Origin of the sequence: Halalkalibacter lacteus (genome assembly GCF_036663595.1) — a bacterium.
Lineage (GTDB): Bacteria > Bacillota > Bacilli > Bacillales > Bacillaceae_D > Halalkalibacter > Halalkalibacter lacteus.
Window position 1 is genome coordinate 1 of the sequence record NZ_JAWRVL010000020.1, and the last position, 57,671, is coordinate 57,671.

At 37.6% G+C, this 57,671-nt stretch carries 52 protein-coding genes and 9 pseudogenes (1 of these 61 running past the window's edge); 45 read left to right on the forward strand and 16 right to left on the reverse strand.

What is annotated here, in order from left to right; translation table 11 throughout:
• Nucleotides 1–540 precede the first annotated feature (540 nt).
• The 3 genes and pseudogenes from SAZ04_RS14460 to SAZ04_RS14465 all read right to left on the reverse strand — a co-directional run bounded on the left by SAZ04_RS14460 (nt 541) and on the right by SAZ04_RS14465 (nt 1,411).
• On the reverse strand, nt 541–777 hold the full coding sequence (locus tag SAZ04_RS14460) for a hypothetical protein (RefSeq protein ID WP_332696312.1): 237 nt from the start codon (nt 775–777) through the stop codon (nt 541–543).
• A gap of 99 nt (nt 778–876) precedes the next feature.
• A pseudogene (locus SAZ04_RS23500) lies at nt 877–999 on the reverse strand (transposase); the annotation flags it as partial.
• Nucleotides 953–1,411 carry a hypothetical protein gene (locus SAZ04_RS14465; protein WP_332696315.1) on the reverse strand — a complete coding sequence of 153 codons (459 nt, stop codon included), beginning with the start codon at nt 1,409–1,411 and terminating at the stop codon, nt 953–955. The gene SAZ04_RS14465 and the pseudogene SAZ04_RS23500, both read right to left, overlap by 47 nt.
• A 246-nt stretch (nt 1,412–1,657) precedes the next feature.
• Here SAZ04_RS14465 and SAZ04_RS14470 point away from each other — a divergent pair, with 246 nt between their 5' ends.
• From SAZ04_RS14470 to SAZ04_RS14490, 5 genes are all read left to right on the forward strand, one after another.
• A complete protein-coding gene (locus tag SAZ04_RS14470; protein ID WP_332696317.1) occupies nt 1,658–2,401 on the forward strand; it encodes an HlyD family secretion protein in 744 nt (247 codons plus the stop codon).
• Nucleotides 2,402–2,418: 17 nt separating this feature from the next.
• Nucleotides 2,419–3,186: an ABC transporter ATP-binding protein gene (locus tag SAZ04_RS14475; RefSeq protein WP_332696320.1), complete on the forward strand. Its 768-nt coding sequence runs from the start codon at nt 2,419–2,421 to the stop codon at nt 3,184–3,186.
• Nucleotides 3,179–4,327 carry an ABC transporter permease gene (locus tag SAZ04_RS14480; RefSeq protein ID WP_332696322.1) on the forward strand — a complete coding sequence of 383 codons (1,149 nt, stop codon included), beginning with the start codon at nt 3,179–3,181 and terminating at the stop codon, nt 4,325–4,327. The genes SAZ04_RS14475 and SAZ04_RS14480 overlap by 8 nt, the downstream gene beginning before the upstream one ends.
• A gap of 8 nt (nt 4,328–4,335) precedes the next feature.
• Entirely contained in the window at nt 4,336–5,031 is a 696-nt protein-coding gene (locus SAZ04_RS14485) for a TetR/AcrR family transcriptional regulator (protein WP_332696325.1), read from the forward strand.
• A gap of 225 nt (nt 5,032–5,256) precedes the next feature.
• On the forward strand, nt 5,257–5,544 hold the full coding sequence (locus SAZ04_RS14490) for a hypothetical protein (protein WP_332696328.1): 288 nt from the start codon (nt 5,257–5,259) through the stop codon (nt 5,542–5,544).
• A gap of 35 nt (nt 5,545–5,579) precedes the next feature.
• Here the strand turns inward: SAZ04_RS14490 and SAZ04_RS14495 are convergent, their stop codons facing one another.
• Both SAZ04_RS14495 and SAZ04_RS14500 read right to left on the reverse strand, forming a co-directional pair.
• Nucleotides 5,580–8,111 (reverse strand): DUF2339 domain-containing protein, encoded by a 2,532-nt coding sequence (locus SAZ04_RS14495; protein ID WP_332696331.1) that lies wholly within the window; start codon nt 8,109–8,111, stop codon nt 5,580–5,582.
• Between the two features lie 141 nt (nt 8,112–8,252).
• Nucleotides 8,253–8,393: pseudogene (locus SAZ04_RS14500) on the reverse strand (glyoxalase); the annotation flags it as partial.
• On the opposite strand from SAZ04_RS14500, the gene SAZ04_RS14505 reads away from it, so the two are divergent.
• From SAZ04_RS14505 to SAZ04_RS14520, 4 genes and pseudogenes are all read left to right on the forward strand, one after another.
• Nucleotides 8,375–8,653, forward strand: a complete 279-nt coding sequence (locus SAZ04_RS14505) for a hypothetical protein (protein WP_332696334.1) — start codon at nt 8,375–8,377, stop codon at nt 8,651–8,653. The pseudogene SAZ04_RS14500 and the gene SAZ04_RS14505 sit on opposite strands and share 19 nt — an antisense overlap.
• Nucleotides 8,622–8,918 carry an antibiotic biosynthesis monooxygenase family protein gene (locus SAZ04_RS14510; protein WP_332696336.1) on the forward strand — a complete coding sequence of 99 codons (297 nt, stop codon included), beginning with the start codon at nt 8,622–8,624 and terminating at the stop codon, nt 8,916–8,918. Before SAZ04_RS14505 ends, SAZ04_RS14510 begins: the two co-directional genes overlap by 32 nt.
• 398 nt (nt 8,919–9,316) lie before the next feature.
• On the forward strand, nt 9,317–11,752 hold the full coding sequence (locus tag SAZ04_RS14515; RefSeq protein WP_332696339.1) for an MSCRAMM family protein: 2,436 nt from the start codon (nt 9,317–9,319) through the stop codon (nt 11,750–11,752).
• Between the two features lie 191 nt (nt 11,753–11,943).
• Nucleotides 11,944–12,060: pseudogene (locus SAZ04_RS14520) on the forward strand (GNAT family N-acetyltransferase); the annotation flags it as partial.
• Between the two features lie 12 nt (nt 12,061–12,072).
• On the opposite strand, the gene SAZ04_RS14525 reads toward SAZ04_RS14520, so the two are convergent.
• Nucleotides 12,073–12,240, reverse strand: a complete 168-nt coding sequence (locus SAZ04_RS14525; protein ID WP_332696479.1) for a YolD-like family protein — start codon at nt 12,238–12,240, stop codon at nt 12,073–12,075.
• A gap of 12 nt (nt 12,241–12,252) precedes the next feature.
• Nucleotides 12,253–12,390, reverse strand: coding sequence for a YolD-like family protein (locus tag SAZ04_RS14530; protein WP_332696341.1), 138 nt, complete (start codon nt 12,388–12,390; stop codon nt 12,253–12,255).
• Nucleotides 12,391–12,648: 258 nt separating this feature from the next.
• Here SAZ04_RS14530 and SAZ04_RS14535 point away from each other — a divergent pair, with 258 nt between their 5' ends.
• Nucleotides 12,649–12,771: a hypothetical protein gene (locus SAZ04_RS14535; protein WP_273848203.1), complete on the forward strand. Its 123-nt coding sequence runs from the start codon at nt 12,649–12,651 to the stop codon at nt 12,769–12,771.
• 197 nt (nt 12,772–12,968) lie between these two features.
• Here SAZ04_RS14535 and SAZ04_RS14540 read toward each other — a convergent pair whose 3' ends face one another.
• Nucleotides 12,969–13,190 (reverse strand): hypothetical protein, encoded by a 222-nt coding sequence (locus tag SAZ04_RS14540; protein WP_332696347.1) that lies wholly within the window; start codon nt 13,188–13,190, stop codon nt 12,969–12,971.
• A gap of 202 nt (nt 13,191–13,392) precedes the next feature.
• On the opposite strand from SAZ04_RS14540, the pseudogene SAZ04_RS14545 reads away from it, so the two are divergent.
• The 5 genes and pseudogenes from SAZ04_RS14545 to SAZ04_RS14560 form a co-directional block, all read left to right on the forward strand.
• Nucleotides 13,393–13,683 (forward strand): annotated as a pseudogene (locus SAZ04_RS14545) (flavodoxin domain-containing protein); the annotation flags it as partial.
• A 93-nt stretch (nt 13,684–13,776) separates the two neighbouring features.
• On the forward strand, nt 13,777–14,028 hold the full coding sequence (locus SAZ04_RS23505) for a (2Fe-2S)-binding protein (RefSeq protein ID WP_431309013.1): 252 nt from the start codon (nt 13,777–13,779) through the stop codon (nt 14,026–14,028).
• A 29-nt stretch (nt 14,029–14,057) separates the two neighbouring features.
• Nucleotides 14,058–14,444, forward strand: a complete 387-nt coding sequence (locus tag SAZ04_RS14550; RefSeq protein ID WP_332696350.1) for a YkvA family protein — start codon at nt 14,058–14,060, stop codon at nt 14,442–14,444.
• 211 nt (nt 14,445–14,655) lie between these two features.
• Nucleotides 14,656–15,042 carry a 2Fe-2S iron-sulfur cluster-binding protein gene (locus SAZ04_RS14555; RefSeq protein WP_332696352.1) on the forward strand — a complete coding sequence of 129 codons (387 nt, stop codon included), beginning with the start codon at nt 14,656–14,658 and terminating at the stop codon, nt 15,040–15,042.
• A gap of 196 nt (nt 15,043–15,238) precedes the next feature.
• Nucleotides 15,239–15,706, forward strand: coding sequence for a hypothetical protein (locus SAZ04_RS14560; RefSeq protein ID WP_332696354.1), 468 nt, complete (start codon nt 15,239–15,241; stop codon nt 15,704–15,706).
• Between the two features lie 43 nt (nt 15,707–15,749).
• Here the strand turns inward: SAZ04_RS14560 and SAZ04_RS14565 are convergent, their stop codons facing one another.
• Complete coding sequence (locus SAZ04_RS14565; RefSeq protein WP_332696356.1) at nt 15,750–16,598, reverse strand: family 1 encapsulin nanocompartment shell protein; 849 nt, start codon at nt 16,596–16,598, stop codon at nt 15,750–15,752.
• Nucleotides 16,598–17,215: an IMEF encapsulin system ferritin-like cargo protein gene (locus tag SAZ04_RS14570; protein WP_332696357.1), complete on the reverse strand. Its 618-nt coding sequence runs from the start codon at nt 17,213–17,215 to the stop codon at nt 16,598–16,600. Before SAZ04_RS14570 ends, SAZ04_RS14565 begins: the two co-directional genes overlap by 1 nt.
• 357 nt (nt 17,216–17,572) lie before the next feature.
• Here SAZ04_RS14570 and SAZ04_RS23510 point away from each other — a divergent pair.
• From SAZ04_RS23510 to SAZ04_RS14635, 14 genes and pseudogenes are all read left to right on the forward strand, one after another.
• Nucleotides 17,573–17,710 (forward strand): annotated as a pseudogene (locus tag SAZ04_RS23510) (DUF1507 family protein); the annotation flags it as partial.
• A 19-nt stretch (nt 17,711–17,729) separates the two neighbouring features.
• Nucleotides 17,730–17,966: a hypothetical protein gene (locus tag SAZ04_RS14575; protein ID WP_332696359.1), complete on the forward strand. Its 237-nt coding sequence runs from the start codon at nt 17,730–17,732 to the stop codon at nt 17,964–17,966.
• 630 nt (nt 17,967–18,596) lie between these two features.
• Complete coding sequence (locus SAZ04_RS14580; RefSeq protein WP_332696362.1) at nt 18,597–20,735, forward strand: catalase; 2,139 nt, start codon at nt 18,597–18,599, stop codon at nt 20,733–20,735.
• 142 nt (nt 20,736–20,877) lie between these two features.
• A pseudogene (locus SAZ04_RS14585) lies at nt 20,878–21,040 on the forward strand (HPr(Ser) kinase/phosphatase); the annotation flags it as partial.
• 293 nt (nt 21,041–21,333) lie between these two features.
• The gene (locus SAZ04_RS14590) at nt 21,334–23,310 is read left to right on the forward strand and encodes a transporter substrate-binding domain-containing protein (protein ID WP_332696365.1); all 1,977 of its coding nucleotides are present in this window, start codon (nt 21,334–21,336) and stop codon (nt 23,308–23,310) included.
• Between the two features lie 4 nt (nt 23,311–23,314).
• Complete coding sequence (locus SAZ04_RS14595; RefSeq protein ID WP_332696367.1) at nt 23,315–24,667, forward strand: sigma-54-dependent transcriptional regulator; 1,353 nt, start codon at nt 23,315–23,317, stop codon at nt 24,665–24,667.
• 245 nt (nt 24,668–24,912) lie between these two features.
• A complete protein-coding gene (locus SAZ04_RS14600; protein ID WP_332696371.1) occupies nt 24,913–25,932 on the forward strand; it encodes a TAXI family TRAP transporter solute-binding subunit in 1,020 nt (339 codons plus the stop codon).
• Nucleotides 25,933–26,041: 109 nt separating this feature from the next.
• Nucleotides 26,042–26,491 carry a DUF1850 domain-containing protein gene (locus tag SAZ04_RS14605; protein ID WP_332696374.1) on the forward strand — a complete coding sequence of 150 codons (450 nt, stop codon included), beginning with the start codon at nt 26,042–26,044 and terminating at the stop codon, nt 26,489–26,491.
• Between the two features lie 5 nt (nt 26,492–26,496).
• Nucleotides 26,497–28,470: a TRAP transporter permease gene (locus tag SAZ04_RS14610; protein WP_332696377.1), complete on the forward strand. Its 1,974-nt coding sequence runs from the start codon at nt 26,497–26,499 to the stop codon at nt 28,468–28,470.
• A gap of 286 nt (nt 28,471–28,756) precedes the next feature.
• Nucleotides 28,757–29,353 carry a nucleotidyltransferase family protein gene (locus SAZ04_RS14615; RefSeq protein ID WP_332696380.1) on the forward strand — a complete coding sequence of 199 codons (597 nt, stop codon included), beginning with the start codon at nt 28,757–28,759 and terminating at the stop codon, nt 29,351–29,353.
• Nucleotides 29,354–29,736: 383 nt separating this feature from the next.
• Complete coding sequence (locus tag SAZ04_RS14620; protein WP_332696382.1) at nt 29,737–31,896, forward strand: xanthine dehydrogenase family protein molybdopterin-binding subunit; 2,160 nt, start codon at nt 29,737–29,739, stop codon at nt 31,894–31,896.
• Entirely contained in the window at nt 31,893–32,369 is a 477-nt protein-coding gene (locus tag SAZ04_RS14625; RefSeq protein WP_332696386.1) for a (2Fe-2S)-binding protein, read from the forward strand. Before SAZ04_RS14620 ends, SAZ04_RS14625 begins: the two co-directional genes overlap by 4 nt.
• Nucleotides 32,354–33,223 (forward strand): FAD binding domain-containing protein, encoded by an 870-nt coding sequence (locus SAZ04_RS14630; protein ID WP_332696389.1) that lies wholly within the window; start codon nt 32,354–32,356, stop codon nt 33,221–33,223. The genes SAZ04_RS14625 and SAZ04_RS14630 overlap by 16 nt, the downstream gene beginning before the upstream one ends.
• A 25-nt stretch (nt 33,224–33,248) precedes the next feature.
• Entirely contained in the window at nt 33,249–34,037 is a 789-nt protein-coding gene (locus SAZ04_RS14635; RefSeq protein WP_332696390.1) for an XdhC family protein, read from the forward strand.
• Nucleotides 34,038–34,491: 454 nt separating this feature from the next.
• Here SAZ04_RS14635 and SAZ04_RS14640 read toward each other — a convergent pair whose 3' ends face one another.
• Entirely contained in the window at nt 34,492–34,731 is a 240-nt protein-coding gene (locus SAZ04_RS14640; protein WP_332696393.1) for a YjcZ family sporulation protein, read from the reverse strand.
• Nucleotides 34,732–34,880: 149 nt separating this feature from the next.
• Nucleotides 34,881–35,726, reverse strand: a complete 846-nt coding sequence (locus tag SAZ04_RS14645) for a protein-glutamine gamma-glutamyltransferase (RefSeq protein WP_332696396.1) — start codon at nt 35,724–35,726, stop codon at nt 34,881–34,883.
• Between the two features lie 408 nt (nt 35,727–36,134).
• On the opposite strand from SAZ04_RS14645, the gene SAZ04_RS14650 reads away from it, so the two are divergent.
• The 4 genes and pseudogenes from SAZ04_RS14650 to SAZ04_RS14665 all read left to right on the forward strand — a co-directional run bounded on the left by SAZ04_RS14650 (nt 36,135) and on the right by SAZ04_RS14665 (nt 40,059).
• A complete protein-coding gene (locus SAZ04_RS14650) occupies nt 36,135–36,854 on the forward strand; it encodes an HAD family hydrolase (RefSeq protein ID WP_332696399.1) in 720 nt (239 codons plus the stop codon).
• Nucleotides 36,855–37,140: 286 nt separating this feature from the next.
• The gene (locus tag SAZ04_RS14655; protein WP_332696402.1) at nt 37,141–37,638 is read left to right on the forward strand and encodes a transposase; all 498 of its coding nucleotides are present in this window, start codon (nt 37,141–37,143) and stop codon (nt 37,636–37,638) included.
• Nucleotides 37,639–37,998: 360 nt separating this feature from the next.
• A pseudogene (locus tag SAZ04_RS14660) lies at nt 37,999–38,331 on the forward strand (IS4 family transposase); the annotation flags it as partial.
• Nucleotides 38,332–38,379: 48 nt separating this feature from the next.
• Nucleotides 38,380–40,059 (forward strand): SWIM zinc finger family protein, encoded by a 1,680-nt coding sequence (locus tag SAZ04_RS14665; protein ID WP_332696404.1) that lies wholly within the window; start codon nt 38,380–38,382, stop codon nt 40,057–40,059.
• 540 nt (nt 40,060–40,599) lie between these two features.
• Here SAZ04_RS14665 and SAZ04_RS14670 read toward each other — a convergent pair.
• Complete coding sequence (locus tag SAZ04_RS14670) at nt 40,600–41,463, reverse strand: amidohydrolase family protein (RefSeq protein ID WP_332696406.1); 864 nt, start codon at nt 41,461–41,463, stop codon at nt 40,600–40,602.
• A 623-nt stretch (nt 41,464–42,086) separates the two neighbouring features.
• On the opposite strand from SAZ04_RS14670, the gene SAZ04_RS14675 reads away from it, so the two are divergent.
• From SAZ04_RS14675 to tnpA, 6 genes and pseudogenes are all read left to right on the forward strand, one after another.
• A complete protein-coding gene (locus SAZ04_RS14675; RefSeq protein ID WP_332696408.1) occupies nt 42,087–42,521 on the forward strand; it encodes a 5-methylcytosine restriction system specificity protein McrC in 435 nt (144 codons plus the stop codon).
• 153 nt (nt 42,522–42,674) lie between these two features.
• Entirely contained in the window at nt 42,675–42,860 is a 186-nt protein-coding gene (locus SAZ04_RS14680; protein ID WP_332696410.1) for a hypothetical protein, read from the forward strand.
• Nucleotides 42,847–43,416: a DUF6241 domain-containing protein gene (locus tag SAZ04_RS14685; RefSeq protein ID WP_332696413.1), complete on the forward strand. Its 570-nt coding sequence runs from the start codon at nt 42,847–42,849 to the stop codon at nt 43,414–43,416. The genes SAZ04_RS14680 and SAZ04_RS14685 overlap by 14 nt, the downstream gene beginning before the upstream one ends.
• Before the next feature lie 221 nt (nt 43,417–43,637).
• Nucleotides 43,638–44,594, forward strand: coding sequence for a glutaminase (locus SAZ04_RS14690; RefSeq protein ID WP_431309015.1), 957 nt, complete (start codon nt 43,638–43,640; stop codon nt 44,592–44,594).
• Between the two features lie 63 nt (nt 44,595–44,657).
• Nucleotides 44,658–45,935 carry a Glu/Leu/Phe/Val family dehydrogenase gene (locus SAZ04_RS14695; protein ID WP_431309014.1) on the forward strand — a complete coding sequence of 426 codons (1,278 nt, stop codon included), beginning with the start codon at nt 44,658–44,660 and terminating at the stop codon, nt 45,933–45,935.
• 500 nt (nt 45,936–46,435) lie between these two features.
• A pseudogene (tnpA, locus tag SAZ04_RS14700) lies at nt 46,436–46,811 on the forward strand (IS200/IS605 family transposase).
• 63 nt (nt 46,812–46,874) lie between these two features.
• Here tnpA and SAZ04_RS14705 read toward each other — a convergent pair.
• The 3 genes and pseudogenes from SAZ04_RS14705 to SAZ04_RS14715 form a co-directional block, all read right to left on the reverse strand.
• The gene (locus SAZ04_RS14705) at nt 46,875–47,771 is read right to left on the reverse strand and encodes a manganese catalase family protein (protein ID WP_332696418.1); all 897 of its coding nucleotides are present in this window, start codon (nt 47,769–47,771) and stop codon (nt 46,875–46,877) included.
• Nucleotides 47,772–47,783: 12 nt separating this feature from the next.
• Entirely contained in the window at nt 47,784–48,002 is a 219-nt protein-coding gene (locus tag SAZ04_RS14710) for a YuzF family protein (RefSeq protein WP_332696420.1), read from the reverse strand.
• Between the two features lie 1,037 nt (nt 48,003–49,039).
• Nucleotides 49,040–50,406 (reverse strand): annotated as a pseudogene (locus tag SAZ04_RS14715) (transposase).
• Between the two features lie 197 nt (nt 50,407–50,603).
• Here SAZ04_RS14715 and SAZ04_RS14720 point away from each other — a divergent pair.
• The 6 genes from SAZ04_RS14720 to SAZ04_RS14745 form a co-directional block, all read left to right on the forward strand.
• On the forward strand, nt 50,604–51,647 hold the full coding sequence (locus SAZ04_RS14720; RefSeq protein WP_332696422.1) for an autoinducer 2 ABC transporter substrate-binding protein: 1,044 nt from the start codon (nt 50,604–50,606) through the stop codon (nt 51,645–51,647).
• A gap of 82 nt (nt 51,648–51,729) precedes the next feature.
• Nucleotides 51,730–53,490, forward strand: coding sequence for a sensor histidine kinase (locus SAZ04_RS14725; protein ID WP_332696425.1), 1,761 nt, complete (start codon nt 51,730–51,732; stop codon nt 53,488–53,490).
• Nucleotides 53,477–55,126, forward strand: coding sequence for a response regulator transcription factor (locus SAZ04_RS14730; RefSeq protein ID WP_332696427.1), 1,650 nt, complete (start codon nt 53,477–53,479; stop codon nt 55,124–55,126). The genes SAZ04_RS14725 and SAZ04_RS14730 overlap by 14 nt, the downstream gene beginning before the upstream one ends.
• A gap of 282 nt (nt 55,127–55,408) precedes the next feature.
• On the forward strand, nt 55,409–55,966 hold the full coding sequence (hxlB, locus tag SAZ04_RS14735; RefSeq protein WP_332696430.1) for a 6-phospho-3-hexuloisomerase: 558 nt from the start codon (nt 55,409–55,411) through the stop codon (nt 55,964–55,966).
• Between the two features lie 73 nt (nt 55,967–56,039).
• Nucleotides 56,040–57,149 carry an autoinducer 2 ABC transporter substrate-binding protein gene (locus SAZ04_RS14740; protein ID WP_332696433.1) on the forward strand — a complete coding sequence of 370 codons (1,110 nt, stop codon included), beginning with the start codon at nt 56,040–56,042 and terminating at the stop codon, nt 57,147–57,149.
• Between the two features lie 418 nt (nt 57,150–57,567).
• On the forward strand, nt 57,568–57,671 hold the 5' portion of the coding sequence (locus tag SAZ04_RS14745; RefSeq protein ID WP_332696435.1) for a sugar ABC transporter ATP-binding protein. 1,375 nt of this gene lie beyond the right edge of the window; 104 of the gene's 1,479 nt are visible here — the first part of the coding sequence; its start codon is at nt 57,568–57,570; its stop codon lies beyond the right edge, outside the window.

The following is a 57,671-nucleotide window of genomic DNA, read 5'->3' on the forward strand; positions in this document are numbered from 1 at the left end:
CGACGTTCTACCCCGACTACCGTTATCATAAGACCATATAGAAAAAGGTCAACCAGAAAAATCTGGCTAACCTTATATTACGATCGGGCGCGTTTATTTAAGAACGCGTCTTTTTCGTATGTTGGGCCATTTTGTGGAATAAAACTTAATAAGAAAATTGGATATTTATGTTAAAGTATAAAAAAGATGAAAGGTGTTTAAGGGGGATAAAAAGATACTTTTTTTATTATTAATTTATGTGGCATTTTTAGTTGCATGTTCAAATGAACAAACGTTTGAGGATTATTTTCATACAGTGATGGAAGAAAATAAAAAAGAATATGATGAAGAAGTTAATTATTCTTAAGTATTAAAAATTGGCTTAGCGTATATTTTATGCGGTTAAAATGTTGGCTGTACCCCATGGCCATCAAACTAAGAAACAAAGAAAAAGGAACAGATATTATAGGTGGTCATTTGATCCAAATCAATTAGCTTAAAACTTGATTGTATACAGACTTAAATAAGCCTTGGCTGCTTTATTTTTTAAATTTCAAATTTCTAAGCAGCAGGTCGAGATTTCTGTCTACACTCATAGACTACACCCAAAATGTCAAATACGGTTTTCTTCTCATACCGATGTGACTTGCATCCATTCTTTTCAATCATCCGAAAAAATTGGAGAAGCACTCGCTGGACATCATCCGCTTGTTTTTTCATGGCATCTTGTAGAGAAAGAAAATATTCTTTTAAGATACAGATTACTTTGAATTCACTGGCTTCTTTCTTTTTCTTCATCAGCAAAAGCCTACACATGTGAAACTTGAGAGAAGAACTAAGCAAAATGGCGATCAACTGCCCGTATACTTGACATTCAAAGCGTTCAGTTTTGATCGGCTTACACTGATCAATATGGAAAATGGATTTCCATGTTTTAAATAAAATCTCGATTTGCCAGCGTAAGGAATACAGGTCATGGATATTTTCGTTTTTTAAGTAGGTTTCTGGCGTATTGGTCAGTAGATATTGATGGCACTTTAACGCTTTGTGCGCTCTTATAGGTTATATTTTTCTTTTTCTCCTGTTTCGCACGGATCAGAAGCCGCTTTTGAGTCTGTTCCTCCGTCAGTTTATAAATGAGAAGTCGTGTGCGAAATTTTTTGTAGCGTCCGAGATACACTTCGGAGAGTACCGCCATTTCCCTGGGCTGGAGGCGATTCATCACGTCTTCCAAATCAATTTCTTTATACAACGATTGTTTTTTTACCTTGCCATCTTTGAACGATTCCATTTCCTCATTATTTTCATATACTCGGATATTCAATTTTAAGCGTGAAACGTAAAAAGCTCCTCGTCGCTCCATTTCTTCGAATTCATCTAAACAGAAGTATCCCAAATCTTGAAATACCATATTTTGGTAATAAGTCGTCACTTCTTTTCCTTCACAATATCAGTCTTTTCCTTGCAATTCACGCAAATAATCATCCAAGCTACTTTTTAGCGAGGCAAAAATCCAATGAAAGAGATTTCTAGCTAATTCTACAACCATTTTCAAATGGCACTACTCCCTAAAAAGGAACTATTTAACTATATAAAATGCAGCTCTAACAAGTTAGCATAGTGAATGAAAGTGAACACTTACATTTTACTTGCGAAGGTAGAGGAGAGGAAGAAACGAATGAAAAAGAAAATAGCTTTCAATTTGATGGTGGTCGGTACTACTATGTCTTTACTCGCTTGTTCTGCAGCAGAGGAGGAAGTGGGATATTCTGGCTTTGTAGAAGGGAAAAAAGTTCAAATACAAAGTGAATATGCAGGTAAAGTAGTAGAAATTTACGTTCAAGAAGGTGACTTGATCACTAGCGACGACGAATTGGTTACATTGAATACAGAACAGCTTGATATAGAAATTGAAAATGCGAAAATAGGCATTGATATCGCGAAGGCAAAGAAAGAAGAGGCAGAAGATTTAGATAAAGATTATCTAATTGAACAAGCTGAAGGAGCTATTAAACAAGCAGAAAACCAATTAAGATTATTAGAATTACAAAAAGAGAACTTCGTTTTAAAAGGTCCAATTGAAGGGTTGGTTCAAGACATACATATTACAGAAGGTGAAGTAACAAATCGAAATCAAACACTTCTATCTATTGTTGATCTTGGGGTAAAAGAGGTGATTATCTATGTAAGTGAATCAGATATGAGTTTGTTAGAGTTAGAGGATCAAGTGGTCATCCGAACAGATGCATATAAAAATGATTCGTTTGAAGGAACTATCAAGCGAATTTCTACAGAGGCTGAATTCACTCCTCAAAACATACAGACAAAAGACGAAAGAGCGAAGCGTGTTTTTGCTGTTGCGATCGATGTGTCAGATGTAACAGAACTAAAACCAGGAATGTCTGTAGAAATCGATCTATAAGAGAGAAGGTGAAGAGGTTGAGTCAGCTATCTATTAAAACAGAGGGACTAACCAAGCAATTCGGAAAATTGCTTGTCGTGAACAATGTAAATTTGGAAGTCCCTAAAGGGCATATTTATGGATTTTTAGGACCAAATGGTTCTGGTAAATCGACAATGATTAGAATGTTGTGTGGTGTATTAGAACCGACCGACGGGGTAGGGGAGGTATTAGGTTATGATGTGAAAAGAGAGCCGGAAAGCATCAAACAACGAATTGGATACATGTCCCAAAAATTTAGTTTGTACGAAGAGTTAACTATAAAAGAAAACCTAGACTTTTACTCTGGTATCTACGGGTTAAAAAGGAAGGAAAGTAGACAAAGACAACAAGAGTTGATTGAATTATCAGGTTTAGTAGGAAGGGAGAATCAACGAGCTTCTTCTTTATCCGGTGGTTGGAAACAAAGGCTTGCTTTAAGTTGCGCCTTGTTACACAGACCGGAATTATTGATTCTGGATGAACCAACTGCAGGGGTCGATCCTGTTTCAAGAAGAATCTTTTGGGACATTATCAAACAGCTCGCTAAAGATGGAGTAACCATTCTTGTTACCACTCACTATATGGATGAGGCAGAGTTGTGCGACGAGATCGGATTCATCTTTTTCGGGAATATCTTGATTAAAGGGAAGCCAGCAGAATTGGTCAAGAAACATGGTGTTCGTAATTTGGACGATTTATTTATTCAATTGGTAGAGGAACAAGAGAACAATCCTCTTAAAGGTGGGGGGCTTACTTATGTCTAAAGAAAGAACCCCTTTTACATTTACCCGTTACGCATCAATCGTAAAAAAAGAAATTATTCAGATTAAAAAAGACCCAGGTAGTTTAGCTATTGCGATTGTCCTACCGGTCATGCTTTTATTCCTGTTAGGCTATGCGGTAAGTTCGGAAGTTGATAATATAGAAATGGTTGTGTGGGATCAAAATCAAACAGCGGAAAGTAGAAGTTTGGTTCAAAGTTTTGAAAACAGCAATTACTTTTTACATAGTGCTAATGCACAGTCCTATCGCGAAGTGGAACGGATGCTTGACCGTGGGGAAGTGAGTATGGCATTAATTATCCCTAGAACCTATTCGAATGATCTGTTAAGAGACACAGGTGCTGTTCAAATTCTGATTGATGGTTCTGATCCAACCATTTCGAAGACAGCTTTGTCCAATTCTAAGTTAATCGTACAAAATATGTCCGTTCAAATCCAAGCTGAACAATTGAATCAACTTGGTGCAGGAGGGGGGGCACAACCTCTAAAAGCAGACTCTCGTGTATTATATAATCCTACGATGGAAGTAATGAATTTTAATATTCCAGCATTGATTGGATTGATCCTTCAGGAGGTTATTTTATTACTAACTGCTTTTTCTTTGGTTCGCGAAAAAGAAAGAGGGACAATGGAGCAGTTAATTGTGACCCCGATCAAACCAGGCGAATTGATTTTAGGGAAGCTTACACCATATGTAGGAATTGGATTATTTTCTTTCTTATTAGTATTGGTTACCGCACTTACCTGGTTCGGAGTTCCGGTTAAAGGAAGTATGCCGTTACTGATTGTGCTCAGTATGCTCTTTATGGTCACAACGCTTGCTATGGGTATTTTGGTCTCCACACTTGCTAAAAACCAATTACAGGCTATGCACATGGCTTTTGCGATCATCTTACCGAGTGTTATTTTGTCGGGTTTCGTTTTCCCAAGGGAACCGATGCCACTTATTATCCAAATGCTAGGCGGGTTTATTCCATTAACGTACTATTTAGAAATACTAAGAGGGATCTTCTTAAAAGGGATTGGGTTGCAAGAATTATGGAGTCAAACACTTATGCTCGTAGGTTTTACCGTTCTCCTATGCGTAGCAACCATCCTTCGATTTAAAAAGAACTTAGAGTAGGTGAGTTCATGAAACAAGCATCAAAGGAAGAAGAACGTTCCTTGCAACAAACAATCGATAATTTAACAGAAGAGTTAGAAAGAGAGAAAAAAGTGAATAAGAGCCAACAAAAGATTTTAGAGGCTGCTATCAATCTATTTTCTCAAAGAGGGTATGAAAATAGTTCAACCTCTGACATTGCTAAAGAAGCGGGAGTGGCGGAGGTTACTCTCTTTCGCAACTTCAAATCAAAACATAATCTCTTGTATCAAATTTTATCTCCCTTGTTTATCAAAATTACATCTCCCGTTATCCTAAAAGATGTAAAGAAACATTTCAACGATCCTGAAATTGATAGCGAAGAGGTACTGACAGGTGTATTCAAGGATCGATTAGAGTTTATCGAAAAGAACCAAAAAGTTGTGCAGGTATTGATACGAGAGGCATTGAATCGAGAAGAGATCTTACACTCGATTGTTAAAAACATCACTATTCCGGCTAAGAAAGAAGCGTATGATTTTGTTCATAACAAGAAGGAGAACGGAGAATTTAGAGACGTTAACGAGCAAGCGGTTGTGGATTTATTATTCTATACGATGTTCGGATATGTTTTAAGTCACCATGTATTCCAAATCGACACCTTCAGTAACGAGCAGGATGAAGTGATTGAGACCATGGTTGATCTATTATTAAACGGGATAAAGAAATCACCATTAAAAGAGTAGAGTGGGCTTATCCATCCTACTCTTTTTTCATCATCCATTTTTACCGAGCGAAGATCGTAGAAAAGAGTGCTAGAGTATTTCCTGGAAACATCCATTGCTCAAAGAAGCATATAGGGTAGGAGTCAAGGACATCTATTCTCAATTGAGTTAAAGGATGCCCTATATCCCTGGACCTCCTAATTTAGTAAGAAAGATAATCCTGCTGATGTACCGAATAACAGCACCGTGTCACCAATTCCTATGGCTTTCCATGACTATATCAAATCTGAAAAAATTAAACGTACTTTAGAAGACAATATCTTTCAGATGGAAGGGAAAAAGGTCTTCAAAACAGCGGTGCGTTATTTAAAGAGATTTTTAAATGACTTGGAACAAGAGAGCAATATCCAGAATAGTGATTACAAATACATCGTTCCCCAACAAACAAGCAAAAACGGGATGGAGATTCTCAGAAAATACGGTTTCGAAAAAGATCGTGTAGCTAAGTGGTTTCAGGGAAATTTGGATGTCTAAGCGTTCCACCACCTTTGATAACAGTGTAGTTAAACTTACAAGTTTTTCTCTATATCCTGCTGTTCTCTACTAGATACTTTTTGATACATATAGGAGATACCTAATAACACCACACCAAAACAGAAATACGCTAAAATTTTGCTCGTTTCCGTGAGAAATGCTAGATCGTAAAGAAAGAGTTTACCAGTTGACAATAATGTTAATCCAAGTCCTATGCGTCTTATATATACATATTGCTTCTTGAAGCCATATAAGATGTAACAAACTGCCACAACTAGAAATACTGAACTAAAAACAAATCCAACATCAGCAAGTCGGAACTGAACTGTTAAGAATGCTGCTAGTACTCCTAATATATACACCCCAAGTATGGTTGGAAATAGTTCAATGTCTTTGTATTGTTGCCTAATATAAGCAAGCAACAGATCTCGACCACTAAAGAAAATAAGCACATTAAATCCGATTAGTAATACTAAAGCCAGATAGTTAATGAAGGTATTCTGAGCTATTGTTGACTCCAATGTAGGCATCGTAATCGTTAAGAACAGACCAAGAAGACTCCCCATCGCATATAAAGTTAAACAATAATAACTTACTATTCGATCGTACAACAACGGAATTTTCTTCAGTACATATGCTAACCCCACTGTTACGAAGGCAACCATCAAAAGTTTGTAAAAAGAATAATTCGTGAAGGTACTTGGAACCCATTGATCATACCTATATTGACTTTCATAGATGATATAGATCCATACATTTACCAAGGTAAAGTATTTTAGATAGAGAGGAAGATCCTTTATCCATCCAAATAAATAGCTACTCCCCTCTTTTCTTTGCTCGATAGCATAATAAATGGTGGTAGTGAGTAAACCAACAATGACTGCCATGTATTTAAAGTGGAAATACGGAGACATTGTCATTTCTGACATAGTTAGTAACCATTCAAAAGAGAACGTAACCAGGGTTAAAATAAAAATGCCCCATCCAGATTTCTCAAGTAATGTCAGTTTTGCTTTGTTTGCATAAATCATAAGAACGACACCTTGAACAAGCCATCCGCACGTTAACCACTCTACTCCGAACTGGAACGGAATGATTAGGACAAGAAATGTAAGTGAAGTCCCGAAAAACAATACTCTTGTTTGTTTTTCGGCAGGCATTTTTTGTTCAACAAAACGACCTAAACCAAAGTAGAGTAAACAGAATGCTACAGCTAATCCCCCTCTAAAATCTTCCCACTCGAGTCTATTAAAGAGGTAATACATAAGTAAGCAGCTAAAAAAGGTATTAAGAGCTAGTAACGTCACATCAAGCCACTTTAGCGCCACTTTATATTTAAACGCATATCCAATTGTTAATCCCAAAAACAATACAAACGTCAATGTCGTATAGACCATACTCACTCCAGCATTCGGTGAAGTGAATAACAGAATGAACAACGACGGAATGGATAACACAAAGCTAATGTAGTGAACAATATTCCATTGCTTTTGTAGGGATATCCATAATATTGAGGAATTTAATATAAGTAAGTACACCATCGCCGCATAAATAGCACTTCCTTCAAGTCCGAATGCAAATAAATATGAATAAAAAGGAATGTACCCTCCGATTAGCCCAAAGGTAATAATCGTTTTAGAATGATAACGTAGTGACAAAATAACAGCACATATTGTAACTAGAACCGATAAAAGGAGTGCAATCGTCAGGCCGATAATCTGAAGTAAAAAGTAACTAAAGAAGATCGAACCATATAAAACAGAGATCCCTCCACCTATTACTCCCAAAGCAAATGTCTGCTTATTTTTACGTTGTAGCCACTCTCCACCAACAAGCATTAGTACCCCTAAAACAAAAAATATGGCCCCTTTAACTTCGTCTGTAAACCAGTTCGAATATGAGTGCCTGAATGCTGCTGCAACCCCAAAGATGATGAGAAGGATCCCTAACTTATTAATCCAGTTCAATCCAATCTTCATCTCAATTTGGTTTTGTTTTACCCTTTTTTGAATAACTTCCTCTGTCAGTTCCTCCTTCTCTAGCTTCTCATATTCATCCGATATTCCTTTTAATAAACTTCTTTGTTCTTGTGCTAAACGTTCTCGTTCAGCTTTAATCTTTGCATTCAACTCCAACGACATTTGTCCTAGCTTGGTTAATGTTTCTTGCTTTTCTTTTTGTATGTTTTTGGTCGCTCTTTCCTTTAATGAGTTAATTTTTTGTTCGCTTTCTACCTCTAATCCTTTCAAGCGATTATGTTGTGGAGTAATGGATTGCCCAAAATAGACCTCTACCTTCTTCTTCGACATGTTTAAAAGAGCTAATCTTTCATCGATCATTTGTTCTTGTAGAGCTAAACGTAATTTTTGATTCTCTGCTACAATATCTTGTTGTTTTTTCTTTAAAACATTAACTTCCTTTTTATAGACTTCATAGTCTTTACGAAGTTGAGTATTCTCTTGAATCAAATCATTTGACTCATATTCTTTTACAATCTTCTCGTAATCCTTTGCCAATTGAACTTGGGCATCTTTCATCTGCTCAAGCTTTTCTTTAAATTGATTCATACTTTATCCCCCAAATGGATGATTAACTAATAATTACCATTATACTGCAGAAAAATAAAGAAAGAATAAACTTTTGAAATTTCTACTCTCAATCAAAAAATCTCCTACAACACATATGCTGTAGAAAACCACTTTTGATAGCTAATAAGCTCCTTCTGAATACGTGAGCTCATAGGAATGGGAGTAGATCTCGACTAAGTTGCCAAAGATATCTTCGCAATAAACCATTCGATACGGTTTCTTGCCAGGGGAGTATTCACGAATTGGCATGCGTTGTTTCCCATTTAATAGCAGTCAAAACAATTGATATGGGACATTTTCCTTCTGAAGAACATTTAATAGAAATTAACAATGAAATTAAGGGATTTTTAAATACCACTATTAAACCAGCTTATCAAAATTATAAGCTTATTCCAGAAAAGGGCGTCTTTTTGAAGGAATTGTTAATCATAAAAAGAAGATATAGAGTGAAATTATCTTTCTATAATTGGACACAGAGGGGGAGCTTTGATGATATTAGAAGCTGTCATGCTTCAAGTTAAAAAAGGTATGGAACAGGAATATGAAGAAGATTTTCGTAAGGTATCTAAAATTATTTCATCAATAAAGGGCTATATATCCCACGAACTACAGCGTTGTATGGAAGCTGAGGGGAAATATTTGTTATTAGTAAGGTGGGAAACTTTAGAAGATCATACAGTTGGATTTAGACAATCACACGAATATCAAGAATGGAAAAATCAACTCCATCATTTTTATGACCCATTCCCGACAGTTGAACACTTTCAAAAAGTTGATCTTTCGTAAAAGTTTTCTTTACAAACGGTTGGTGTAAGTTGAGCATCTTCCGCAATCGAGCGCGATTGCTAAACAGTGGTAATCGCCTTTTCTATATTGAAAGTAACTTAGTCCTTAATTACATTCAATTGTGCATATAAATGTAACATCAGCATAAATAAAGTCAGCTAGTCAATGCAAAGCGCATTGACTTTTTTCTGTTGTAACACAGATATTGAGTTCAACTATTTTCTTATTGCTAAGTACTAAAAGACCTACAAAAAAATATATTTTCACAAACGAAAAACCAGAAGGAAAAAAATGTAATCTTGTAGAATTAACTTATCGCTAGTATTAATGCGGTCTTCCGTGGAGAGGAGTTCTGGTAATAGCTTTTTACTTATTTTATATATTTGGGAGGAAATAGGATGGTTGGAGTATTAAGAAAATCATTATTTTTAGTATTGATTATTGCTTTATTAGCAAGTTTATCAGTAAATGCTTTCGCTGAAACAAACGAAAACAGAAATCAGGATCAATACCAAGCAATGAAAACCGAAAAAGAAAAAGAGGTTAAGAGTCAACGTGTTGAAGCAAAAGTGAAATCAGAGGGTCATGAGTTAAGAAATTCATCTCTTTTCATCCAAGAAAAGGGTAAATCGACAAAATCGTATCAAGTTTTGACAGACTCAACTGGTAAGGTAAAAACAAAGTTACCAGATGGAACGTATACGATTAAGGCTATAAATGAGGCTGATACTTGGTATAGTGCGAACGCATCTTTTTCTGTAAAAGATGGCAAGGTTAACGGGGCAAAAGAGAATGAAATCAATCTTTCTCAAAAGAGTAAGATGAAAGAGCCTAAAGGAAAAGCTCAACATAATGTTCAAGGAATATTAACGGAAGGATCCAAAGGACTAAAAGGTGATCTGCTGATTGCTAGATACACAGATGTAGAATATGAAGACGAGGTTTTTATCGTTTCTAGTAAAAATAATGGACAATTTTCGGAGTCCCTTCCTGATGGAAATTACTATATGTGGGGCGTATTAGTAGATGGGGGCTATTACCGTTACGACCTTTCTTTTTCTGTAGATGGAAAAGATCTTTACGTAAATGGTGACAAAGAGAGCTCTTTGACGATCACACTTCCTGAGAATCGCTATAAAGGGCTCGTTCGCGATAGCTCAAAAGCTGTGCCAGGCGCTGAAGTTTTCTTAGAAGAAGTTATTGATGAAGATGATTATTACTTTGAGTTTATTCAGACTGTTACGGCAAATAACAAAGGTGAATTTCAATTAAGAGAACTGCCTGATGGTGAGTATTCACTAAGCGTATTTGACCAAACGTACTATGCTTGGGATTATCAAAGGTTTACAATCGTTGATGGTAACATTTCCGTTGATGGAAATGAAATCTCAGTATTAGATTTAGAGATTCCTGCCATTAGCTTAATGGGTACGGTCTATGATGGAAAGAAACCACTGAACTATGGATATGTAGAAATTGAGCAGCTTGATGAAGATGGTTATACAAAGGATTATTTCGGTGCATCTGTTGATCAAAAGGGGAACTTTGCTTATAGATTAAATGACGGTGACTACCAAATTTCGTTTATTGATGAGTATCATCGTTATACGAGAGTAGACATTTCATTTGAGATACGAAACGGGCAGCTCAAACAAGATGGTAAGGTTATAAGCTCTTTGAACATTGAATTACCTCCTGTTACGTTTTTGGGAAAAATCGTAGATGGAGAAAAGAGCCTTCAAGGTCATGTGAATATTGAGAAAATGTCAGAGGACAGCTATGAGTGGTATTATGCTACCACTGATCAAAATGGAATCTATTCTCTGCGCTTACCTGACGGTGAATATAAAGTTACTTGGATGCACCTCTTTGAGGATTATGAAGGAATTCCGCTTTCGCAAAGGTTTGAAATAATAGATCGTCAGCTTTACGTTGATGGGCAAAAACAGGATATCCTCGAGCTCCAAATTCCGCCTGTGACATTAAACGGTATTTTAAAAGAAGGCGACAACCGTCTCGATAGTGGTGAAGTAAGTGTTATTTCATTAGACGAAGATTTCTATTATTGGAAATGGGTTAACGCTGATGGAACGTTTACGATGCGATTGTCCGACGGGCATTACATGGTTAGAGATGTTTATGTAGGCGAAGGCTCTAACACTTATGTAAATCTACCTTTTGAGATTCGTAATGGTCAATTGTACGTAAATGACGAATTAACAGAGGTATTGGAAATAGAGGTATCTCCAGTTACTTTAGTAGGGACTCTTACGGACAATGGAGTTCCAGTCCAAGGAGATGTATCAATCCATTCGATTACGACGGACCCAGAGGGAGAGTATTTATATTTCTGGGGATGGACGAATGAGGAAGGAATGTTTTCCTTCCGCTTACCAGATGGAGATTATCAAGTGAGTTATGTTTATCTGTATGATGGAACGTCGTTTGTTTCTGAAAAGCAATTTACGATTCAATCTGGGCAGTTACTAATAGATGGAGAACCGGAAGACCTTCTAGATATTCAAGTGAATCCGGTGACTTTGTCAGGGAAAGTCTACAATAATGGGAAAACGATAAGAGGAGGTTATGTGGCTGTCGTAAAGGTTAATGACCAGGGCGATTGGATTGACTGGCAAGATAGTTGGATTAATTATGACGGAACGTATAAATTACGCTTAGCTGATGGCGATTACGAGTTGCTTTATGTTGATACTTTTAGAGAAACGGTATCTTTTAATCTGCCATTTAGCATTCAAGAAGGAAATGCTATCGTTAATGGTGAGAAAGTTCATACTCTTGATCTCGAGTTACAGGAGGGGACTATAAACCCTTAATAAAATTGATTATTTAAAAGAATTGGAGTTCAACGGCTTAGCTGTTGAACTCCAATCCTTTATGGTTTAAGTCGCGGAGTACGTTCCTGCAAAAGTAGCAGGAACGCTTCTTGTGTTTGAAAAATATACCAATTTGTGTTGAATGACAATAAAGATATTCATACGAAGAGGCAGAAGAAAGATGGGTTAATTTTTTAAATAACGAAAAAGAACCTTTTATTTATGTTGCAATTAATGATGAAGGGGAAATTATAGGTTTTGCATCAGGTACAAGCATTGATGAGGAAAACTTTGATGGAGAATTATATTCACTTTATCTCTTACATATCTACATACTCAATATCATCATTAGTTCTCAGTTTAATTCGCTTAGTTTGCATATCGACTTTATCAACTATGTCTATAAGCTCATGATAAAAACCATCTTTCCAGTAAGTAACAATAACGTCTAGCTCATGTTTTAACGAATCCATAACTACAATACCAATTTCTTGTAACTCTTATTCTTCTAACTGATGCTTAACAACTTTCTGTTGTTCAAACTTTAATCGTTTTAACTGTTCAGCATGCTCAGGCAGCATAATACGTGAGCCTTCCCATCTCATGTTTGAACCGTTGGATACTTTATTTTGCAACATAAGAACACCTCGATTAGTAATTTATGCTCTTATTATATGCGAATGTTTATTCTGTTATCGATAGGAAAGAAAAGCCTTCACATTTGGAGTGAGAGCTTCCTTACATGGTTAATTGATTTATTCTATAGAGTTCGTGATGAACAATGTAATATAATAATTTTCAAAAAAAGTAATAACCATTCATGTGAAATAATACACTATATCTTATTGTATTTTGTCAAATTTTAGCTACTACAAAAAGAGAAGGAGTGTTTTTCCATGAAACCAACTTTTGCAGAAATTGTTAAACTTTTTGAATCAAAGCTTAAACGCAAATTAACTGATGCTGAATACCGTGTACTTTACTCAAATTTTGTTAAGTCTTCTCAAAACCTCAAGTAGCTCTTCTTAACCATTCCAGTCCATTGAATTAACTCTTCCGTATAATCGTCGAATAATTCCCATCTTTAGGTGGGGATTATTCGACGATTACGTTTTATGACAAAAAAATTCTGCAAAATGAATTTTAAAGAGTGTTCAAAAAGGGAAAAACCACCCTTTTGAACACCCTCTTTTAGTATAATGTCTGGTTGGTTTCTTCAGGTGGTTCGGTCAGCTTCATATCCAACGTAAGTAGCTTTTTGCAAGGTTTCATATCCCTTTTCATTACTTTTAATGAAATAGACTAGTATCTTCAAATCATGGTTATTCTTCGCAGTATTCGAAACAACGGGTAGATTCTGACACCACCCTCTCCCTCGCTTTTTTATTACATGATCTAAAGCAATCGCTACATCTTTAAGAAGTTTTACTTTCTCCATAGCGTTCACCTCCGATTTAGATTTTATCATTTATAAATCTATTCGAAGACAGCTCATCCTAGTCAGCTTATTTTTCGAAAATGTTACTACGATGGGATACAAAAAGGTGGTTGTAATACTACGGAACTACATAGTTAATAACCGTATACCAAAACGAAACAAATGATTCTCGCTTACTACATGTTTTTTCAGCGCTCGTTAATTACCTAATGATTTTTTGGATTTTTATGATGGGATGGATAGCGTTAATTTAACTGGAAAGAAAGCTGCCGTTTTTGGTTCCTGTGATTCATCCTATCCACTATACGGAGCAGCAGTAGATATTTTAATAGAAAAACTGAGAGAACGAGGGGCTGAGGTGGATCTTCATGGATTAAAAGTTGAATTAACACCGGATGAGGAAGAGGGAGAAGCTGGCCGCGCGTTTGGGAAGAAATTTGTTGCATTCTTAAAAAAATCAATTATCTTATTAAACATTGATTTTAATAGATAATCAGTGTAAAATTTATTGTTGTAAACAATGATAATAATTATCATTTTCACCGAAGTATAGAAAGAAGGAGAATAGCATGTCTGAAATAAAGATATGCTATTCTCGTCGTGTCGTCCACTAATTGAACGATTAAACAGTGACTTTCATTTCCTGAAAAATGCGAGTGGATCCCTATTTAATTTAACAGAAAATCCGATAAAACATTATTTGAAAATAGGAGAAGAACTTAAATTGAATCCATGTCGGCAAACGTGCTGTATGTACTATAAAATAGAAAAAGATGTAGAAGGAATCGATTATTGTGGTAATTGTCCCATTAAAAGTAAGCTCACAAAGTTGGTATAGTAATCAAAAAAATAATAGGGAGAATTACAATGTTGGAAAAATTAAAAGGGTGGGCAAGAAATTTTAAAAAACAAATTTATATACTCTATTTATCTTACAAAGATGAAAGAGTGCCTTGGTATGCAAAGGTATTTACTGCATGTGTTGTTGCATATGCGTTTAGTCCAATTGATTTAATACCTGATTTTATACCCATACTTGGCTATTTGGATGATGTAATTATTGTTCCTTTGGGGGTAATGTTTGCACTAAAGATGTTACCTGATGTGGTCATTAATGATTGTACAGAAAAAGCAGAAGAGTTATTGAAGAAAGGTAAGCCTAAGAACTGGATTATAGGTTCATTAATCATAGTAGTTTGGTGTCTATTATTGGTTTGGGCAATGATTACGATTTACAATTTATTAAACGGGTGATTTTGAAAAAAATCACAAATTCACCTCTCTACTTTATAGATAAGTCAGGACTTTTATGGGTTAAACTCTTAACGTTGTAAATCCGTTTTTTCTTGACGCTATCCCTTGTTAGAACAATTTTGAATAAGAAACATGTATGCAATGCTCTAATATTTTTTTGTTTTTGGCAATACTTTGGAAAGGGAGTTATTAATTAAAGAGGTGAAGAAATATGAAATCACGTAAATTGACTGTTGGTTCGTTAAAAACACAACCTAAAAAGTTACCTGATCATAAATTAGTTGAGGAAACTATACGATACCAACAAGAAGCTAAACCACGAAAACAAGCAACAAAGAAAATAGAAGTTATGCAAAATAATAACTTGTATACGATCATTCCAAGTCAGAGAAAAACTTCACTTCTTGACTTAGCGTTAGAGCAAAATCAATTATTATCTTATAAATGTAAAAAAGGTAGTTGTGGAAAATGTACAGTTAAAGTTTTATCAGGGGCTCCGTGTTTAGGAGAGGTAACAAAACAGGAACAAAAAAAATTAAAAAACCATGTTGACCTTGATTATCGGCTTTCTTGTCAGGCTGTAGTCGGTTGTAAGTAATGAGTAGTGGAATGTTACTCATAATTCAGTAATTGGATTAATAATAATGATCTTAGAAGCTCATGATTGTTACATTGGATAACAAATATTTGTGCAACTAGCGATTTATCCATTGACGTCTCTCCGTTTTTACTTTAAAATGAGAACCAATATCAATAATAATGAGTATTATTATCACTGGTGGGAGGATGGGAATATGAGCTATTCAATCAATGGTTTTCATGATTTTTATACGGTTCTCTCGAATGAGCGGAAAATTGGTGGAGTAATAGAAGCTGAAACTATTAAACTGCGAAGTGGAGAGGAATTTAATTCTCCTGTTTTTACAAATGTAGACTATTCTGGATCTGTTTTTTACTCAATAGGATTTATTACGGATAAAGGTGTTCGGATGATCGTTCATGTAAATGATATTAGTACGATCATATCGCCAGTTCACAAAAAAGTTTCAATGATTAAAAATGAGCATTATAAATCAATAAAAATTCATGAAAAATTAATGTACTTAAAACGGCTTTATAAGGCCGACCAAGGTGCGTTTACAAAGCCATTCCTCGAAGAAGCAAAACTTATTATAGAAGATATTGGTATTAAACCTTTAGAGAATGATAAAGAACTTAGTAATGAACTTCTTTTCAAGGATAACGTAATAAAAATTGCATAAATATTTAACAAAGGAGGGTAATTGATTACCCTCCTTTGTTGTATTAGCTATTAGGATCTTCTAATGTACAGATAGCACTAGGACGTTTAATACGTGGTACGATACACTCGTATATTCTAAAAAGATGGTTCATATTCTCACTGTCCATATAGGCTGTTTCGATATCTTCTGCAATGACAAGGTCAAGGTTATGTCTACCTGTTGCGACAAGAACTCCTGATTGGCCTTTAAGAACAGGAGATTGAAAAACACCGTCAGTGACTAATTCACGTACATGTTCAATTTCAAGAACATTGGTACCTTGATGAACACGATGTAGGAGTGCATATAGTTCAGGAGATAAAACTAAAGCATATGGTCCACTATGACCCATTTTGAGCAACTTACTTCGTGCTTCTACAATATCATTAAATGCATTACCGGATTTCATCCAATCTGATCGAATGTGGGATAAATGTCCTTTTACATTTGAAAGACCTGGAACATTAAATTGCTTAGAGCCATTAAAGATAAGGTCATCTTCAAGTAAGGAGCATTGTGTAACAGCGTTGGCTGCCGGTGAAAAATCAATGGGAATCTCTAATGCTTTTGCTTGTTCTATGTCTCGCCAATACAAACCAAAGTCTTTGTATAAGAGTGGAATAGTAAGATGAATACGTTGAGTTGAGGAAGAAATATCTAACTCTTCACCGTGATAACTTAAGCTTCCACGCTCTGTTTCATCAAAAATATCGTTTATGACAGATTGTACTCCTTGTCCAAGTGGTCCGTAAATGTCAATAAAACGCCTTCCTATTAAATTACGGCGAGCATTTTCAATAACAATTTCATCTAATACTTCCCATTCCTTTTCATTTAAAGGTGCTTCATGGTATCTCTGTACTTTATTCATTACATAACCTCCTTCTTCTCTTTCAAACTTCCAACTGTTAATCTTTTTATTGCTTTATTCTCTTCTTGTAGGTTGTGATGATAAGAATGGTCCTGGGCCTGTGTGGTCGTATATTTTTCAATTTTTAAGTTATTATTGACGCCTTCTTTTTCATCTGTCGGTGTAGAGCCTGCCGCGTTTGCTGCGCCATCGAATTGTTGATTTAACCAATTTAAAATACCTTTAATTGCTTGATAATCCGTATCCGTTGTATTTCTCATCTGATGTAAACGTTCGGCATGCTCAGTATCCTTAAATGAAAATAGTGCTAAATCAAGATGTTCAAGAAAATTATGCAAACCAAACTTTTCTAGACTAATATCTTGTAGTAACCGAATAAAATCGGTATTATCAGGTGTTTTTGGTACATCATTATCTAAAAAAAACTCAATTTTGGGGATCAATGCACTAAGCCGGTCTAATCGTTGTTCTTCTTCTTCATAAATATGATGATAATAAAGCCGTTCATGATCATCTTTTGCATTTTCAATTCGCGGTGTCAATATATCCATGAAGTTATGTATAGCCTCTTTTGTTCTTAGGAACATCTCCTTTAAATTTAAAAACTGTTCGGACATATCTTTACCTCCTTTGTAAGTTGAGTATATCATTTTGTTTTTCCAATTTATACAAAGAATAAACCTTATTATTGTGTATATTTTCAGAAAGTTTTTATGTTAATAAGGTTTTGAAAAACATTTACCTTTAATCTTTAAGCAATTCCTGATAAAAAATCTTAGCAATTAAACTTCAAAGAAAATTCTTTGAAAAATAATTGAAGAGGATTAATATCCTGTAACTATAAGGTAATTTGAAGGGGAGGTAATATAATGGGGGAATCCAATGGGTGTATGAAAGCTCGAACATTAGAATTACTAAAAGATGAAGCAAACAAGATAGAGTGCTTACTTATGGGATAAAAACAAAATGTTACTGTTTTAAAATCTCCACTATATGAAGAAATCATTGATACACAAATTTATCGGTTATCGAAAATTATCGAATTAGTAATTCGTTTGAATTTAGTAGATGAAATAGAAGAAACACGACAAACACAAGAGCAATTTCCTTAATGCTTCCCTTTGTGTCTGTGTGATAAAATCTAACGTCCTCGAGACTGCTACTTTTTTCAACAATCGGGCCAATTTAGAAGCAATTAATTCACCTGAAGGTGCGTTGAAGACGATAGAAGAAGGTGGCAAAGAAAGAGAAATACACGTTTATGGTTCTTATGAGGTTAATGATGATTTGGTTTTGATAGTTTTTAAAGGAGCAATGAACGATAACGATATTTGGGTCGCTGATGTCCATAACCAAGACGGTCAATAGTCTGCAGAAGAAATAGTTTTAATGAGCGGACCCTTTGAAGGGAAGGTAACATCCACCAAACCGTAATCAGAGATGATGATTATGGTTATGGAAGCAGAAAGAAAAGGTCAATGAACTTCGCGGACTATGCCAAAATGAATCAATTTGATTTGGATTTATAAAATGCTTCATTAAATACATAGAATTGAATGAATTGGTTTAGTTGGAACGCCGTATGATTCGAAAGTTTCACGTAAGGTGTGAACAGGGGGAAAAGGGAGCGATAACTTCAAACCCTTACCTATCTGTATAAAGAAGGATACTATGTTTGAGAATGAAAAAGTTTTTAATTTTTTAGTTGACTCTAACGTTCCGTGATAGCTTAGCCTGATAACTCCTTATTTTTATTTTGAAGTATATATAAGAAAAAACGAACCTAGAGAAGACTTGGGCTGATTATTTCTATGAACTTATGAGCTAACGCTTCGTATAAAACGATACAAGAAAGACATACTATTCCTACGGTAAAATTTCCCATGGTTTTCGAATGTATATTAGATAATAAATTCCAATACTAGGTCCTAAATCCCAGGTCTTAAATTCTAGTGTACAAGATCTAAGCCGAAATCAATCGCAGAGAGAGGTATAAAAATGGACAAAGAACGGCAAAATGAGGCAGTAAATTTGGAGAATGAAAAGGATCAACAGCTGGAGTCCTTTCGTGTTGATCATACAAATACGAAGCTTACGACTAATCAAGGGGTACGCGTCTCTGATACGGATAACTCGCTTAAAGCGGGTGAACGAGGCCCTACCCTAATGGAGGACTTCCATTTCCGTGAGAAGATGACGCACTTTGATCACGAGCGTATTCCAGAGCGTGTGGTGCATGCACGTGGATTTGGTGCACATGGCTACTTTCAAGTCTATGAACCAATGGCTGAGTTTACGAAGGCTAACTTCCTACAAGACCCATCAGTCAAGACTCCAGTCTTTGTCCGCTTTTCCACTGTTGTCGGTTCACGAGGATCAGCCGATACAGTTCGAGATGTACGTGGTTTTGCGACCAAGTTCTACACCGAGGACGGCAATTACGATTTAGTTGCTAACAACATTCCTATCTTTTTCATACAGGATGCAATCAAATTTCCAGACATTGTTCATGCACTCAAGCCGGAACCACACAATGAAATCCCACAAGCTTCTGCAGCACACGATACCTTATGGGATTTTGTGGTGAACAACACCGAGACGGCTCATATGATGATGTGGCTACTCTCCGACAGAGCGATCCCACGCAGCTTTCGTATGATGGAAGGTTTTGGTGTTAACACATTTAGATTTGTCAACGATCAAGGGAAGGCCAGGTTCGTCAAGTTTCATTGGAAGCCTTTGCTCGGTGTTCATTCCCTTACATGGGATGAGGCTCAGAAGCTTGCGGGTAAGGATCCAGACTTCCATCGAAAAGACCTGTGGGAAGCGATCAACATGGGCGAGTATCCAGAATTTGAATTTGGTGTACAAATGATTGAGGAAAAAGATGAGTTTACGTTTGATTTCGACATTCTTGATCCAACTAAGTTTTGGCCGGAGGAAGTTATCCCCGTCAAAATAATTGGGAAGATGACGTTGAACCGCAATCAGGATAACTTCTTTACTGAGACGGAGCAGGCCGCTTTTCACGCTGGTCACGTCGTTCCAGGGATTGATTTTAGTAACGATCCACTCCTGCAAGGACGACTTTTTTCCTATACTGACACTCAACTTCTGCGCTTAAGCGGACCGAACTTTCATGAAATTCCGATTAATAAGCCGATAGCACCTGTAAATAATAATCAACGAGACGGGTTTCATCGGATGACGATCGACCGTGGATCTGTGAGCTATTCGCGGAACTCGCTCCGGGGAAATTCACCAGAGCCTGCCTCGGATAAAGAGAATGGATACGTTCACTATAACGAGAAAGTCGAAGGTCAAAAAATTCGTAAACGTAGCGATAGCTTCAACGATCATTATCAACAAGCGACTCTCTTTTGGAATAGTATGTCAAACGCTGAAAAGAAACACATCATCAAAGCATTCCACTTCGAGGTTGGGAATGTAAAGGATATAGCGATCAAGCAGCGTGTAGTGGAGATGTTTAATAACGTTGACGGAGAATTAGCGAAACAGATTGCGATAGGTATTGGCGTAAATCCACCGGAAACTCCTGGTGGGACTGGGGTTACGGCTTCTTCACCGGCAGTCAGTCAAGAGAATACATTCAAGGGCGCACTAACCAGGAAGGTAGCGATCTTAGCTGATAACGGCTTTAATGCTAATGAGGTAATGGAAGTCATCACAGCCTTAAAAGGTGCTGGGATACACGCTGACATCATTAGTAAGAACTTGGGGATGATCACAAGTGCCGACGGACAACAATTAGAGGTTAATAAGAGTTACGCCACTAGCGGAGCGATTATGTACGATGCCCTCTATGTTGCAGGAGGCGAGCAATCATTAGCCAATTTAATGATGTACAAAGAAGCAAAGGACTTTGTTAGTGAAGCCTTTGTACACGCGAAAGCGATCGGGGCAACAAATGAAGGGATCGATTTCTTGACTTTCGCGGAGGTCAAGAACGTCATTATAGCAAGACCAGAGACTCAAGCACAGGTGTTCACCGATATGGGGATCGTTACAATCCGCAACGCTACCGACTTAAGTGCCTTCACCGAAGAATTTATCCACGCTATTTCTCAGCACCGTCATTGGTTGCGAGAGGATCAAGATGGAAAATTGACCGGTTGACCAGCAGAGCTAAGTAGTGCGTTAAACAAGGAAACCTCTCAAAAAAGTATTTATGTCCTTTAATCATTTTGGGCATAACCAAGACGTAGGACAGCCTGCCACCTTGTTGTAAGTATAATTAAAAGACTCTTTATCGTTTTATGTTAAGGTTCCTTCCATTGAACTTCAACTTCAGCCGTGACGTAGCAGGACTAATTGAAGCTGCGGCTAACAACTTTTATTTGAGGCAGCAAGGATACAGTACTGCAGAGGAGTTTATGAGCAGGATTGAGGCGGATTTGTCGAATACAAGAAATGAAAAATAAAAGCAAGTGGTCGGTTATATGAACTAGATTAACCGCATCATGGGTCTGTACCTGGATTTTTAAAACATATAGGCTCCTGTTCCTCAGTACAAAATGTGCTAGAGGGCAGGAACCTTTTTCATGTATCAAAAATTCTCTAGCAGCCTTCCAGCGCAGGTCCGATGCGGAAGTCTGGTTTCAGCTAATAGATGTGTGGGACGAGGGACCTGTCCCTGAGAAAGATTCTAGCTTGGCTTTTAATCTATTTTCATCTACGATAGATTAATAGAGTACAGCTTTGTAAGGGGATACAGATGAAAAAGATTCTAGTTTTTGCGATATGGTTGTTTCTGGCTCTTATAGGAACAAAGGTACAAGCTGAAGAACAATCGATCCTTGTAGTTGGTTATGATCCCAATTTTCCTCCTGTACATTTTAGTCAGGATCAAGAGCCTGTTGGTTTTGCTGTAGATATAATGAATGAACTAGCGTTACGAATGGGAACGGAGATTAAGTATATTTCAGTACCACAAAAAGAGGCTATTGAAAAACTTCAAAATAAACAAATAGATATTTTGTTAAGTGCCTACTTTAATGAAAAGCATGCTGAAGTGATGGAATTTTCCGATTCTATACTAGGAACATCGATTGGACTACTCGTTCATGAAGAGAACGAAGAAATTGAAGGTTTAGCTCAATTAACGAACGCGGTGACTGCGCTCCAAAGCGATACACTTGAATACGAGTTTTTACGTAACATTCGTAGGATCAAGTATCATGTCGCAAGTAATCAGGTGACTGCATTAGAGTTACTATTTAATGGTCGTGCAAATGCATTTGTTGGGAATGTGATAACAGCCCAATATATTTTAGAGCAAACAGGTAGGCAGGATGATTATAAAATTGTCGGCAATTATCTGCTCCCTATCGAATATACTATGGCTGTTCAAAAAGAGAATTATTCACTACTTAGTCAACTAAACCGTGCCATTCATGATATAAAAAGTGATGGCACATATAGTGCCTTATATGTGAAGTGGTTTGAAAGTGAAAATGAATTAGCGGACCGCTTATGGATGGTTATTCAAATCATTGGATCGTTGCTCTTTTTCGTTATGATCCTTTTTTTTATAGGGATACGTTGGAATAGGAAGTTACAAAAAGAAGTCGCAAAGAAAACAACTGTCTTAAACCAGATGAATGTCAAACTTCAAGAGAAAATTGAACAAACAAAAAATAGTGATGAATTCCAGAAGCAAATACTAAATAGTAGTCCGCGTGGAATTGCAACGGTTAATCAAGAAGGAATCATCACGTCTTTTAATACGAAAGCTGTTGAAATATCAGGAGAAATAGGTCAAATTGTCGGTCTTCATTATGAACAAGTTCTGTTGTTGCAAAAACTGTTAGAGGATCGTTTTACTAAAGTGTTTCAAACAAAAAAAGTATTCTTAGGTGAAGAAACTGTATGGGAGCGAGATGAACAACGTACTTACTATTTACGTTACTATGTTTATCCTTTATATGATTTTGAAAAGCGTTTAAATGGACTGATTGTTACATTTGAAGATATTACAGAAGAAAGAAAGTTACGTCTTCGAATCTTTGAACAAGAAAAGAACCAGGCTCTTAGTAGAGTTGTTGCTGGGATTGCACACGAGATTCGTAACCCACTAACATCAATCAAGACATTTGCTGAGCTGATCCCGCGCAAATATAATAACGAACGGTTTCAAAAAGAAATTTCCACCTATGTACCTCAGGAAATTGAACGAATCAATCAGTTGATTGAAGGATTAATTGATTATGTAAAGCCTAAACAGTTAAATAAAGAATTGATTGATGTCTCATCAATAATGAAAGAATGTACGATTTTATTTGAACGTACGGCTCTTAATAAAGGAATCTTTTTGGTGTGTGAAACAGAAGAAGATCTCTGGATTGAAGCCGATTCCAATCAGTTGAAACAAGTTATTATCAATTTAATTATTAATAGCTTGGATGCCATGAGCACTAGAGATGAAACAGAAGATGGTTTTTTAAACTTAACAGCGTATTCAAAGGAAGAAAGCATTGTCATGAAAGTGTCAGATAAAGGTATTGGCATGACTGAAGCCGAGCAACTCCAAGCGTTCGAACCTTTTTACACAACAAAAGAAAAAGGAACCGGTCTAGGCTTAGCGATAGCGAACCAATATGTCCATGAAAATAAAGGGAAGTTAGAGATGGATAGTAGGAAAGGGAAAGGTACGACCATTTCGTTAACATTTTCAAAAAAGGATAAAGGGTGAGTTTATGAAACGGATTATAGTGATCGATGACGAAGCTTCAATTTGTTCTTCTTTGGAGTTTGCTTTAGAAGACCAATATGATGTAGTGACAACGACAAAACCAAATGAAGGGCTAAAATCGATTGAAGAAGAGAGTTATGATTTATGTTTGCTAGATTTAAAAATTGGACAAGTAGATGGTCTAGATGTATTAAGAAAAATCAAAGAGGTTAGTCCTAAGACTGTTGTTATTATGATTACAGCTTATGGAACCATTTCAACTTCTGTCAAAGCGATTCAAGAAGGCGCTTATTCTTATTTAACAAAGCCGATTAATATTGAAGAGCTCTATTCCATTACTCAACAAGCACTTCATTACCAGCATTTAAATGAACAAGTCAATTATTTAAGTCAAGAATTAAAGAAAAAATATAGCTTTGAAGGAATTATTGGGAAAAGTGCAACAATGGCTTCTGTTTTTAATCTGATTCGAAAAGTAAAAGAAGTAGATTCTAATGTGTTAGTTGTTGGAGAGAGTGGGACTGGTAAGGAATTGGTTGCTAGAGCGCTTCACTTCTCTGGGAAGCGCAAAAAGTCACATTTTGAAGTCGTGAATTGTGCTGCCATCCCTGATCAACTTCTTGAAAGTGAGTTATTTGGTTATGATAAAGGGGCTTTCACTGGAGCTGTCTCTAGTAAAGAGGGAAAGTTCCAGCTAGCGAATGGAGGAACGATTTTTCTAGATGAAATCGGAGATATGTCACTTTCGTTACAAGCAAAACTCCTACGAATATTACAAGAGAAAGTTGTCACTAAGCTTGGTTCTAATAAAGAAGTTAACCTAGATGTGCGTGTCATTGCGGCAACCAATAAAAACCTTGAAGAAGCGGTAAAAAACGGAGAATTTCGCGAAGATTTATATTTCCGCTTGGATGTTATAAAGGTACCATTGCCACCTTTAAGAGAAAGAAAAGAAGATATCCCATATTTAATTCAATCCTTTATTAAACAATTTAACTCGGAGATGGGTAAAGAGGTAAAAGGATTGACGAAAGAAGCAAACCGAATGTTATTGAACTATGATTATCCTGGTAACATTCGAGAACTATCCAATATTATTGAATCTTCTATGGTTCTTGCAGACGATGAATACATAGAAATGTTAGATTTACCACAGCAAGTAAGATCAATCCAATCAGTTGAGCGAATAGAAGGAGAAACGATTCTTGATTTTGTAGGGCTTCCTTTAAAAGAAATGGAGAAACAGTTCATCTTAGCAACGCTTGAATCAAATAAAGGTCATCGAAAAAATACAGCTTCCATGCTAGGGATAAGCGAGAGAGGATTACGTGATAAGTTGAAGCAATATGAGCATTGAACTACCCGCCATTCATCTCCCCCTTACCGCTGGGCTAAAGCCCTTCCCGCGTTTGAAGAGGGAGTCTTCTGTCGGATAATGATAAAAAAGCGGCAAAAATTGCAGTACGGCAATTTTTGCCGCTTTTTATCCGGCAGAAATGTATGCGTTAACTTGAAAACGTATACATTTCTGCAGTTTGAAAGTTGGCACGGGATTTGCATTAAAGAAGGTGGAAAGATAAAAAGGTATAGGGGGAATCATCTATGAAAAAGTTTTGCACGTTGATTGTTGCATCAATGCTTGTTTTTTTAACTGCATGTGGAGGCGAAGGTACTACAAATCCAGACGCTGAGGAGACAGAAGGAACTGAAGTTGAAAGTGAAGCAGGTGACATGGAGCTAGAAGATTTATTTGTAACAGTAGCAACTGGGGGGACGTCTGGGGTGTACTATCCAATCGGTGGTGCGATTTCAAATATTATTGAAACTGAACTTGGAATTGATTCTTCTGTTCAAGCAACAGGTGCATCTGTTGAGAATGTTAACCTCTTAAATACGGGTAGAGCCGAACTTGCCATTACGATGGCCGATACGGTTTTACAAGCTTATGAAGGAAGCGGTGCATTTGAAGGAGAACAGCCAATTGATTCATTAAGAGGTTTAATGGCACTTTATCCTAACTTTGTTCAAGTTGTAACAACTGAAGCTTCAGGAATTAAAAGCATTGCTGATTTAGAAGGAAAAAGCGTAGGGGTTGGGGCTGCGAATTCTGGAGTAGAGTTAAACGCACGTATGGTTCTTGAAGCGCATGGAATGACTTATGATGATGTTGACGAAGATTACTTATCTTACAGTGAAGCAATTGATCAGATCAAAAACGGTATGATCGATGCAGCATTTGTAACTAGTGGTGTTCCAAATGCAACAGTTATCGACCTTGATACAACACATACAGCTAAAATTCTACCGATTGAAGGCGAAGCGATGGATTACTTAATTGAGAACTATCAGTTCTTTTCAAGTGAAATGATCCCAGCAGGTGCTTATGGAAATGAAGAAGAGATTCCAACAGCCGCTATTACTAATTTATTGCTACTTTCAAATGAAGTCTCTGAAGACGCTGGATATGAAATTACAAAGGCATTGTTTGAAAGTCTTGAGCAAATTCAAGGATCTCACAATGCTGCAAAAGATATAACGTTAGAAACCGTTGACGTTGGTATGCCTATTCCATTTCATCCAGGAGCTGAGCGTTACTTTAAAGAAGTGGGAGCATTAGACTAATATATTTCTTGAGAGCTGACTCTTTCAATAGCGCACTACCATTCCTGAAAATGGACGGTTTGTTGAATGGAGTCAGCTTCTTATTTTTAAGAAGATAGGGGGTTGTGAAATGAGAATCTGGTTCGTATTCATTCTATTCATTTTATCGGCTTGTACGAATCCAGATAAAATGACCCTTATTGTTCAGAGTCAAGAAAATGGGATTATTTATAACAAAGTGAATGATCTCAAAGCTGGAGATACATTCACAATCAAGTGGATTCATTCTGTCGAGAAAACGCCATGGCGTGAAACGTATCAACTTACGACTGAAGGAAATCTTTTATTAATAGAAACAGCGTTTACATCATTTGGCGCAGGTGTTCCTCATCAAAAAGGAACCATGAGCGTAGAAGATGGAGAAGTGATCATTCGAGATATAAATGAGAAACTATCTGTGTTCCGATGGATTCATTCACAAAATGTTAATTTTGAGCTTGAGATTAATGAATCAACAGTTTTTGATGCGGAAGACCTGCCCCACCATGAAAGAATGGAAATATTTGTAGAGAAGAGGTGATTGTCATGACAGAGCGTTCAACTATGGACGAACCTCAAATGACAAAAGAACAGCAAGCAGTTTTAGAAAAATACGATACAGAATCACGCTTTCGAACTTTCTCCAACAAGACGGTTGGAATAATTGTTTCGATTATTGCAATTTCTTTATCTCTTTATCATATGTATACGTCTTATTTTGGAACACCAGCTACGTTGCAACATCGTTCCTTGCATGTTGCAGCGATCTTAGCTCTAATCTTTTTATTATATCCGCCGTTTAAAAAAGCAAGTCGAACAAAGGTTCCTTGGTATGATGTGATATTCGCTCTTATGGCTGTTTCGACATCTGTCTATATCTTTGTTGAGTACTTAGGGATTGTGAACCGAGGTGGCTTACCAAATAATTTTGATTTATTATTTGGGGCTATGTTAGTTCTTTTAGTATTAGAGGCATCACGTCGTGTAACAGGCTGGGGTTTACCAACGATGGCCGTTATATTCTTTTTATATGGATTATTTGGCCGTGAATTTTCAGGAATTTTTCGCCATCGTGGTTATACCTGGGATGAACTAGTTAATTTTATGTATGTGACTACAGAAGGGGTTTATGGAACAGCAATCGGCGTTTCAGCTACCTACATCTTCCTCTTTATTCTATTTGGTGCTTTTCTATCGAAATCAGGGATGGGACAATTTTTTAACGATATGGCATTAGCGATTGCTGGGCAAACGCGAGGAGGACCAGCAAAAGTATCAGTTATTGCAAGCGGTTTCTTAGGGAGTATTAACGGGGCAGCTGTTGCTAATGTGGTGACGACCGGAACTTTTACGATTCCACTAATGAAAAAAATTGGGTACAGTCGTAATTTTGCTGGAGCTGTTGAAGCTGCTGCCTCTGTCGGGGGACAAATTCTACCACCAATTATGGGGGCTGCTGCCTTCATAATGGCTGAAACATTAGGGATTCCGTACAGTCAAATTGCTCTTGCAGCGTTATTGCCAGCGTTACTCTTCTATCTAGGGATTATTGTTCAAATTCATATTCGCGCAACAAAAGAAGGATTAAAAGGGATTTCTAGAGAGAACCTTCCAAGAGTCATGGAAGTATTAAAAGAGCGGGGGCATCTGTTTATCCCACTTATCTTTCTAATGTATATGCTGTTCTTTAGTGGACGCACGATTATTTTCTCTGCGTTCCTCACGATTATTATTACCGTTATCGTTGCGATGGTACGAAAAACAACAAGAATGTCAGTTCGAGATATTACTGATGCATTGGAACAAGGGGCGCGGACATCTATAGGGGTAGCAATTGCCTGCGCTTGTGTTGGAATTGTTGTTGGTGTGGCAACAATGACTGGTTTTGGCTTGAAGTTGGCAAATGGGATTGTCGCGTTTGGTGGTGAAAGCTTATTTTTAACCCTTGTCTTTACGATGATTGCATGTATCGTTCTTGGAATGGGGCTACCAAGTATTCCAACGTATATTATTACGGCAACAATGGCTGCTCCTGCACTTATCACACTAGGTATTGAGCCATTAGTTGCACATTTATTCGTTTTCTATTTTGGAATATTTGCAAACATTACGCCACCTGTTGCCTTAGCTGCATTTGCAGCTGCGGGGATATCAGGGGGAGATCAAATGAAGACAGGTTTCTTATCAATGAAATTAGCCGTTGCTGGATTTATTGTTCCATATATGTTTGTTTACAATAACTCCCTTCTGTTGATTGATACAACCCTTATGGAAGGATTGCTAGTTGTCATAACAGCGGTCACGGGAGTTATTATGCTAGGAACGGCAGCAGAAGGGTATCTATTTGCTAACATAAACCCCATTTTACGTTTGCTATTATTTGGAGGATCCTTGTTATTTATGAATCCCGTTTTAATACAAGATATAGCTGGATTTGCCATTATCGCGCTAGTTGTAGTAATTCAATGGAAAAAAGGAAAGAAGAAAACATCTGTTCAAACAAGTTCCATGGCGATGTAGGGGGAAAGTCATTCTTTATAAATAGCAAGCCTATGCATCTAGATGCATAGGCTTTTAAACGGTACATATAGGCGTGGGTCCCTTTGCTTTCCTAATGAAACTAGATTTATACTGGTTATTAGTTATTTGCGCTTTTTTAATTGTATTCATTTCAACAAGAACACCAGTACAGATTCTTTTCAGGTCAGTGATAAAATAGTGTATGTATTGTGTCATCATTTTTAATTTGTATAATATATTCTTATTAATGAAAGGCAGACAAAATCTATCCTCGGAGATGACCAACATGGAAGCAATCATTTTAGCTGCTGGTTATTCCAGCCGGGCGAATGCATTTAAAATGACTTTACCAATGGGGCAAATGACAGTATTGGAGCAAACGATATCCAAATTTGAAGGATTATGCAGCAGGGTTATCGTCATAGGTGGGTTTCAAGCAGAAATCATTCAAGAAGAAGTTATGAAAATCAATGAAAAAAATGCATACTCTTTTCAGATAAAGTTTGTATTTAATGAAAACTTTAACCAAGGAATGTTTAGTTCCATTCAAAAAGGTTGTATTGCCGTTAACGATTCTCCCATTTTTATAACACCCGGTGATTGTCCTATGGTCAAAAAAGAGACCGTGCAACGACTAGCTGAAGAAGAAGGAAATATGGTCATACCAAGCTTCAAATTTAAAGGAGGCCATCCTATCAAGATATCAAACGAAGTCAAACAGCAGATTCTCAAAACAAATCCAAAAAGTAATTTGCGTGTGGTTCTTAACCGTTTTGAAAAGAAATACGTCAATGTCGACGATCGTGGAGTAATAATGGATATTGATACGCCAAATGATTACCAAAAAGCCATTGATTATTATAAAGCTTTACTTTCTCATTAATTCTATCAGTATTTATTAACGCAGCGTAATTCGATCAGCTTTCATGGCCGAATTACGCTGCGTTTATTTGTTGATTTTTCGATTAAGGAAAACAACGAAATTCTTAAAGAGTGTGTTCAAGAAGTTGGCAATGGCTTCACTCGCTACGCGTCCGTGCGAGAACCCCACTCACACGGACTTAAGGGCATGTAGCGGCTTCGCTCATTGCTTCGAGGATGTTCAAAAAGCGGAAAAAACACCCCTTTTTGAACATCCTCTTAAATAAAAAGTAATCATAAAATATCACCCTCATTTATAAAATTGAAGGAAGAGATTTCTATTAATCACATGGGACATAGGGACAGGTACGTTCTTTTCCTTGTCCCTCGAAGGGTGTTGTTGCAATGAGTCTCAAAGATATAAGCACCTCAGTGCCTAAAAAAGACCATAAAGGGAAAGTGTCGGGTCAGTTGCCCTATATTAGTGACGTGAAATTGGACAATATGGTTTATGGTGTGTTATATCGGTCGCCAATTGCTTATGGAAAAATCATATCCATCCAATTACCAAACCTTCCGGAAGGGTATGAAGCTGTTGGAGCAGAGCATATCCCCGGACCGAATTATGTCAAAATTATCAAAGAAGATCAGCCCATTTTTGCCGATGAGTGGGTTAATTATATTGGTGAACCGATTCTCATGCTTGTTGGGAAAGACCTGAATATCCTGTACAGTTTGTTACATGACGTGAAGGTTGAATTTGAAGAACATCAGGCTGTCTATAATTTGGACGAAGCGATCAAACAAGAATCAGCATCTGGGGTAATGGCAAGCTATGAATTTGGGGAAAGCTTAGAGAACATTTCAGCTATCGAACAGGGAGCCCATCAAATCATCGAAGAAGAATATGAAACGGGGTATCAAGAGCATGTCTACCTTGAGCCACAAGGAATGCTCGCCATTTATAAGGAGGATGAAATTGTCGTCCAAGGATCGATGCAATGTCTTTATTATATAAAAAATGCATTGCTAAGTGCGTTAGCCTGTGGTGACGATGAAGTCAGAGTTGTTCAAAGCCCTACCGGCGGAGGTTTTGGCGGCAAAGAAGATTATCCATCGATGATGGCTTGTCACGTAGCTGTTGCTGCAAAAGTAACAAAAAAATCGGTAATGCTCGTGTTTGACCGTTCTGAAGATATGGAAGTTACGACGAAAAGGCATCCGGCCAAACTAAAATATCGAACTGCCCTAGATAGGGAAGGAAATATTTTGAGCATGTGTGTTGACCTCTTTCTCGATGGCGGAGCGAATGAGGGGTTGAGCTCTGTCGTACTGCAGCGATCATTACTAAACAGTGCCGGCGTTTATAAAATTCCGCATTTTCATGCAAAAGGCTATGTCTTAAAAACCAATACAGTTCCGAATGGTGCCTTCAGAGGCTTTGGTGCTCCACAAAGCTTTTCCGGAATCGAAAGTCATATTGGACATCTTAGTAAACTGGCAAACATCGACCCACTTGAATATAAACGAAAATATCTTGTCAAACAAGGAGATCTCACAATCACAAAAGGGAAATTCCACGACCCAATATTAATGGAAGAAATGATTGACGACCTACTCTACACGTCAGAATACAAAAAGAAAAAAGAGAAGTTTCAGCGTTTAAATCAACAAGATCAGCGCTATAAAAAAGGCATGGGAACTTCCTTGTTCCTTCACGGCTGTGGATTTACAGGGAGCGGTGAAAGAGATCATATTAAAGCAACGGTGAAGCTGGTTAAATCAAAGGACGGAAAGGTATCGCTAAACATTTCAAATTCTGATATGGGACAAGGCATTTTTACGACTCTGTGTAAAATTGTCGCCAAAGAACTAGACCTTCCATACGAAGAAATTTTGTACCCATATCCGGATACAAAAACGGTTCCCGACTCCGGCCCGACCGTAGCCTCGAGGACGACGATGATTGTCGGGAAGTTGCTAGAACGGGCCGCAAAAAAACTTAAGGCTCAGTGGCAAATTGGGGTGGAACAGGAAGTAGTTGAGCATTATATTCACCGTGAAATGATTCCTTGGGACGAGAAAACCTTCACTGGAGATGCCTACCCGGCTTATTCATGGGGTGTTAATATTGTTGAAGTAGAAGTAGATATGTTAACAGGAAATGTAAAGTTAGAAAAAGTATACGCCAATTATGAAGTTGGGAAGGTCATCGATGAACGGATTATGAAAGGCCAAATTGACGGTGGTTTGGCTCAAGGATTAGCGTACGGATATCTAGAAAAGATGACTTCAAAGCAAGGTAGAATCCAACAGAAAAGCATATCGGATTATGGACCCCCGACTTCATTGGACGTTGTTTCAATCGAAAGCAAGGTCTTTGATAATCCCTATGCTGATGGTCCATACGGGGCGAAGGGTGCAGGTGAATTGACTTTAATCGGAGGTGCTCCAGCAGTCCAAGCTGCGATCGAGGATGCACTGCAAATTTCTTATCAGCAAATTCCAATTACACCGGAAGTTATTATTGAAAGTCTTTGGATGAAAGAAGGCGAAAGAGATTGATTAAATTCACACTAAATGGAAGAACGGTAGAAACTGACGCCCCTGTTACAGGAAGATTACTAGATTTATTGAGAGACGAGTTTGAGTTAATCGGAACAAAGGAAGGCTGTGGTGAAGGGGAGTGTGGAGCATGCAGTGTTTTTGTGAATAACCTCTTGCAAAACAGCTGCCTTATTCCCATTGGCTCAATTGCTGGTGCCGATATTCAAACGATTGAAGGGATAATGGAAACGGAACAATTTAAGGTTTTAGATGAGAGCTATTCCATAGCTGGGGGAGTGCAATGCGGCTATTGCATTCCGGGGATGATTATGGCAAGTGATGCTTTATTATCGAAAAATCCTCATCCTTCAGAAGCGGAAATTCGTGAAGGCATTTCCGGAAATCTGTGCCGATGTACGGGCTACAATATGATTGTTGATGCGATTAATCTGGCAGCTAAAAAAGGGGACGGCTTATGGAAGAGAAAATAACGGCATATTGCTTCGATCGTTTAGACCAAACGTTATGCCAATTGAATAGAGAAGACTGTGCAATCATCGCCGGCGGCACCGATATCATGGTTCTTCACAAAAGTCGAAGGGGAGTACCTTCCAAAATCCCTAAACCGATTGTTTTTATTGATCATCTTTCCGAATTAAAGCAGGTGTATCAACATCACAACGATCTCCACATCGGGGCCTGCTCTACCTATAGTGAGTTACTTGAAAATCGGCTAATTCCAATGCCATTAAAAAACGCAATAAAAACAATTGCTGCCCCGGCAATTAGAAACCGGGGAACATTAGGTGGCAATATTTGCAACGCCTCTCCAGCCGGAGACACGCTTCCTTTATTATATGTATACAATGCAAAGCTGCTGTTGCGCTCCGTAACTGGTGATCGCTTGGTTGCGATTAGTGATTTTATTCAAGGTCCACGACGGGTTCAACGCTTTCAAAATGAAATATTAATTGAGATTATTCTGCCGTCTGTATTAGAAGAAGATGCTCATGTCGTTTTTGAGAAAGTCGGCAACCGCAACGCAGATGCAATAGCCAAAGTATTGTTTGCGGGTTTCATCCGGATAAGCAACGATCGAATCGATGACATTCGCATTGCCTTCGGGGCGGTCGGAGCTACTATGGTTCGTTCCACTGTTATTGAGAAGAAGCTGGTTGGAAAAACCATACCATTAGCTGATGCAGACATCACTACAATTGTGGCAGCCTTCGATAAGGTCATTAGACCAATCGACGACCAGCGCTCCACTGCAACTTACAGAAAAACCGTTGCGTTAAATCTATTACGATATTTTCTTAGCTTGAAGCAATATCAAACGAATTAATTTTAAAAAAAGGGGGGAGATATTCATGCTGCTGATGGAAAAAGTGGCCATGCTGACACGTCAAAATGAAACCTTTGCTTTAGCCATGATTATAGAATCAAAGGGCTCGACTCCCAGTCATGTTGGAAAAATGATTGTATACCGTAATGGTACGATTCAAGGGACTGTCGGAGGGGGCTTGGCTGAATACTATGTAATCGAAGAAAGTGTAAAGGCGATCCAAAATGGCCAATCGAAAATCGTTGAATATAAATTGAATAAACATGCAAAAGACGGAATTCACATGAATTGTGGCGGTACGTTACGGGTTTTTATTGAAGTCTATTCAAGCAGACCTGAACTCGTTCTGGTCGGAGCCGGTCATTTAGGTTATGCGATGGCTAAGCTCGCTGATTTCCTCGAATATCCTTATTGCATCGTCGATGATCGCGTTGGTTATTGTACGAAGGAACGCTTTCCTAATGCGACAAACCTTTTTGTGAACGAGGATATTGGAAAGGCTTTGCTTTCAGCCAACATAAATGAAAAGTCATATGTGGTAATTGTCACAAAAGATAGTGATGATATTGCACTAAAAACTGTACTACAATTTCCGTGTGCATATGTTGGAATGGTCGCCAGTAAACGCAAGGTCATTAACATATTTGAAAAAGTAAAAAGTGAAGGGGTCACGCAAGAACAGTTGGAGCAGGTCCATTCTCCAATCGGATTGGAAATTGGCTCAGAAACATCAGAAGAAATTGCAATTAGTATAATTGGAGAAATCATCAAAGTAAGCAGGGAACAGCCTATCAAAGTGAAACAATTAAATTGATAAAAAGATGCAGGGGACAAGCGCCATGTCTCAAATGTCGCTCATAAAGCCACAACTAGTGTAAGGACTTGGTTGTGGCCTTTTTTATTTTAAGTGTAAAAAAGTATGATGAACCTATGGAAAATGGACACGTCCTTGATTATGATGATGTAATAGAAAATGAATTACTAGACCTATCAAAAAAGCGCCAACAACATATTGAAGTTATTTTGGCAATGAAACTTTAGGTGTAAAGAATAGTTGCAGGAGAGATGAAGATGCCTAAATCTAGATCCATGTATATGAAGAAAAATTACACGCCATGTGCTACTAAGACAACGATGAAATATTTCATTTATAAAGGCACAACGAGCAGTTAAAATCTGCTTGTTGTGCCTTCTTTCGCGCAAAACTTCCAATTGTCACCTTAAAGAACCGCCCCGCTTCACCTGAAAATTGTACGGGATTTATTTGCTTAGCATTTAGAAAAGCTACCCGCACCTACAATAATTAATAATATAAACAAGACAACAATTAGCGTGAAACTATCGTAGCAACGTGAAGGGGCACTATACCCCATAACAGGAGAATAATGATATGGTTGATAAGGAGAAGTTTCTCCCATAGTGAATGGCACATTTTCGGCAGCTCCCATAGTAAAGGGTGCATTGACATTAGCACCCATAGCAAAAGGTGCGTTTACGTTAGGATACATATTGACACTTCCTCTCGGGTTAGTTATTTATCTCTACATAATACTCGCCTACCTTGAAAATGTAGCCCGTCTACATAAAAATGGGTTGGTGTCTTGGTTCGAACGAGTCTTGAAATCTAAAATTATTACTAGGAGAACGATCGTTTTAATCATCGATTAAGGTTTTGATGAAGATAAAATAGATATTGTATAAAGGATATTGAACATTGGTTATGATGGATTATGATTTGTTGCTTTTTAAAAGTAAGATACCCTCTCTGTAACATTGTAATTCTGGCTAAATGGCTAAAGTCAAGTCTAGTGACGGAATCAAGCAAATAGGCAGAGTGATTACTTTGTGGTTTTCTATTTTCATTAAGTGTTTGTATCATTTGTTCAACAGTCATTATTCCAAACCCATGCCCAAAAAAGGTACCATCGCCAAGATCCACAGCATTTTGCCCTCTTAACCAATAAATTTGTGGATGAAAGTCTGGATTATTAAAATAAATAACATCACCAGGTAAAAAGTGATTTGTATAAACGTTGTGTAGTCCAAGATCGGAATCAGCATGCCAACTATATAAGTAGAGGTTTGGGAAAATAAGATTAAAAGATTGATCACCTATACTGTTTAGAATGGCATGGTAAAAAATGATGACACAAGCCGTCGAACAATCAAACGCATAAAGGGAACTGTTCTGATAAATGTCTTGAATCGCATCAGAGGGTCTAACATCTTGCCTTAACAGAAATCCACCAGTTTCTGTTAAGTACCAGTACTGTGGATTACAACGAGCAGATTCAAATACGGAAAACTCCATTTGACTCTCATTCATGCTTACTGAACTGTCTATAATGTTTTTGCGAGTTTTGATTTCAAATATAAATTCATCAAAGGAAGAATATGAATATAGGGCAGGATCTTCATACATTCGTTGTATAATCGTTAATTCTACTCTACCAAAGTTCTCCATTTCAGTTAGTTGAAAAGGCATCCCCATTATTTGTATCATATGCTCCTCCTATCAAATCATATAAATTTATGATTATCTCTAATGTATTCGAGTTACATCTTAATAATGTTTATAGGGGCAGTTCAAACCCTGTCCCTCCTCTGTCCTTTTCCTCAAGATATATTTTTAGTGTTCTTGTTGTAGGAGGATATCTTTTTTAATTGATAATAATCAACCATATGTTTATGAACTGTTTCTCTGTCATACTTGTCTTCATATTGTAATACCCTTCATTACCTGGCTTTAGTAGCCTAGTGGATAAAAAACAGTAAGGGGGGGAAGACAGTATTATTATTCGGTAAAGAAATATGCGATTTGCTACTGAGTCAATATGAAGGATTTCAGTCAATTTAAATAATTTCTAACATAAATAAGTGGTATCATAATAATACGAGGAGGGTTTTGCGAATGGATACGATAATTTTTGACGTCGATGATACACTATATGACCAAGCACAATCTTTTCATAAAACTGTGAGGAAGCTGTTTCAAGAGCCATTATCTGACGAAGAAATTGATCAATTATATAAAGCTAGTCGAAAGTATAGTGAGATTTTATTTGATCAAAGTGAAGCAGGTGAAATATCACAATTTGAATGGCAGACTGGACGAATTATCGCTGCCTTTAAGGACTTTAACATTCCTATAGATACGGAAAAAGCGGCTATTTTTCATGAAACGTATGTTGCCGAACAAAAAAACATTACATTGTTTCCGGAAGTGGAAGAACTACTAAATGCACTTTACAAAAAAGGAAAACAGCTTGGGATTCTTACCAATGGTGAGGAAAAACATCAAGCAATGAAAATAAAGCAGCTCGGCCTTAGTCGCTGGGTTCCTGCAGAAAAGACTTTTATTTCTGGAACCATTGGTCATGCAAAACCGAAAAGAGAAGTGTTTGATTTTATTGAAGAGAAAATAGAACTTGACCAAACCAAAACGGTTTATATCGGGGACAATTTTGAAAAAGATATTATCGGAGCAAAACAAGCAGGCTGGCAGGCGGTCTGGATGAATCATCGTAAGAAAGATTTACCAGCCAATGCTACCTATAAACCAGATAAAGAAGTACATAGTGCCAAAGAGCTATTAGATTTATTTGTAAAAAAGCTTAGGCCATTGTGTTAGGAATCAGCAACTGTAAAATTCTGGTTCCTATTTTAGTTCCTTTGAAATCTTCTTTATGGGACGTATCGAGATCAGTGAAAAAGTCATACCATATATAGTTATATAGCATTTAATAAAGTACCATTTGTTGTAGTTGAACATCAATTCATCAAATTAAAATGTACTTTTTTACCAGTCCCGAACGTATCCCTTTCTTCTTTAGTTTCGCTAAACGAAGGCGGGAATTCGACTTCATTTACGAGTCGTAGTCACAAAAGAGTTGACCCTACCCGATAAAGGACTTCTTTTGCCGGCCAAGCATGCAGACCGTACTCAAATGGGAGATCTCATTGATATTGATTCGGATGCGATTCACTTGTTTGACCGTGGCTATATCGATTATAAACAGTTTGATCACCTATGTTTCAGCGATGTTCGGTTTATCACTCGTTTGAAGAAGGATGCACAGGTTGAAGTGCTATCAGAACAAATTCCACAAGCGGACTCACCTACTGTGAAAGATCAAGAAGTGTTTCTAGGAAACTCACAAAATGGGACAAAAATGACCCATTCCTTACGCTCAATCCAGACACACGATAGCCAAGGAAACGTCGTCATCATCGTCACGAATTGCTGGAAAATTGAGACCTTTTTCAAGTGGATGAAACAACACCTCACGTTCAAAACGTTCTATGGCAAGAGTGAAAATGCGGTGTGTAATCAAATTTGGGTTGCCTCATCACGTACTGTTTACAAGTGCTTTTACAAGAAAAACTGCAGCACAACGGTCCTTTACTCGAAATAAAGAAAACCCTACAGAAACTGTTGTTTAAAGGCTTTGACGCCTTTCTTCGTTCCCTTTTCAGACAGCCTACACGCTTTTCAAAAGGACGTCGAAAACAGAACTGGGAAGAGGAGTTTAGGATGATTGAGCAGCAATTCGCTGAAGGTGAGGTGAGCCATCTAGACGACTTGACGTATGATCCGATGTTTAACTAGGAAAAAGCATAAATGTAAAATTGTAGATGATAACTACCGTTAACCTACCTGTTGTCCTTTTTTCACTTAGACTGGAATATGATAAAATCTGAATGTTCAGACTTTGTGAAGTGACTAAAAAACAGTGATTTGACATCACTCGATTTTATTTATGCAATGCTACTGACTAAAACTACAAAAAGAGTTTCAAGGGCGTTCATATGACTCCTTGATTTGCCATACCACGATTGTCTTCACTAGATACATTGTATTATCTTGGCAGAATCGTTGTAGCACAGACCAAAGAACATTAGGTGGTCTATTCTATGAACTATGTGATGAAATCAGTGATCTTGATTGAGCTGTTGCACTAGGGCAGTTACTCGAGCTTCTTCAAGAAGTCCTGAAAGAAAGTAACAAAAAAATTCAAAAGTTAATACAAAGAAAACTACAACACTGGATTGCAGGCTTACCTAATTACATCAAGGTCTACCTGCCTATTTCTGAGTGCGAAAGTTGAGTTAATAAGAAAAGTACGATAGCTAGAAAGGGAGGAGAGTAAGGAGCGATGAAGCTTGTTAATTTTGAAGAATATATGGATGATGTTATTTTGATACGAGGCAAGGATTATTTTGATCATGGACATATTGAACAGATCAAAGTCATTAATAAAAATACTTATCTTATAGAAGTTGCTGGGACTCAAGACTACAATGTTACCGTTACTATTGATGAAACAACAGGGGTGATCGATTCATCCTGTGATTGTCCGTACGATTGGGGAGATCATTGTAAGCATCAAGTTGCTGCATTTTTAGCGTTAAGGAGCGAGTTAAAGGCAGCAACTGACAAATCGATGATGGACGAATCTTCTACGACTGAGAAGGAAACGGACTTAGAAACGATCATATCAAAACTTCGAAAAGATGAATTGATACAGATTATTTTAAATTTATCGCAAGAACATGAGGAAATTAAAAAGAAGCTGTTATTCACCTATGCCCCTGCTCAGGATGAGATATCCTCTAGCAAAAAACTAATTAGAGAATATATTAATCAAGCAAAGCAACGTGGTTTTATTGAATGGAAAGACGTCAATCATGCAGTACTAGGTGCGGAAATGACACTTGAAAAAGCACGAGGAAAGATGGCAGACAGAAATACGGAAAGTGCTGTTCGCCTAAGTATTGCGGTATTATCCGTTGTTGTTGATATGATTCAATACTGTGATGATTCAAGTGGAATTGCAGGCGGTGTCGTAGAGGAATGTTTAGAGATCATTAATGAGGCCGCTTCTGCCGGTATTGATCAATTAAATGATCGTGAGCAGCAGAAGATTTTTTCAACCATATTGAAAGAAGCGCAAAGTAACCGCTATGAAGAGTGGAGTGACTGGTCATTTAGTCTGCTAAGAACCTGCATCGCTTTTGCTGGTAATGTCGACCTAAGGGCAGAACTTGCAAACTATTTGAACAGGATGCTTGAAAGTGTGACGGATACTTCATGGGGTGCAGAATATGATAAGAAAAATATAAAACTGCTTCAATTGGAACTATTAGAGGTTTATGATACAGAGGAAATCGTACAGCAGTTCATTAATAAAAATATCGAGTACACCCCTTTTAGGGAAATGGCGATTGAACGCTTAATGGAAAAAGGGGAGTTTTTAGAAGTAGTTAGACTTTGTGAGGAAGGCGAAGAAAAAGATAAAGAGTACTTAGGTCTTGTTCATAATTGGAAAAGACAACGATTACAGGCTTTTGAAGCACTTGGTGACATAGAAGGACAAAGGGAATTAGCGTTATACTTTTTATATAATAATCAATATAGCTATTACAAGAAACTGAAAGAACTATATGAGCCGAATAAGTGGAATGAGGTCCAAAAAGAGATACTTGAAACCTTTGAGAAAAAAATTTATCCTCCTCCAACCTATCTAGAAATATTAAAAGCCGAAAAAATGTATGATAAGCTACTGGAATATTGCAAAGGGCATCTCGCTTCCATCGAAACGTTATATCCGTATCTAATTGAGTCCTACTTTGAAGAAGTGAACGAGCTATTTAAAACATGGCTTGAAACGGCAGCTGAGCAGGCGAGCAATAGAAAAGAATATAAGCATGTATGTAAACGGATCCAATTGTACAAAAAGGCATGTGGCAACTTCCATGCACATAAGCTAATTATTCATTTACAACAACAATATAAAAAAAGACCAGCGTTTGTTGATGAGCTTGGGAAACTTTAATAAGAATTCAAAGTGGGGACGGGGACGCGGGTGCAGTTCAAACCCTGCCCTCTGTCCCCCTGTCTGCAGGCCTTAAATAATGATAACCCTGTATTGTCCGAAAAAGAAATTAATAAGATGTTCGCACAGTATTCATGGAAATTGTGGTCACACTTTACAACCTTCAATAATAATCATTTGGGCAGCAAATTGTCCTAATCCACTAATACTAATATTTCCCGCTTTCATACCAGCTTTTGCTTTACTTTTAGTTAAACAGAGCAACTTAACCCAACTAGTACAAAGAAGATATTATTTCAATCTTGCTTGTCGCATTATTTAACCATTCATCTTACTTTCGCGAAAAGTTTTTAGCTCGTTTTCTGGAGATTGATAAACCAAACCACTTTGAAGTAATGACTTATACTAGAATTCATACATCAATGGGGATTCCATACATCATCTCTGTTATTCAAAATGAGGAACAATGTTATTTGTTAATCATAGAAAATAAATTAAAAGCTGACGAGGGTTACGATCAGACTTTGAGGTATGGAATAGTTAGTTACAGATTAATTCTAAGAAATTCTTCCCCAATATATACTCTTTTTCGTTTTCAGGAATGGGGAGCGTATCTATCCAAGTCTTTTTAGAAGAATAGTCGTATTCGTTATATGTGGTCATTCCATACGGTCCGTCGCAACCATAAAGACATTTTCGGAAACCTAACGATTGTACGACGTCCTTCACGATAGAAGAATTGAGGTAATCACTAGACGTGTCAATATACACATTAGGATGGTCTTTCACGTATGTCCAGAGACTCTTCCAGAATGGTAAGCCTGCATGTGCATAAATTAATTTAAGCTTCGGAAACTTCTCTGGCAAGTATCGATAGGAATCTTGTTCAGCAGAGAGGTGAATGATCATAGGTTTTCCCTTTACCTGACACACGTCTGCCACTTGATCAAGCGCTTTAATGCTATACTCGTGCATAAATGGGTGGGCTTTCACACCAATGAAACCGGGATTACTGAGATATGTTTCTAATTCCTCCATGGTATCGGGTAACAAAGGATTTACTGCAACCCATCCAAGAAAACGGTCCGGAAAACGAATGATCGTATCCTCCACTACAGCATTGTTAGGCTTAGCGAAGATTTTGTATTGGTTGCCATAGACGTTAAAATAACCATCCTTTACTAGGCTCTGATAGATCTTTAATCCAATAGAGGGAGAGTTCAAGATTAGAAATTTAAAAATTCGGTGCATATTTCTGTGAAACAATCGATCATCATGAAACATTGGTTCATTCATAGGTGAAATTAGAGCAGTTTTGTCTATACCGTTCTGATCCATACTCTCTAACATTTTCTCAATGGTCAGCATCTTTTCATCTATATGAAAATGACAATCAACGATCAAATTCCTTTCCTCCTTTTCAGCTATCAGGTTCCTACCGTTTTATTATGAAACAGCGAATCTATATGAGTCAAGTAAGTATCCACCGTTCTACGGGTAGATACTTACTGTAGCTAAATAAATAATCTTCCTCAAAGTCTCATCCATTGGATAAAGGGTTCATTGTATTCGGAGAGGTCTTCAAGATGAAAGAAGCTTTCTGCATAGCCATCCTCAGTGGATAGAAGCAATTCTCTTCGGTCATTCTGATTGAGTTTCGATACAAATTGTTTTTGTTCGATCGAGAGCCGTTGAAACAAAGGAGAATAATTTCTTCTCTTCCTCGTAGCGCGTATGAATCCGTTCGACTAGATCAATCTGGTTATCGGTTAGCGGGAGGCCCACTTCATATTGGTCAATTACATCTTGAGGCAGAGGTAAATGCATGTATTTGTTTAAAGGATAATATAAATTTTTTTGTATTTCACGAGTATTTCATCTCGTTCAAGATCAATCGAATACATCCCTTTTTTGACATCTTTAATGACAGAAGAAGGAAGGGAGAGATAGTTTTTGAAGCAATTTTCTCCTAAATAGCGTATCGCTCCAACTGCTTTATTCTGAATAATATATTGAAAGCGAAGGGCTTGCCCACAATCATATTTATGTGTTCATATGAAGTACGATCGCAGCACACGGCTAAAAAGCTATTACAGAATGTGACCTCAGGTAGAGAAGACATTCTACTAAAACCCGATTTTGTAATAGAAACCGATAATGAAGTGTCCAAAGTAATTATTGATACAAAGTGGAAGAGTGCGTTCGTGAATTATAGACGGAATTACAAGCAAGGTGACATTTACCAAATGTATGCATACATCACGACTTATAAATCAGCGGAACGTTGTATTCTTTTGTATCGCAAAATTGAAGAAGAAGGGGTACTACCAAAATGGTTAGTTCCTGATTCGTTTCCGGAAAAGCATATTGAAGTTCACACGGTTCGTTTGGATGCAGTTTTGAATACTGTAGAGGATTTGGAAGGGATGTTGGCTGGGAGCTTGGATCTAGAGGAGTTTTAATGTCACTATCTATATTAAGAATCTGTAATAGTTAGAAATAATAGGGGGTGTGCGAAAATGGCGTACCCTATTTTCTATAATAGAAAGCAAGAGGTAGGTCCTGAATAAAACGTTCAGCACTTAAAACTACACAATCGGAAGGGGAACATACGAATGGGTGAACGAAAACTTAAAAACATTTATAAAAAGTCACTAGCGGTAGACTTAATCAAAAGAGGACACGACTTACATCACACAATGCGCAACCGTGACAATAAGAAGTATCAGGTATTCGCTATGGTTGAAACACCTGAAATGATAGCAGACCTATTGGAGATTACAAACCATGAAAAAAACTAACATTCTATCAATTGTCGTTTTTGTCGCTGTCGCTATCGGATTATTTGTATATAACGTGTTAAGCATTGAGGAAGAAGTAGTCATTGAAGAATCGGTTGAGGAGGTTGAACCTGAAATTGAAGAAGAAGGTGAAATTGTAGAGCAAAGTGAAGAAGTTAACGATACTCCAACAGAAGAAATTGCTGGCAGTTTGTTTCCTGAGGATATGAGTGAACATGAAGTAAAAGAAAACATTCACGCCATGTCACATTCCAAAGTACGTGCTGAAGCAAAATGGTCCTTTATGCTACTGACAAAGCAACGAGTAGAAAATTTAATAAAAGTGATTGAAATGAATGATTATGAACATGCTGATCTTTATCTTGATATTTTAAACAGTTGGGCAGTTGGTGATTTCAGTAGGGCTGATGCAGACCACAATGCGGTGTGGGAATTACAAGGTGGAACAGTAGGTCGTGCAACAGGAGTTCTTTCACAGGAAGAAGAAAGACTTTATCTTGAGTCAAATAATGTTGATAGGGAAACAATACTTCAATTAATGTCAGATTTTGAATAGGGCACTCAGTGATGGGGGTCTGGGAAGCAAGGGGACGGATCTCTTGCTTCCTTCAACTCATTCCAGTTAAGGAAGAAAAAATTTTTTTAATCGATTTGTAGTGTTTTGTTCTTTTTCGTAGTTTAGATTTTAATCTAAATATGAAAGTTGACAGCTTAATAATGGAAGCGGTTACAATGGAGGGAAGGCGAATGCAATCATTACAGGGAAAAAGGATAAGTATGAATTTCATTGAGGAAGAAAATCTCGATCGCTGGGTAAAACAGTGCCGTCCACTTGGTAGGAAAGGTCGTTGTGCAGAGTACATTCCTGCTTTAGGGGAGTCAAATCTCTTGGATTTAGGGGTTTGCATCATTACCCCAGAAGGTGTCGAGATCAAATCAGGCGAATGGGATGTTCCTTTTACTCTACAAAGTATTTCAAAAGTCATTAGTTTTATTGCTGCATGTTTAGACCGTGGAATTTCTTATGTACTAGAACGTGTTGATGTTGAACCAACAGGGGATGCATTTAATTCGATTGTCCGGTTGGAAATGAATAAACCGGGGAGACCATTTAACCCAATGATTAATGCAGGTGCTATTACAATAACTTCTCTCCTTAATGGGGAATCACCTGAGCAAAAGTTAAATTCGGTATATGAATTGCTTGAAAAAATGATTGGGAGACGACCAACTTTTAACGAAAGAGTCTTTCAGTCAGAATGGAAAACGGCCAATCGAAATAGAGCATTAGCTTACTATTTAAAAGAAAGCGGTTTCTTGGAATCGGAGGTCGAAGATGCGTTAGAAGTTTATTTAAAACAATGTTCCATCGAAGTAAATGCCAAAGATATTGCTCGAATGGGTTTAATTTTATCTCAAAATGGATTCGACCCGATTCAACAAAAGCAAGTCTTTCCTAAGGAGGTAGCAAAGTTGATAAAAGGTTTAATGATGACTTGTGGGATGTATAATGCCTCAGGGAAATTTGCAGCTTTTGTTGGGGTCCCAGCAAAAAGTGGAGTGTCAGGGGGGATTATCGCTTCAGTTCCAGCAAGATATGAGCAAAAGATCCCTTTTCAAATGGGGTGTGGCATAGGCATTTATGGACCAGCGATAGATGAGTTTGGAAATAGCATAGCAGGAGTTGAGCTTTTGAAAAATCTTGCAGATGAATGGGATTTTAGTATTTTTTAACAATTGGATCAGACATTTAAGAACTATATGAGTATTAAAAAAAGAATAAGGGTGGTTTAGAAGATGATCACTACAAAGGAAATCAAAAAGGAAGAAAAAAAGAATGTATTAAGTCTGTTCCAGTCTACACAAAGGGTCATACAAGAAGCGTTACATAAATTAGGTTATAAAGATGAAATGTTCGAGCTGCTAAAAGAACCAATCAGAATGCTTACAGTACGTATTCCCGTTCGTATGGATGACGGAGAAGTAAAGATATTTACTGGTTATCGTGCACAACATAATGATGCTATAGGACCAACAAAAGGAGGAATACGATTTCATCCTGAAGTAAGTGAAGAAGAGGTGAAAGCGTTATCGATCTGGATGAGTTTAAAATGTGGAATTGTTGATCTTCCGTATGGTGGGGGGAAGGGTGGGATTGTATGTGATCCGCGAAGCATGTCTTTTAGAGAATTAGAAAGGTTAAGTCGGGGATATGTACGAGCCATTAGTCAAATTGTAGGCCCAACAAAAGACATTCCGGCACCGGATGTATTTACAAATTCACAAATTATGGCTTGGATGATGGATGAATATAGCCGTATTCGAGAATTTGATTCACCAGGTTTTATTACAGGAAAGCCACTTGTCCTTGGTGGTTCACATGGAAGAGAAAGTGCTACAGCAAGGGGTGTAACCATTTGTATAGAAGAGGCTGTAAAGAAAAAGGGTCTTAAATTACAAGGCGCACGAGTGATTATACAAGGATTTGGAAATGCAGGGAGCTTCCTAGCTGCTTTCATGCATGATACTGGAGCGAAGGTAGTCGGAATATCCGATGCTTATGGAGCTCTTTATAATCCGGATGGCCTTGATATTGATTATTTGTTAAGTAAGAGGGATAGCTTTGGCACGGTGACCAATCTATTTAAGCAAACGATAAGCAATGAAGAGCTGTTGAAGTCTGATTGTGATATTCTTGTACCGGCTGCGATATCCAATCAAATTACGGTGGACAATGCTCATGAGATTAAGGCGGAGATTATCGTAGAAGCTGCAAACGGACCAACAACATTAGAAGCTACTAAAATATTAACAGATCGTGGCAAATTTTTAGTGCCAGATGTATTAGCCAGCTCAGGTGGTGTCACGGTTTCCTATTTTGAATGGGTTCAAAATAATCAAGGGTATTATTGGGATGAAGAAGAGGTTGATAAAAAATTACGCACGATTATGAAGCAATCATTTGAAAAAATATTTCAAATATCACAAAGACATCAAGTTGACATGCGTCTAGCCGCTTATATGGTGGGGGTTCAACGAATGGCAGAAGCCTCTCGTTTTAGAGGGTGGGTTTAGAAGACGTGCATAGCTAAGATTTTGTACATAAGCATTTTTTCACATCAAAAAAGCCGATATCCTGTTTCCGAAGGACATCGGCTTTTCAAATAATTAAAAATAAATACGGGTTCCTGTCCCCCCGGTACGTTAACGTACTGGGGGACAGGAACTTTTTTTAAAGTGCGTCATTATGGATTGCGGAAGATGAAGAGGAATTTGATCATTTACCTGAATGGCAACAAGATGAAGTGAAGTTAGCGTATGACATAGTTGAAAGTTTTGATAAATATGCCTCACTCCCTACTAGCTTTGATATTCATGAGTATGACATGATGGAAAGGTTTTGTTATAGCCTTTCTGATCAAAAAAAACAAGACATATTACTTAATGCCATTAGAGGGAAGGGAGCATTTCGACGATTTAATTTCCAAACGCGTGGTCTAACTCCACCGTCTTTAGACGGTATACGCTTTTAGCCTTATCCTTCGATGTCCATACGTAAGGTATGAGGTGAACGTATGGACGGATATAAGAAGAATAGTCATGCAGTTTTTGACATCAAGTTTCATGTAATCTGGGTCACAAAATATAGATATAAGGTGTTACGTGGTCCGATTGCCGTAAGAACGCGAGAATTAATCAGGCAAGGATGCGAAGCAAGAGGCATCACAATCTTGCAAGGAAGTGTTGGAAAAGACCACATCCACTTATTGTTATCATGTCCACCGAGTCTGGCTCCAAGTAAAATCATGCAGTACCTAAAAGGGAGATCATCAAGGCTTCTCCAGTATCAATTTCCCGAATTGAAAAAAATATTGGGGCCAGCACTTATGGGAAAGGGGCTATTTTTGTGCCACAGTAGGAACAGTAGATGAAGAAACAATAAGAAATTAAATTGCGAACCAATTCAATGAAGAAAAGAACGACATATTCACGATTGAAGAATGAGTTTAGTCTTCAGAGGTTTTCCATCAATCGTTTCATAATTCTTGCATAATCATCTCGATCAATTCCAGGAGCAAATTGCTCAGGAAGATCATCTAAGTTTGGAATTGGTGCTCCTTTTGGTGCTCCCTCTTTAACTATGAGTCGGTCACCGTTTTCTGGATTATTCCCCTTCCATATTTGTTTAATATCAGCATAATCTCCGACATCATTCCATGTATATAAAACGTTTGCTAATCCCTGATCTTCAAACTTTCGTGCATGGTCGAACTTTGTATTCGATAAATCTGGTATCGGGATCATTTTCTTTACATCAACACCTGTGGCAATCTCTAATGCTTTAGCATAGGCCAACACATGCGTTCCACCACGAACTAATAAATACCCGATCATTTCGCGAGCGGTCTCATGCTCCGTCATTTCGTACACTCTCATTTTATGTGTGCGGGCTCCCACCTCTAAGAAGAAGTTATGAAGTAAATCCAACACTAAGTTTCCGCTATTAAAAACATTGTCTCCGGTCCAGGCGCGTCCCATGGAATCCCCAGCTAAAGCAGTTTGAGCAGTGGCGATAAAATGGTAAGTATTTCGACTATCCTTCCCCTCACGTAAAGGCGTAACGTCTGGGTCTCCAGTGTAAAAGGTATTTCCTCTTGATAAAAGATTGATTGTATTGGAAACAAGCTCAACGTGTCCGAATTCCTCAGCAGTAATACTAGCGACAAGGTCATAAAATGGCTTGAGCTTATCCTTTTGGCGGAAGTTAAAGGATTGGAACATATAATTATTTAACGTCGACATTTCTCCAAACTTTCCACCTAAAAGCTCCTGAACGGCTGCTGCTGCGTTCGGATCTCCATGCTCTGGAATTGGCAGGTCAATTAACAACCGGTTTTCACGCTTAAACATTGCATTGCCCCCTTATCCTTTTGGAATAACCCAAACAATTTGTTGAGTGCGAATAAAGAAAGGAGATCCACCTGATTCGACCACAATATGATCAGGCATAACTGTTTTAAGCCTTCCAGAAACTGTCCCGCGCGTTGTTTGAATGACTACCATAGTCCCAGTAATTTCTTGAAGTGTCTGATATACGTACGGATCAATCTGACTCACAAAAGATGGTGTTTGTTGATTCATGCTGACTTCTCTCCTTTGCTGGTAACTTAAACATTTAAATATATATGAGTCTAATATGTTAGTTATACATACTATCTAACAACGAGGGTATCTAGCTCACAGGCTCAAAGGAAACACCTAAAGATTGATGCACAGCTAAAAATAACGGAACTAGGAAAGCAAGGGACACTGTTCAGGCTATCAACCTAGTGGTTGTTATAAGGTGAAAACTGAAATGAATTTATCCTTGTGAGAGTAAGGGCATGACTGATGAAATTTCTGTAATGGCAATGGAGGAATAGCCCTAAGTCTAATCTATGAAACAATCAATTTTTCAACAATGAACTGCATCGTTGGGTAAGAATGTGGGAACAACCTTGATGATGGAGGTTGCCACAGTGTAGACGACTTTACGAACATGGGAATATTATAATCTCACTGATACGTTCACCCAATTGTATGATGAATCGAGGAAAAGCACTACTTTCCAAAACCTATATGATTTAATCGTATCAAGAGAAAATATTCTGCTAGCTTATCAAACAATTAAGAGTAACACAGGCTCAAAGACAGCTGGAACGGATAAGAGAACTATAAATGACATTAAAGTTATTACAGAGTCTGAGATTGTAACCCTAATTAATTCAAAACTGCAAAATTATGATTCATCACCACATTTTGTGATTTAACAAAAAAGAAGAAAACACTGAGGCCACTGAAAAAGTCCTTTAAGGGTCTTCGTGGAAGTGGTAATGGCTCCACACGTTGCTTAGAGGGCACTGCTTTTTAACATTCAGAAGTGATGAATATTGATAGACAAAGGCACAACGAGCAGTTGAAATCCGCTAGTTGTGCCTTTTTCGCAAAACTTTTGATTGTCCCCTTAAAGAACCGTTCTTATAAAACAGATTGAATGTGATACTAAATGATTAGTACTTTTTTATGAAATATTCTAAATATTTATTAAAATTTATTATATAATGGAACCAATTTCATAATTCGATTTTAAAAAAAAGCTGACACTTCCAGAGTGAAAGTAATGTTGTTTTTTTAAAAAATTAAGCTGCTACTAAATTGACTGTAGATCGTTTTCTCGCAAGTCTCATGCTTGCTAATTTCATACCATTGTAAACAAGAGTCACTAGATCAAAATGAATTTTTGCCCGTTTTCCAGTTCGGTATCTAACATTATTTAACTGGAAAAATTCTTTTAATATCCAATGACTCGTTCAACTGAGCTACGTTCCTTGAAGCGTTCTTTCCAAGCGATTGAGCCACGTGCCGGTGCACTATACCGTCGCAAATCGGTTGCTATCCTTATCTTGTAGACTTTTTGGCATAGTGAATCCTTAGCTAATGGGCAATCTGCACACTCTTTAGGATGGGTATACTTTAAGGTTTGATACTTTTTATCAAAACTATCATATCGATAGGAATGCTCTCTTACGCAAGTCGGAGCGAAATTTTCGTCAAAACCAAGGGGGACTGCTTCGTTCTTTTTGTTGTAAGCGATAAGAGAATACCCCTTCATGCGATGGACCTGTTCGTAAATGGTGTCATAATCATAGCCTGCATCCATGATAGCCGTGTTCAAGTGAAAGGTCGGAAAGTACTTCTCTACTCCTTTTAATAGTGGGATAGCTGCCTTTCCATCGTTCAGGCTTCCCGAAGACATCATTGAGTGAAGAATAAATTGTGTATTGGTTTCGACAGCCACATGTCCTTTATAACCAAACCAAAATACGTTTCTCCCTTCACTATTTTTCTTTACACCCCATTTAGGTTCAAGAGGCATTTGACCATGAAGTTCATCATTGGAAACGTCTAACTGATCTTCAATTTTCTTTTCAAATATTGGCAACGAGGCTTCCTTTGCTTCTTTGTCTTTTAACCATTGTTCACGTTCAGCTTTTGATTTGCGGCCACGTTGCTTTGGCATTGCTTTTTCTTCAACTTCTTTTTTCGAAGGTGCTTGATCTCTCGCTTCAAAATGGCCAGAGTCGAGGGCAATATTTGTATCACGAAAGTACTTTTCATTGATCGCATCAAGAATAATTTGAGATTTAATCACTTCAAGGACATTTGTATTATCTTTAATCTTTGTAATCATTCTTGAGAAAGAAGCTTCAGAAGGAACGGAATCCGAGACTAAAAATCCGCAATCAACTTTGAACTTAAGATCTGTATTTAATCGTTCTACTAGGAGTTGTATTTCAGGTATTCTCTCTACATTCCTAACTACCAGTGCTTGAACCATTGCAGGGTAGTTCAACTCCACAGGTCTACCTGAATTGGATTTTTTCGCTACGACAGTAAGGATAGGATTGATATCAACTGCTGAAAAAATCTCATCATAGCGTTGGGTAGGTTCTAAATCAAATAAAATTTGCATGCTAAAAAGGCTCTCTTGTCGTACAATAGACATAAGGGGCTTCCTCCCATTCGAGTTAGTTTGCTAGTTACTTACTAAATTCGACCTTTGGGGAGGTACTCCTTTTTTCATGCTTTAAAACCGTTGGGCCACTTAGGATCAGATTTATGAAATTCATTCAATGAGATACGTAAAAATATTCAGTTGTAGAGGACAGTGAGAGATTATGGATATAACCAACGGAGGTGCTTATGTTCAGGGGGATAGCAGTCACTTTATTTTTCACATTCGCAATTGTTGTAAGCGGTTGCGGTACGAAGGCGCAATATGAAGTTATCTTTAACGGTGAAACATTGAAACAGGCGGAAGAACAGGAAAATATAGAAAATCTCGATAAGTATAAAATAGGAATCGTCTCGAAAATTCGTGGGATATCATACTTTTATGCTGTTGAAGAGGGAGTAATCGAAGCAGGGGAAGATTTAGGAGTGGAAGTGATCTTCAGGGGACCTAGTGATGCAACATGGGAATCGCAGAAAGATGTAATAGAAGAAATGATAGCAAAGGATGTTGATGTTCTTGCCATTGCTGCTAATGATCCCAGTAAATTAGGCTCTGCCTTACAAAAAGCAAGAGATCAGGGAATAAAAGTTATAACTTGGGATTCCGACACGGATCCTGAATTTAGAGAGTTTTATATCAATATGCTTGATCCAGAAATTTTAGGGCGCCATTTAATGGATTCCCTGGCTTTACGGACAGAAGAGATAGGAAATTATATCATTTTAACAGGATCCGCCTCTTCTGCAAATTTAAATGATTGGATTGAGTGGATTCGTGTTCAAAATGAAGAATATTATCCAAACTTAAAGCTGTTGGATATTATTCCAACGGATGAGGATCATCATAAAGCTTATACAACTGCATTGCAGGTGATAGAAGAGTACCCGAACTTAACAGGAATTATTGCAATATCAACAATTAATCCTCCGGCGGTTGCGGAAGCCTTAAAGTTTCGAAATAAAGAAGGGGACATTGTTTTAATTGGAACAACAACCCCAAACTTAATCAGGGAATATGTAAAAGATGATACCGTTCATGTAAATACATTATGGAGCCCGCAAAAGCTGGGTTACTTGACTGTCAGTCTAGCAAAGGATCTGTTAGACGGAACGTTACCTTACGATGGCCAAAACATTCCGAAGAACGGAAATATACGAGTGATTGGGGATACAGTAATTATGGGATTACCACTTGATTTTACGAAGGAAAACGTAGATCAATATGATTTTTAAGAGGATTAAAAAGCTTAAATTTGTAAACTTCCGGCTGTCTACTAAACTCATAATCACGTATATTCTGCTGACAGTCATCCCAATGGCCATTTTAGGTTCCATTGCCTATTCCCAATACACGAAGTCGATTGAGGAGCAATTAGGAGAATACATCCCAAAATTATTGAAGCAATCGAATGAAAATATTGAAAACAAATTTAAGGAACTGGCCACTTTGCCAGATTTAATTTATAACTCAGAAAGTGTAGTAGCCATATTAAGGAAAGGTGAAACCACAAGTCTTTCAGAGGGGAATAGGGATCATTATATTGTTAGAAACTTCTTTTTAAGCACATTTTTAAGTAGTAATAACTCTGAAATATTAGGAGTATTTCTGACCTCAAATAACCAAGTGTTTGAAAATTCCCGTCTCAGATATGAAGGACATTATTTAGAAAACAGTTTTACTGATAATGAAGAAGTAGTTCTTTTTGTGGGAGATATGCAGGTGCTGCCTCCCTATCAAAGTGATTTAGTTTTTGAAGGGAAACCCCCTTTTTTTCTATTAAAGAAAAATATTATCGATTTTGATAATCGGAGAACTATAGGTACGTTGTATATTGCTGTAGAGACTGCCTTTATTGAAAGGGTATTTTATAATCTGGATAACGAAGATAAAGCGGACATGTGGCTTATGAATCGCAATGGCCGAATCCTGTATCATACCGACTCGTCAAAAATCGGAACAACCTATCACGAAATTAATGATTATCCGATACTGAATGGAAGTTTTCACTCAAATGAATCAGGTGTAAGTACATTAATCAGTTTAGATGAAACAACAAACATGGATTGGATACTTGTTCACAGCATCCCGACTAAATTTTTAACGGAACGGGCAGATGTTGTTACTAATATCATTATAATCCTGTTAATTCTTCTCGTATTGGTAACAACGTTGATTTCCATTTATCTGGCTTTAACGGTTACAAGACCTATCAGTACGTTAGGACGGCTGATGAAAGATGTGGAGCAAGGTGATTTTCAGGTTGAAATCCCAATTCACTCCAAAGATGAAGTTGGATTGCTTGCACGTAGCTTCCGTTCCATGGTTACAAAAATAAGGGAACTTATCCGTATCAATTATCAAAATGAACTGAGACAAAAGAATGCGGAGTTTTATGCACTGCAGTCTCAAATTAATCCCCATTTTATGTACAATACGTTAGAGACAATCGGAATGGCGGTAGAGGAAGGTGACTCCGATATCGTCGTTGACATGGTAACCGTTCTTGGGAGGATGCTTCGTTTTTCACTCAGCAACAAAGATCAGCTCGTTCAGATTTCAAAAGAAGTATTGCATGTTCGTGATTACTTAAGTATCCAAAAGTTCAGGTTTGAAGACCAGCTTGATTTTCATATAGATGAGACTATAAATTGTGACGATTACTATACTCCAAAGTTTATTTTGCAGCCTATTGTTGAGAACTCGATTAAATACGGGTTTACAAAGCGAGGAAAACTTACGATCCATATCGATGTGATAAAGGAAGTTACCGGTAATGGAGAAGATGTTTTGTTTATCATCCGGGATGATGGGCCGGGAATTGACCGTAACAAATTGACGGAAATATATGAACTGCTGGAATTGGAATCTGGTCCAATCGGAGAGCGTGACTCAGGATTTGGGATCAGCAATGTTCACGCTCGTGTTGAAACGATGTTTGGAAAAGAGTACGGTGTTCAAATTAATAGTGAGGAAGGTAAGGGAACAGAAGTTGTTATTCGGACTTCATTAATTCCTGGGACAGAAGTTTCAAAGTATATAAACAGTAGGGGGTTTTCTGAAAATGGTAGCAATTAAAACAATTATTGTTGATGATGAACCGCGGATTCGCAGAGGGATTGAGCGCCTTGTGAAATCTTTTGATGTTGACTGGGATATTGTCGGCACCTATTCAGACGGGAAAGAAGCGTATGACGCGATAATCAATAGCCATATAAAAGTGGACCTTCTCATTACGGATGTAAAGATGCCAGAAATGGATGGTTTAACCTTAGTTAAAGAGTTAAGAAAATCCCATTTCTTTTTTGCCTTTTTCATCAGCGGATTTGATGACTTCAAATACTTGCAAACTGCAATTCGCGAGGGGGCTATTAATTATATTTTAAAGCCTATAAATAGGGAACAATTTGCTGTGGATTTACAAGAAGTTAAAAAAAAAATAATAGCGAAGAGAGAAGAACATCAAAGCCTAAAAGAGGTTCAGGAAAGAGCATCAAAACTGACATACGCCACTCAGGTTCAGCTGTTAAGTGAGATGACCTGGCTTAATGATAAAGATGTCTCCTTTCTTAATTGGACTAAGGAATTTCCAACAGGCAAGTATAAACTTTCATATATCAGTATTGATCAGACTGTACCTGGGAGAAAAGGGGAAGAGTCGAAGGAATGTGAGATTTGGAGTTTTGCGGTAGAAAACATATTAGAAGAGATGCTGATGAATGAGTTTATTAATTATGGTACAAGAAAATGGTGGTGGCGAAACGGAAGAAATAACTTTTGGGTCTTATTGTTTGAACAGGACAAACTAGAGATGAATGAATTCTCCGCTTTAACAGAACAATTTCTTGTGAAGGTAAAAGATAACATTCGCCGCTTTACGATTCATACCGCTTCCATTTCCGAGAGCAGTGTGTTTCATGACTTAACACAATTGCCGAGCTATAAAAATCAATTACTATCTTTATTGCAGTACCGCCTGATTCAGGGCGGGAATAAGCTTTTTAAATATGATTTAATCAATGAGGCTCATGACCTGAAGCCAAAAGGTTCTACTCCTGTGATCTATATGCGTACTCAGCAGATTTTGCATGGAATTGAAAAGTATGATGAGAAAAAAGTAGTTAAAGCTTTACAGACTTTTTTTGACGAGCTGGAGCATTTATCGTCTCCAAGGCTGGTAGAGGAAGCGTTACATTACTTGTTTATTCAAATCGTCAATTTATGGATGGAGAATGACGGGTATTGGGAAGATCCTTATCTGCTGACGGAAGCGATACAAATGACGAAATGGGCATCCAGTTTTTCTGAACTGAAAGGTAAAACAAAAGACTGGCTGATGAGCATAATGAAAAAAATCCAGTTATTAAGAGACGATCATCCGGACTCGATACAGCAGGCGAAAGATTGGATCCATGAGAATCTCGGAGACAATATTACGGTTAAAAAGATAGCGGATCATGTTTATATGAACCCGACTTATTTCTGCGAATACTTTAAAAAAATGACGGGAGTCACGGTACTGGATTACGTAACAAAAAAGCGCCTTGAAAAGGCAAAGAAGTTATTGGAATTGCCTGATATAAAGATTTATGATATTTCAAGTTTAGTAGGCTACCATGATCCTAAGTACTTTAGTAAGTTATTTAAGAAATGGCAAGGATATTCCCCTTCCGAGTACCGGGAATCCTATTTTAAACGAACCTCAATTAAGTAGGTAGATAGAGTTGTATAAAGAAAACGAGATGACACTTTTGATAGTGAATCTCGTTTTTTATTGTTTCTCTTACCTATTAAGTTGAGTGGAGAAGTTCTTTAGACTTCAGCTACTCTCGTCATCTCGTTGTGAACTCCGTGTAATAACTTACTAAATTTTCCTATTGATTCAATGCCGAATATTCCCCCACTAACCTGAATTTTATCTCCTTCAATGGTCTTACAAATACCTATATAGTACTAAGTATCAGCGATGCTTCGTTGGGATAGGAGGTAGGTGAAGATGATTAAACCAACGTTAAGGACTGTAGTTGCAGAACTCTCTTCCGTATTTGAAAACGTGGAAGAGGAAAAATGTAAGCAAGTTGTTGAATCGATTGTAGGTGCTAACGGTATTTTCGTAGCCGGAGTAGGACGTTCCGGCTTTATGATGAAAGCGTTCGCGATGAGGCTGATGCATCTGGGGCTTGATGTACATGTGATTGGAAGCGCTGCCACTCCGGATGCTAAAGAAGGTGACTTGCTGATATTGGGTACTGGATCTGGGGAAACAGAAAGCTTAAAGTCCTATTCTTCTAAAGCTAAGAAAATAGGGCTTAAGATTATTACAGTTACTAGCTTTATAGATTCCACACTAGGGAAAGCCGCTGACATTACGTTAAGAATACCCTCTCCCACTCCGAAGTCGAATAAGGAGAGTGCCATTACTTCTATTCAGCCAATGGGAACATTGTTTGAGCAGTCCTTGCTGATTTGTTTGGATTCGTTAGTGATGGAAGTTATGGAAGCGCTGTCTAAGACGGCGGCGGAAATGTTTACGAAACACGCGAACTTAGAATAAGCCTTAACGGGCAGTTGTAATTTAACCAAATTACAGTTGAATTAAAATAACAAACTATCAAGGAGGGTAAATTATGAAGAAATTTGTTTTCGTTTTACTAGCTTTAGCCGTTACATTTTTGATCGCAGCTTGTTCTGATGAAACAACAGGGGGAGAAGGAAACACAAATGAAAATTCATCAAATGATGCATCTGTTTCCAGTGACGTCTCTGACTTGTTCGATCCTGCCAACTACGTGTCAGACAAAGATAAGTCAGAATGGATGATTGGTGTTGTAACAAAAGATAATACAGCAGCTTGGTTCCAACGAATGGAAATTGGCGTTAATGAGTTTGGAGAAGAGATGGGGATTAATGTAATCCAAAGGGGGCCTGCCAATGCAGACCCAGCTTCTCAAGTACAGGTAATTGATGACCTGATTGCTCAAGGTGTGGATGCTATAGCTGTTGTTCCAATTGATCCAGGTGCCATTGAAGCATCGTTAGAAAATGCTTTATCTCAAGGAATCGTTGTTGTCACTCATGAAGCATCAAACCAGGTAAATACACTTTATGATGTGGAAGCCTTCACATCGGAAGACTTTGGTTCCACCATTATGGATGCTCTTGCAAGGGAAATGGGCGAGGAAGGTAAATATGCGATGATGGTTGGATATACCACTAGTACAACCCACATGGAATATGCGAGTGCACAGAAAGACCGTCAATTGGAAGCGTATCCTAATATGGAGCTAATTAATGGCGGTCAGGTTCCTAGTGCAGAATCAGAAGAAAGTGTTAGTACTTCCTATGAAAGAGCAAAGGAGATCCTAAACGTTCATCCTGATTTGAAAGGGTTTACAGGTGTCGCTTCAACAGACAGCCCAGGGATTGCAAATGCACTAGAAGAATTAGGATTAGCAGATAAAGTAGCGGTTGTGGGAGTAGGTACTCCAAATGAATTTTCTCCTTATATCAATAGTGGAACAATTAACCGACTATTACTATGGGACCCTAAAGATGCAGGATATGCAATGGTGACGGTAGCAGCTAAGATTTTGGCTGGCGAAGAAATTTCTGAAGGTATGGATTTAGGAGTAACGGGCTATGAAAATGTTCAGATTTTTGAAGGAGCGAACAAAACAATTATTGGGAATGCTCCACTAGATATTAGTGCTGACAATATTGATGATTTTGACTTCTAATCCATAGATCTGAATCTATGAAACTTAATATATAAAGAAGTACCGTTCATCATCCAAGTATGATGATTCGGTATTTCTTTATATCAAACCTGGAATAAGTAGGCTCTTTTTAATGAAGGCATGTTATGCATTGTTAAATACAATCGTGAGTTTCGTACTCTTGTTAAAAGAATAGAATCAGATCTGTTTTTATAACAAGGGTAGGTTTACCCCTGGATGATGGATAGCGAATCACATTCAATTTGTTCCTTCATTATTGATGAAGTGGCATGTGCGAACTCCGAAGCGTTTATAACAAGGCGGAATCGTAGTTCTTCAATGATTAGATCAAGGGTTATGTGCTGAAAAGAATTTGAACAAGATAAATTAAAAAATCTAAAAGGTGTTTAAAGGAAAAACAGTTAGGAGGAGGGATACGATGTCAGAGTATATTGTTTCAGTCAAAGGTGTTAAGAAATCTTTTGGAGGTGTGCGTGCACTAAAAGGTGTGAACCTGCACATTAAAAAAGGGGAAATTCACTG

Bases quoted from the DNA above. Each gene is read 5' to 3' on its own strand.
- SAZ04_RS14460 (WP_332696312.1), bottom strand. From the start codon at position 777: ATGAAGAAAAAGAAAGAAGCCAGTGAATTCAAAGTAATCTGTATCTTA.
- SAZ04_RS14470 (WP_332696317.1), top strand. From the start codon at position 1,658: ATGAAAAAGAAAATAGCTTTCAATTTGATGGTGGTCGGTACTACTATG.
- SAZ04_RS14480 (WP_332696322.1), top strand. From the start codon at position 3,179: ATGTCTAAAGAAAGAACCCCTTTTACATTTACCCGTTACGCATCAATC.
- SAZ04_RS14485 (WP_332696325.1), top strand. From the start codon at position 4,336: ATGAAACAAGCATCAAAGGAAGAAGAACGTTCCTTGCAACAAACAATC.
- SAZ04_RS14495 (WP_332696331.1), bottom strand. From the start codon at position 8,111: ATGAATCAATTTAAAGAAAAGCTTGAGCAGATGAAAGATGCCCAAGTT.
- SAZ04_RS14510 (WP_332696336.1), top strand. From the start codon at position 8,622: ATGATATTAGAAGCTGTCATGCTTCAAGTTAAAAAAGGTATGGAACAG.
- SAZ04_RS14515 (WP_332696339.1), top strand. From the start codon at position 9,317: ATGGTTGGAGTATTAAGAAAATCATTATTTTTAGTATTGATTATTGCT.
- SAZ04_RS14530 (WP_332696341.1), bottom strand. From the start codon at position 12,390: ATGTTGCAAAATAAAGTATCCAACGGTTCAAACATGAGATGGGAAGGC.
- SAZ04_RS14535 (WP_273848203.1), top strand. From the start codon at position 12,649: ATGAAACCAACTTTTGCAGAAATTGTTAAACTTTTTGAATCAAAGCTT.
- SAZ04_RS14540 (WP_332696347.1), bottom strand. From the start codon at position 13,190: ATGGAGAAAGTAAAACTTCTTAAAGATGTAGCGATTGCTTTAGATCAT.
- SAZ04_RS23505 (WP_431309013.1), top strand. From the start codon at position 13,777: ATGCTATTCTCGTCGTGTCGTCCACTAATTGAACGATTAAACAGTGAC.
- SAZ04_RS14550 (WP_332696350.1), top strand. From the start codon at position 14,058: ATGTTGGAAAAATTAAAAGGGTGGGCAAGAAATTTTAAAAAACAAATT.
- SAZ04_RS14555 (WP_332696352.1), top strand. From the start codon at position 14,656: ATGAAATCACGTAAATTGACTGTTGGTTCGTTAAAAACACAACCTAAA.
- SAZ04_RS14560 (WP_332696354.1), top strand. From the start codon at position 15,239: ATGAGCTATTCAATCAATGGTTTTCATGATTTTTATACGGTTCTCTCG.
- SAZ04_RS14565 (WP_332696356.1), bottom strand. From the start codon at position 16,598: ATGAATAAAGTACAGAGATACCATGAAGCACCTTTAAATGAAAAGGAA.
- SAZ04_RS14570 (WP_332696357.1), bottom strand. From the start codon at position 17,215: ATGTCCGAACAGTTTTTAAATTTAAAGGAGATGTTCCTAAGAACAAAA.
- SAZ04_RS14580 (WP_332696362.1), top strand. From the start codon at position 18,597: ATGGACAAAGAACGGCAAAATGAGGCAGTAAATTTGGAGAATGAAAAG.
- SAZ04_RS14590 (WP_332696365.1), top strand. From the start codon at position 21,334: ATGAAAAAGATTCTAGTTTTTGCGATATGGTTGTTTCTGGCTCTTATA.
- SAZ04_RS14595 (WP_332696367.1), top strand. From the start codon at position 23,315: ATGAAACGGATTATAGTGATCGATGACGAAGCTTCAATTTGTTCTTCT.
- SAZ04_RS14600 (WP_332696371.1), top strand. From the start codon at position 24,913: ATGAAAAAGTTTTGCACGTTGATTGTTGCATCAATGCTTGTTTTTTTA.
- SAZ04_RS14605 (WP_332696374.1), top strand. From the start codon at position 26,042: ATGAGAATCTGGTTCGTATTCATTCTATTCATTTTATCGGCTTGTACG.
- SAZ04_RS14610 (WP_332696377.1), top strand. From the start codon at position 26,497: ATGACAGAGCGTTCAACTATGGACGAACCTCAAATGACAAAAGAACAG.
- SAZ04_RS14615 (WP_332696380.1), top strand. From the start codon at position 28,757: ATGGAAGCAATCATTTTAGCTGCTGGTTATTCCAGCCGGGCGAATGCA.
- SAZ04_RS14620 (WP_332696382.1), top strand. From the start codon at position 29,737: ATGAGTCTCAAAGATATAAGCACCTCAGTGCCTAAAAAAGACCATAAA.
- SAZ04_RS14630 (WP_332696389.1), top strand. From the start codon at position 32,354: ATGGAAGAGAAAATAACGGCATATTGCTTCGATCGTTTAGACCAAACG.
- SAZ04_RS14635 (WP_332696390.1), top strand. From the start codon at position 33,249: ATGCTGCTGATGGAAAAAGTGGCCATGCTGACACGTCAAAATGAAACC.
- SAZ04_RS14640 (WP_332696393.1), bottom strand. From the start codon at position 34,731: ATGTATCCTAACGTAAACGCACCTTTTGCTATGGGTGCTAATGTCAAT.
- SAZ04_RS14645 (WP_332696396.1), bottom strand. From the start codon at position 35,726: ATGATACAAATAATGGGGATGCCTTTTCAACTAACTGAAATGGAGAAC.
- SAZ04_RS14650 (WP_332696399.1), top strand. From the start codon at position 36,135: ATGGATACGATAATTTTTGACGTCGATGATACACTATATGACCAAGCA.
- SAZ04_RS14665 (WP_332696404.1), top strand. From the start codon at position 38,380: ATGAAGCTTGTTAATTTTGAAGAATATATGGATGATGTTATTTTGATA.
- SAZ04_RS14680 (WP_332696410.1), top strand. From the start codon at position 42,675: ATGGGTGAACGAAAACTTAAAAACATTTATAAAAAGTCACTAGCGGTA.
- SAZ04_RS14685 (WP_332696413.1), top strand. From the start codon at position 42,847: ATGAAAAAAACTAACATTCTATCAATTGTCGTTTTTGTCGCTGTCGCT.
- SAZ04_RS14690 (WP_431309015.1), top strand. From the start codon at position 43,638: ATGAATTTCATTGAGGAAGAAAATCTCGATCGCTGGGTAAAACAGTGC.
- SAZ04_RS14695 (WP_431309014.1), top strand. From the start codon at position 44,658: ATGATCACTACAAAGGAAATCAAAAAGGAAGAAAAAAAGAATGTATTA.
- SAZ04_RS14705 (WP_332696418.1), bottom strand. From the start codon at position 47,771: ATGTTTAAGCGTGAAAACCGGTTGTTAATTGACCTGCCAATTCCAGAG.
- SAZ04_RS14710 (WP_332696420.1), bottom strand. From the start codon at position 48,002: ATGAATCAACAAACACCATCTTTTGTGAGTCAGATTGATCCGTACGTA.
- SAZ04_RS14720 (WP_332696422.1), top strand. From the start codon at position 50,604: ATGTTCAGGGGGATAGCAGTCACTTTATTTTTCACATTCGCAATTGTT.
- SAZ04_RS14725 (WP_332696425.1), top strand. From the start codon at position 51,730: ATGGCCATTTTAGGTTCCATTGCCTATTCCCAATACACGAAGTCGATT.
- SAZ04_RS14730 (WP_332696427.1), top strand. From the start codon at position 53,477: ATGGTAGCAATTAAAACAATTATTGTTGATGATGAACCGCGGATTCGC.
- hxlB (WP_332696430.1), top strand. From the start codon at position 55,409: ATGATTAAACCAACGTTAAGGACTGTAGTTGCAGAACTCTCTTCCGTA.
- SAZ04_RS14740 (WP_332696433.1), top strand. From the start codon at position 56,040: ATGAAGAAATTTGTTTTCGTTTTACTAGCTTTAGCCGTTACATTTTTG.